This is a genomic window from Elizabethkingia sp. YR214, assembly GCF_003058195.1.
GTDB lineage: Bacteria > Bacteroidota > Bacteroidia > Flavobacteriales > Weeksellaceae > Elizabethkingia.
On the sequence record NZ_QBUH01000003.1, the window covers coordinates 115,343 to 173,013 of the forward strand.

57 protein-coding genes and 6 tRNA genes are annotated in these 57,671 nt (G+C 36.2%); 44 read left to right on the forward strand and 19 right to left on the reverse strand.

Going from position 1 to position 57,671, the window contains the following annotated elements; all coding sequences use genetic code 11:
* Positions 1-91 precede the first annotated feature (91 nt).
* From cysS to hutH, 7 genes are all read left to right on the forward strand, one after another.
* Positions 92-1,555, forward strand: coding sequence for a cysteine--tRNA ligase (cysS, locus tag C8J95_RS06595; protein WP_107807678.1), 1,464 nt, complete (start codon positions 92-94; stop codon positions 1,553-1,555).
* Between the two features lie 10 nt (positions 1,556-1,565).
* A complete protein-coding gene (locus tag C8J95_RS06600) occupies positions 1,566-4,220 on the forward strand; it encodes a 4-alpha-glucanotransferase (protein ID WP_107807679.1) in 2,655 nt (884 codons plus the stop codon).
* A gap of 123 nt (positions 4,221-4,343) precedes the next feature.
* Entirely contained in the window at positions 4,344-4,805 is a 462-nt protein-coding gene (locus tag C8J95_RS06605; protein ID WP_107807680.1) for a hypothetical protein, read from the forward strand.
* Positions 4,806-4,932: 127 nt separating this feature from the next.
* Complete coding sequence (locus C8J95_RS06610) at positions 4,933-5,916, forward strand: glycosyltransferase family protein (protein ID WP_107807681.1); 984 nt, start codon at positions 4,933-4,935, stop codon at positions 5,914-5,916.
* 101 nt (positions 5,917-6,017) lie between these two features.
* Complete coding sequence (locus C8J95_RS06615; RefSeq protein ID WP_107807682.1) at positions 6,018-6,437, forward strand: hypothetical protein; 420 nt, start codon at positions 6,018-6,020, stop codon at positions 6,435-6,437.
* Between the two features lie 78 nt (positions 6,438-6,515).
* Positions 6,516-7,025: a ferritin gene (locus C8J95_RS06620; protein WP_024564743.1), complete on the forward strand. Its 510-nt coding sequence runs from the start codon at positions 6,516-6,518 to the stop codon at positions 7,023-7,025.
* Between the two features lie 72 nt (positions 7,026-7,097).
* The gene (gene hutH / locus C8J95_RS06625; protein WP_107807683.1) at positions 7,098-8,591 is read left to right on the forward strand and encodes a histidine ammonia-lyase; all 1,494 of its coding nucleotides are present in this window, start codon (positions 7,098-7,100) and stop codon (positions 8,589-8,591) included.
* Positions 8,592-8,661: 70 nt separating this feature from the next.
* On the opposite strand, the gene C8J95_RS06630 is transcribed toward hutH, so the two are convergent.
* Positions 8,662-10,290: an acyl-CoA carboxylase subunit beta gene (locus C8J95_RS06630; RefSeq protein WP_034867850.1), complete on the reverse strand. Its 1,629-nt coding sequence runs from the start codon at positions 10,288-10,290 to the stop codon at positions 8,662-8,664.
* Between the two features lie 323 nt (positions 10,291-10,613).
* Positions 10,614-11,441 carry a TerC family protein gene (locus C8J95_RS06635; protein WP_107807684.1) on the reverse strand — a complete coding sequence of 276 codons (828 nt, stop codon included), beginning with the start codon at positions 11,439-11,441 and terminating at the stop codon, positions 10,614-10,616.
* 58 nt (positions 11,442-11,499) lie between these two features.
* On the opposite strand from C8J95_RS06635, the gene C8J95_RS06640 reads away from it, so the two are divergent.
* Complete coding sequence (locus C8J95_RS06640; protein ID WP_107807685.1) at positions 11,500-12,390, forward strand: DMT family transporter; 891 nt, start codon at positions 11,500-11,502, stop codon at positions 12,388-12,390.
* Here the strand turns inward: C8J95_RS06640 and C8J95_RS06645 are convergent.
* The gene (locus C8J95_RS06645; RefSeq protein WP_107807686.1) at positions 12,380-13,129 is read right to left on the reverse strand and encodes a 4-hydroxy-tetrahydrodipicolinate reductase; all 750 of its coding nucleotides are present in this window, start codon (positions 13,127-13,129) and stop codon (positions 12,380-12,382) included. The two genes, C8J95_RS06640 and C8J95_RS06645, sit on opposite strands and share 11 nt — an antisense overlap.
* Before the next feature lie 192 nt (positions 13,130-13,321).
* Between C8J95_RS06645 and C8J95_RS06650 the strand changes: the two genes are divergently transcribed.
* The gene (locus tag C8J95_RS06650; RefSeq protein WP_107807687.1) at positions 13,322-14,128 is read left to right on the forward strand and encodes a hypothetical protein; all 807 of its coding nucleotides are present in this window, start codon (positions 13,322-13,324) and stop codon (positions 14,126-14,128) included.
* Between the two features lie 37 nt (positions 14,129-14,165).
* Here the strand turns inward: C8J95_RS06650 and uvrC are convergent, their stop codons facing one another.
* Positions 14,166-15,968: an excinuclease ABC subunit UvrC gene (gene uvrC, locus C8J95_RS06655; protein ID WP_107807688.1), complete on the reverse strand. Its 1,803-nt coding sequence runs from the start codon at positions 15,966-15,968 to the stop codon at positions 14,166-14,168.
* A 200-nt stretch (positions 15,969-16,168) separates the two neighbouring features.
* On the opposite strand from uvrC, the gene C8J95_RS06660 reads away from it, so the two are divergent.
* Entirely contained in the window at positions 16,169-16,990 is an 822-nt protein-coding gene (locus C8J95_RS06660) for a GLPGLI family protein (RefSeq protein WP_107807689.1), read from the forward strand.
* Positions 16,991-17,133: 143 nt separating this feature from the next.
* On the opposite strand, the gene C8J95_RS06665 is transcribed toward C8J95_RS06660, so the two are convergent.
* Positions 17,134-20,265, reverse strand: a complete 3,132-nt coding sequence (locus tag C8J95_RS06665; protein ID WP_107807690.1) for an exodeoxyribonuclease V subunit beta — start codon at positions 20,263-20,265, stop codon at positions 17,134-17,136.
* Positions 20,266-20,357: 92 nt separating this feature from the next.
* Here C8J95_RS06665 and rpsU point away from each other — a divergent pair, with 92 nt between their 5' ends.
* From rpsU to nusG, 11 genes are all read left to right on the forward strand, one after another.
* The gene (rpsU, locus tag C8J95_RS06670; protein ID WP_034869620.1) at positions 20,358-20,555 is read left to right on the forward strand and encodes a 30S ribosomal protein S21; all 198 of its coding nucleotides are present in this window, start codon (positions 20,358-20,360) and stop codon (positions 20,553-20,555) included.
* A 79-nt stretch (positions 20,556-20,634) separates the two neighbouring features.
* Complete coding sequence (locus C8J95_RS06675) at positions 20,635-21,525, forward strand: tyrosine-type recombinase/integrase (RefSeq protein ID WP_107807691.1); 891 nt, start codon at positions 20,635-20,637, stop codon at positions 21,523-21,525.
* Positions 21,522-21,812: an HPF/RaiA family ribosome-associated protein gene (locus C8J95_RS06680; RefSeq protein WP_107807692.1), complete on the forward strand. Its 291-nt coding sequence runs from the start codon at positions 21,522-21,524 to the stop codon at positions 21,810-21,812. The genes C8J95_RS06675 and C8J95_RS06680 overlap by 4 nt, the downstream gene beginning before the upstream one ends.
* A gap of 113 nt (positions 21,813-21,925) precedes the next feature.
* Positions 21,926-21,999: transfer RNA gene (locus C8J95_RS06685), tRNA-Thr, on the forward strand.
* A gap of 20 nt (positions 22,000-22,019) precedes the next feature.
* Positions 22,020-22,102: transfer RNA gene (locus C8J95_RS06690), tRNA-Tyr, on the forward strand.
* A gap of 88 nt (positions 22,103-22,190) precedes the next feature.
* Positions 22,191-22,263: transfer RNA gene (locus tag C8J95_RS06695), tRNA-Gly, on the forward strand.
* 47 nt (positions 22,264-22,310) lie between these two features.
* Positions 22,311-22,382 (forward strand) — tRNA-Thr (locus tag C8J95_RS06700).
* Positions 22,383-22,610: 228 nt separating this feature from the next.
* Positions 22,611-23,798 (forward strand): elongation factor Tu, encoded by a 1,188-nt coding sequence (gene tuf, locus C8J95_RS06705; protein ID WP_034869614.1) that lies wholly within the window; start codon positions 22,611-22,613, stop codon positions 23,796-23,798.
* A gap of 52 nt (positions 23,799-23,850) precedes the next feature.
* A tRNA-Trp gene (locus tag C8J95_RS06710) sits at positions 23,851-23,921 on the forward strand.
* A 13-nt stretch (positions 23,922-23,934) separates the two neighbouring features.
* The gene (gene secE / locus C8J95_RS06715) at positions 23,935-24,138 is read left to right on the forward strand and encodes a preprotein translocase subunit SecE (RefSeq protein ID WP_059326042.1); all 204 of its coding nucleotides are present in this window, start codon (positions 23,935-23,937) and stop codon (positions 24,136-24,138) included.
* Between the two features lie 12 nt (positions 24,139-24,150).
* On the forward strand, positions 24,151-24,693 hold the full coding sequence (gene nusG, locus C8J95_RS06720; RefSeq protein ID WP_009085655.1) for a transcription termination/antitermination protein NusG: 543 nt from the start codon (positions 24,151-24,153) through the stop codon (positions 24,691-24,693).
* Between the two features lie 305 nt (positions 24,694-24,998).
* On the opposite strand, the gene C8J95_RS06725 is transcribed toward nusG, so the two are convergent.
* Positions 24,999-25,604 (reverse strand): OmpW family protein, encoded by a 606-nt coding sequence (locus C8J95_RS06725; protein WP_107807693.1) that lies wholly within the window; start codon positions 25,602-25,604, stop codon positions 24,999-25,001.
* A gap of 267 nt (positions 25,605-25,871) precedes the next feature.
* Positions 25,872-26,243: a helix-turn-helix domain-containing protein gene (locus C8J95_RS06730; protein ID WP_024564732.1), complete on the reverse strand. Its 372-nt coding sequence runs from the start codon at positions 26,241-26,243 to the stop codon at positions 25,872-25,874.
* A gap of 78 nt (positions 26,244-26,321) precedes the next feature.
* On the opposite strand from C8J95_RS06730, the gene C8J95_RS06735 reads away from it, so the two are divergent.
* The 5 genes from C8J95_RS06735 to rplL all read left to right on the forward strand — a co-directional run bounded on the left by C8J95_RS06735 (position 26,322) and on the right by rplL (position 30,061).
* Entirely contained in the window at positions 26,322-27,731 is a 1,410-nt protein-coding gene (locus C8J95_RS06735; RefSeq protein ID WP_107807694.1) for an MFS transporter, read from the forward strand.
* A 162-nt stretch (positions 27,732-27,893) separates the two neighbouring features.
* Positions 27,894-28,337: a 50S ribosomal protein L11 gene (gene rplK, locus C8J95_RS06740; protein WP_009085663.1), complete on the forward strand. Its 444-nt coding sequence runs from the start codon at positions 27,894-27,896 to the stop codon at positions 28,335-28,337.
* An 11-nt stretch (positions 28,338-28,348) separates the two neighbouring features.
* Positions 28,349-29,041, forward strand: coding sequence for a 50S ribosomal protein L1 (gene rplA / locus C8J95_RS06745; RefSeq protein ID WP_059156759.1), 693 nt, complete (start codon positions 28,349-28,351; stop codon positions 29,039-29,041).
* 13 nt (positions 29,042-29,054) lie between these two features.
* On the forward strand, positions 29,055-29,642 hold the full coding sequence (rplJ, locus tag C8J95_RS06750; protein WP_045182229.1) for a 50S ribosomal protein L10: 588 nt from the start codon (positions 29,055-29,057) through the stop codon (positions 29,640-29,642).
* Positions 29,643-29,692: 50 nt separating this feature from the next.
* Positions 29,693-30,061, forward strand: a complete 369-nt coding sequence (gene rplL, locus C8J95_RS06755; RefSeq protein WP_034869608.1) for a 50S ribosomal protein L7/L12 — start codon at positions 29,693-29,695, stop codon at positions 30,059-30,061.
* 165 nt (positions 30,062-30,226) lie between these two features.
* Here the strand turns inward: rplL and lpxK are convergent, their stop codons facing one another.
* On the reverse strand, positions 30,227-31,258 hold the full coding sequence (gene lpxK, locus C8J95_RS06760) for a tetraacyldisaccharide 4'-kinase (protein WP_107807695.1): 1,032 nt from the start codon (positions 31,256-31,258) through the stop codon (positions 30,227-30,229).
* A 246-nt stretch (positions 31,259-31,504) separates the two neighbouring features.
* Here lpxK and C8J95_RS06765 point away from each other — a divergent pair, with 246 nt between their 5' ends.
* From C8J95_RS06765 to miaA, 13 genes are all read left to right on the forward strand, one after another.
* Positions 31,505-32,362 (forward strand): YicC/YloC family endoribonuclease, encoded by an 858-nt coding sequence (locus tag C8J95_RS06765; RefSeq protein WP_065081114.1) that lies wholly within the window; start codon positions 31,505-31,507, stop codon positions 32,360-32,362.
* Positions 32,363-32,443: 81 nt separating this feature from the next.
* Positions 32,444-33,211, forward strand: a complete 768-nt coding sequence (locus C8J95_RS06770; RefSeq protein WP_107807696.1) for a methyltransferase domain-containing protein — start codon at positions 32,444-32,446, stop codon at positions 33,209-33,211.
* 62 nt (positions 33,212-33,273) lie between these two features.
* Complete coding sequence (gmk, locus tag C8J95_RS06775; RefSeq protein WP_107807697.1) at positions 33,274-33,837, forward strand: guanylate kinase; 564 nt, start codon at positions 33,274-33,276, stop codon at positions 33,835-33,837.
* Positions 33,838-33,878: 41 nt separating this feature from the next.
* Complete coding sequence (gene nadA / locus C8J95_RS06780; protein WP_059326050.1) at positions 33,879-34,895, forward strand: quinolinate synthase NadA; 1,017 nt, start codon at positions 33,879-33,881, stop codon at positions 34,893-34,895.
* Positions 34,896-34,973: 78 nt separating this feature from the next.
* Complete coding sequence (gene folB / locus C8J95_RS06785; protein WP_034869645.1) at positions 34,974-35,333, forward strand: dihydroneopterin aldolase; 360 nt, start codon at positions 34,974-34,976, stop codon at positions 35,331-35,333.
* Between the two features lie 78 nt (positions 35,334-35,411).
* Positions 35,412-35,918 carry an RDD family protein gene (locus C8J95_RS06790; RefSeq protein WP_107807698.1) on the forward strand — a complete coding sequence of 169 codons (507 nt, stop codon included), beginning with the start codon at positions 35,412-35,414 and terminating at the stop codon, positions 35,916-35,918.
* Between the two features lie 68 nt (positions 35,919-35,986).
* Positions 35,987-36,057: transfer RNA gene (locus C8J95_RS06795), tRNA-Cys, on the forward strand.
* Between the two features lie 265 nt (positions 36,058-36,322).
* Complete coding sequence (locus C8J95_RS06800) at positions 36,323-36,919, forward strand: glycine zipper domain-containing protein (RefSeq protein ID WP_107807699.1); 597 nt, start codon at positions 36,323-36,325, stop codon at positions 36,917-36,919.
* A gap of 165 nt (positions 36,920-37,084) precedes the next feature.
* On the forward strand, positions 37,085-38,146 hold the full coding sequence (gene aroC / locus C8J95_RS06805; RefSeq protein WP_107807700.1) for a chorismate synthase: 1,062 nt from the start codon (positions 37,085-37,087) through the stop codon (positions 38,144-38,146).
* Positions 38,146-38,724 carry a thioredoxin family protein gene (locus tag C8J95_RS06810; RefSeq protein WP_107807701.1) on the forward strand — a complete coding sequence of 193 codons (579 nt, stop codon included), beginning with the start codon at positions 38,146-38,148 and terminating at the stop codon, positions 38,722-38,724. The genes aroC and C8J95_RS06810 overlap by 1 nt, the downstream gene beginning before the upstream one ends.
* An 11-nt stretch (positions 38,725-38,735) precedes the next feature.
* The gene (locus tag C8J95_RS06815; RefSeq protein ID WP_107807702.1) at positions 38,736-39,287 is read left to right on the forward strand and encodes a TlpA disulfide reductase family protein; all 552 of its coding nucleotides are present in this window, start codon (positions 38,736-38,738) and stop codon (positions 39,285-39,287) included.
* A 57-nt stretch (positions 39,288-39,344) separates the two neighbouring features.
* A complete protein-coding gene (locus C8J95_RS06820; protein WP_107807703.1) occupies positions 39,345-39,683 on the forward strand; it encodes a YkvA family protein in 339 nt (112 codons plus the stop codon).
* 85 nt (positions 39,684-39,768) lie between these two features.
* Positions 39,769-40,704 (forward strand): tRNA (adenosine(37)-N6)-dimethylallyltransferase MiaA, encoded by a 936-nt coding sequence (gene miaA, locus C8J95_RS06825; RefSeq protein WP_107807704.1) that lies wholly within the window; start codon positions 39,769-39,771, stop codon positions 40,702-40,704.
* A 62-nt stretch (positions 40,705-40,766) separates the two neighbouring features.
* Here miaA and C8J95_RS06830 read toward each other — a convergent pair whose 3' ends face one another.
* From C8J95_RS06830 to C8J95_RS06845, 4 genes are all read right to left on the reverse strand, one after another.
* Positions 40,767-42,179, reverse strand: a complete 1,413-nt coding sequence (locus tag C8J95_RS06830) for an efflux transporter outer membrane subunit (protein ID WP_107807705.1) — start codon at positions 42,177-42,179, stop codon at positions 40,767-40,769.
* A gap of 13 nt (positions 42,180-42,192) precedes the next feature.
* A complete protein-coding gene (locus tag C8J95_RS06835) occupies positions 42,193-45,369 on the reverse strand; it encodes an efflux RND transporter permease subunit (RefSeq protein WP_107807706.1) in 3,177 nt (1,058 codons plus the stop codon).
* Between the two features lie 72 nt (positions 45,370-45,441).
* Complete coding sequence (locus C8J95_RS06840; protein WP_107807707.1) at positions 45,442-46,605, reverse strand: efflux RND transporter periplasmic adaptor subunit; 1,164 nt, start codon at positions 46,603-46,605, stop codon at positions 45,442-45,444.
* 249 nt (positions 46,606-46,854) lie between these two features.
* Entirely contained in the window at positions 46,855-47,451 is a 597-nt protein-coding gene (locus C8J95_RS06845) for a TetR/AcrR family transcriptional regulator (protein ID WP_107807708.1), read from the reverse strand.
* 229 nt (positions 47,452-47,680) lie between these two features.
* Between C8J95_RS06845 and C8J95_RS06850 the strand changes: the two genes are divergently transcribed.
* Entirely contained in the window at positions 47,681-48,235 is a 555-nt protein-coding gene (locus tag C8J95_RS06850; RefSeq protein ID WP_107807709.1) for a thioredoxin family protein, read from the forward strand.
* Positions 48,236-48,351: 116 nt separating this feature from the next.
* Here C8J95_RS06850 and C8J95_RS06855 read toward each other — a convergent pair whose 3' ends face one another.
* From C8J95_RS06855 to C8J95_RS06875, 5 genes are all read right to left on the reverse strand, one after another.
* A complete protein-coding gene (locus tag C8J95_RS06855; RefSeq protein WP_107807710.1) occupies positions 48,352-48,774 on the reverse strand; it encodes a DUF1330 domain-containing protein in 423 nt (140 codons plus the stop codon).
* 4 nt (positions 48,775-48,778) lie between these two features.
* Positions 48,779-49,117, reverse strand: coding sequence for a GIY-YIG nuclease family protein (locus tag C8J95_RS06860; protein WP_107807711.1), 339 nt, complete (start codon positions 49,115-49,117; stop codon positions 48,779-48,781).
* Between the two features lie 11 nt (positions 49,118-49,128).
* Positions 49,129-49,554, reverse strand: coding sequence for a MarR family winged helix-turn-helix transcriptional regulator (locus tag C8J95_RS06865; protein WP_107807712.1), 426 nt, complete (start codon positions 49,552-49,554; stop codon positions 49,129-49,131).
* A 207-nt stretch (positions 49,555-49,761) separates the two neighbouring features.
* Positions 49,762-50,253, reverse strand: a complete 492-nt coding sequence (locus C8J95_RS06870) for a DinB family protein (protein WP_107807713.1) — start codon at positions 50,251-50,253, stop codon at positions 49,762-49,764.
* Between the two features lie 5 nt (positions 50,254-50,258).
* Positions 50,259-50,897: an MBL fold metallo-hydrolase gene (locus C8J95_RS06875; protein ID WP_107807714.1), complete on the reverse strand. Its 639-nt coding sequence runs from the start codon at positions 50,895-50,897 to the stop codon at positions 50,259-50,261.
* Between the two features lie 214 nt (positions 50,898-51,111).
* On the opposite strand from C8J95_RS06875, the gene C8J95_RS06880 reads away from it, so the two are divergent.
* Positions 51,112-51,921: a GLPGLI family protein gene (locus tag C8J95_RS06880; protein WP_146165446.1), complete on the forward strand. Its 810-nt coding sequence runs from the start codon at positions 51,112-51,114 to the stop codon at positions 51,919-51,921.
* A gap of 190 nt (positions 51,922-52,111) precedes the next feature.
* Here C8J95_RS06880 and hemH read toward each other — a convergent pair whose 3' ends face one another.
* Together hemH and C8J95_RS06890 are read right to left on the reverse strand one after the other, a co-directional pair.
* Complete coding sequence (hemH, locus tag C8J95_RS06885) at positions 52,112-53,143, reverse strand: ferrochelatase (protein WP_107807716.1); 1,032 nt, start codon at positions 53,141-53,143, stop codon at positions 52,112-52,114.
* A 33-nt stretch (positions 53,144-53,176) separates the two neighbouring features.
* On the reverse strand, positions 53,177-54,055 hold the full coding sequence (locus C8J95_RS06890; RefSeq protein WP_059326069.1) for a NifU family protein: 879 nt from the start codon (positions 54,053-54,055) through the stop codon (positions 53,177-53,179).
* A gap of 157 nt (positions 54,056-54,212) precedes the next feature.
* Here C8J95_RS06890 and C8J95_RS06895 point away from each other — a divergent pair, with 157 nt between their 5' ends.
* Genes C8J95_RS06895 through C8J95_RS06905 form a run of 3 tightly spaced genes read left to right on the forward strand, consistent with a single transcriptional unit; the run spans position 54,213 to position 57,662 of the window.
* The gene (locus C8J95_RS06895; RefSeq protein WP_107807717.1) at positions 54,213-54,737 is read left to right on the forward strand and encodes a gamma carbonic anhydrase family protein; all 525 of its coding nucleotides are present in this window, start codon (positions 54,213-54,215) and stop codon (positions 54,735-54,737) included.
* Positions 54,738-54,748: 11 nt separating this feature from the next.
* Positions 54,749-55,459 (forward strand): class I SAM-dependent methyltransferase, encoded by a 711-nt coding sequence (locus C8J95_RS06900; RefSeq protein WP_107807718.1) that lies wholly within the window; start codon positions 54,749-54,751, stop codon positions 55,457-55,459.
* A gap of 55 nt (positions 55,460-55,514) precedes the next feature.
* A complete protein-coding gene (locus C8J95_RS06905) occupies positions 55,515-57,662 on the forward strand; it encodes a helix-turn-helix domain-containing protein (RefSeq protein ID WP_107807719.1) in 2,148 nt (715 codons plus the stop codon).
* Positions 57,663-57,671: the final 9 nt, after the last annotated feature.

Consider the following 57,671-nt stretch of genomic DNA (forward strand, 5'->3'; position numbering starts at 1 on the left):
ACAATTATTTGTTGTGGCAAATTGTAATTATATTGGCAGAAAACTACAACAAGATCATTTTAATCTTTCACTTTAAACAACATTATAAATAATGCAACTTAAAATATATAACTCGCTTACAGGAGAAAAAGAAGACTTCAAACCTATATTGGACGGAAATGTTGGAATGTATGTCTGCGGACCTACAGTATATAGTAATGTCCATTTAGGAAATGTAAGAACTTTTCTTTCTTTTGACTTTATATATAGATCCCTGCAATTTCTGGGATATAAAGTAAGGTATGTAAGAAATATTACAGATGCGGGTCATTTAACTGATGACGGGAATATAGATAATGACCGTTTTATTAAACAATCCCGATTGGAAAAATTAGAACCAATGGAAATTGTACAGAAGTATACAGTCGATTTTCATGAAGTACTAAAGAAATTTAATCTGCTTCCGCCTACAATAGAGCCAACGGCAACAGGTCATATTATCGAGCAAATTGAACTGACAAAAAAGTTAATTGAAAAGGAATTTGCTTACGAAAGCAATGGATCCGTTTACTTCGATGTTCTGGAATATAATGCAAGAGGACTTAATTATGGGGAACTAAGTCGTAGAAATATAGAAGAACTTTTTGCCAATACCCGTGATCTGGATGGACAGGGTGAGAAAAAAAATCCACAGGATTTTGCACTTTGGAAAAAGGCATCTCCACAACATATTATGCGTTGGATTTCTCCTTGGGGAGAAGGTTTTCCGGGATGGCACCTGGAATGTACTGCAATGAGTACTAAATATCTTGGAGATAAGTTCGATATTCACGGTGGAGGAATGGATCTTAAATTCCCACATCACGAATGTGAGATCGCTCAAGGTAAGGCTTGCAATGGTACAGAGCCGGTAAACTACTGGATGCACGCCAATATGCTAACAATGAATGGACAACGAATGAGTAAATCTACAGGTAATTATATTCTGCCAATGGAGTTAATTACCGGGAATAATAATTTCTTCGAAAAACCATTCCATCCAAGTGTATTGCGTTTCTGCTTCCTGCAGGCACACTACAGAAGTGTACTGGATATTTCCAATGAGGCAATGCTGGCGAGTGAAAAAGGCTTTAGCCGTTTGATGGACGCTGTAAAAATATTAGATGAAATTCAACCATCTGATGCGTCTACGGTTAATATTCCGGAGTGGTTGGATAAAGCATATTCTGCACTTGTTGACGATTTTAATAGTCCAATACTTATATCGCATCTTTTCGAGGCTGTAAAATGGATTTTCCTTCTTAAAGATGGGAAAGAAACAATCACAGCAGATGACCTTGCATTATTAAAAGAAAAACTGAATGCTTTTGTATTTGATGTGCTGGGATTACAAACGATAACAGAAGAAACAGGAAGTGATAAACTGGATGAAACATTGCAGTTATTGATTGAACTGAGAAATCAGGCAAGAAAGACTAAAAACTGGGAGTTGTCAGATCAGATAAGAGACCGTCTTCTGGAGAAAGGTATTGAACTAAAAGACGGAAGAGAGGGGACATCTTATACGATCAACTAGATCATCCGGAATGAAGAAAGTACAATTCAATATTCACTACAGAACAGCTATAGGGGAGAGCCTTTTCATTAAAATAAAGGAACAGGGGACAGGAAAGGTATCAGAAGAAGAACTGAACTATATCTATGACAGTATCTGGCGTTTTGATAAGGAAATAAAAGAAGGTGATGCCGAATACCATTTTTTGGTAAAAAATGTAGCCGGAAGAATATTGAATGAAGAAATGAGCGGACATGTGCTTAGCACATATTCCTCATTTAGTAACTATTGTATTTTCGATTCATGGAACAATAAAAATTTTCCTGAGAATTATCTTAATAATAAGATTCTTCATAATGCTTTAAAAGGCAGGGGATCTCAAAAAATACAGCCTGAACAGAAAGAGAGTCATCTTTTTACTGTTCAGGCTCCTTTATATAATAAGGATGAAAAAATTATACTTCTGGGAAGCGCATCAGAACTTGGTAACTGGGATCTGAATCATTATATAGAGATGCATCAGACAGATACTGTCACATGGGAAGTGTTTGTTGATCTGTCTGATAATATATATGTTGAGTATAAATATGCAATTCTCGATATAAAAACAGGAGAAATTGTCTACGAAAATGGACCAAACCGCAAAGTCCGGACAGCTCCGAATCCGGATACCCTTAATGTTCTGCATGACCATTATTTCAAATTTCCTGTAGAAAAATTATGGCGAGCGGCAGGAGTCGCAGTGCCAGTATTTTCATTACGTTCAGAAAATAGTTTTGGAGTAGGAGAATTTGCAGATCTTAGACTGCTTGCAGACTGGGCCGCACAGACAAAACTATCTATGTTGCAGATTCTGCCAATTAATGATACAACAGCCACTCACCAATGGATAGATAGTTATCCTTATGCTGCAATTTCGGTATATGCACTCCATCCACAATATTTGTCGTTAGAAAATTTAACTTACCCGCTTTCAGAGACTTTAAACGAAGAATATGGAAGCGAAAAGAAACGGCTGAATTTGTTGTCTCAGGTAGATTATGAGGCCGTAATGAGTGGAAAATTGAAATATCTGAAAACTATATTCAACGAGAACCAAAGCAATATCATTATTGATAAAGACTTTCAGAATTACCATATACAAAACTCGAATTGGTTAAATCCTTACGCTGTATTTTGTACATTAAGAGATGTATACAAAACACCAGATTTTAATAAATGGAAAATACTTTCAGTTTATAATGCTGAAGAAGCAAACAGGTTTTTAGACCCAGATCACCCAGATTATACAACCGCCATATTCCACATTTGGGTACAATATCAACTGCATTTGCAGTTAACAGAAGCTATAGATTATATACATAGTAAAGGACTGGTAATAAAGGGAGATCTTCCTATTGGAATTTACCGTCATAGTGTAGAAGCTTGGACAGAACCCGAATTATTTGGTATGGATTTTCAGGCAGGAGCTCCGCCGGATGAGTTTACGGATCTGGGACAAAATTGGGAATTCCCAACTTATAACTGGGGAGTCATGAAAGAAAAAGACTATCAGTGGTGGAAAAACAGATTTACTGCTTTGTCCCAATATTTCGATGCCATGCGTATAGATCATATACTAGGTTTCTTCAGGATATGGAGAATGCCGGCATCTGCAGTACAAGGAATATTGGGTAGTTTTTATCCGGCAATTCCAGTGACTACGGAAGAATTGGAAGATGAAAAAATCTGGTTCGATCGTGACAGGTACTGCAAACCTTTTATCAATGCTGAAATTCTTCAGCATGTATTGGGGGATCTAAAAGATGATGTGATTGATGCCTTTTTTATAAAGAATAAAGAACTCTATCACTTCAGATCTGAATTTGATACACAGAAAAAAATAGAGACTTATTTTAAAGAGCACGATGATTCACTGAAGATTAAAGATAAATTGTATTATCTGCTAGCAAATGTGCTTTTTCTGGAAGAAAAAATAGAAGAAGGAATCGTGTATCATCCAAGATTTAATCTTTCAAAAACCTTATCATACCAATATCTTGAAGAAGAAATAAAAGGTAAACTATTTGGCCTGTATATCAATTATTTTTTCCATCGTCAGGATCAGATGTGGAAAGAGAATGCGATGGATAAACTGCCTATGCTATTACAGACAACAAATATGCTTATTTGTGGAGAAGATTTAGGACTTGTGCCGGAAGTAGTACCGGAGGTTATGGATCATCTTGCTATTTTAGCTCTGAAAGTACAGCGTTCTCCTAAGGAAAATGTTGCCTTTTATAATCCCCAAAATGCAACTTATCTTAATGTAGTTACAACATCATCACATGATACCAGCACACTAAGGCAATGGTGGAAAGAAGACCGCGTGCTTACTCAGAAATATTATAATGAGCAGCTGAACCAAAATGGTAAAGCTCCGGAAGAATTGTCGCCTTATCTGACAGAAATTATTATAAAACAACATTTGCATACAGAGGCAATGTTGGCCATATTCCCGATTCAGGAATTTTTTGCAACAGATAAAGAACTTCAGAATCCGGATGAAAATGCAGAAAGAATTAATGTTCCTGCAATCTTTCCTCATTATTGGAGGTACAGAATGCATATCGGATTAGAAGATTTATTAAAAAATAAAAGTTTTAATCAAAAGATAGCTAATTGGGTTACCACTTCCGGAAGATAACCTTTTTACATCCCGATTTTTCTTAATTTGAATATCGTATACTGAAAATAACAAATTGTAATCAAAACCGTTATATAAAAAATGGTACACTTTTGGGTATGCATCTTTAAAGTAAAATTGATTATGAAAAAGTTATTAACAGTATTAGCCTTAGGAGTATTTGCACTAGGCTTTTCACAAAATTATTATGACGACTACAGGGGAAGTGTTTCTTCTATCAACTGGAGGGATGTTGCTTCTTATTTAGGTCTTAACGGAAGACAAATCGCAGCCATTGATGTACTAAATAACCGTTATCCAACTTACGATTCCTGGGATCGTGTTTACAGAGGTACACCAGACAGATGGTACAGAGACCGTTATAATGAAATGGAACGTATCATGACGCCTGCGCAATATAAACGTTTCTACGATCATTATTACAGAGGTCAAAATCCAGTATGGATCTATGGTAAAAACTATGATAAAAAATACTACAAAGAAAGAGATAAGTATTATAAAAAACAGTGGAAACAACATCGTAAACATCGTGATAACGACAATGGCCAAGGAAGAGGATGGGGCCGAAGAGATCATGATGATTAATTAAAAGGCGGAAAGAGATTATCAATCAAAAGAACCGGAAGATTGCTCTTCCGGTTTTTTATTTGTTTCTGTGTTAAATTTTGTTAGCAAAAAACAACACATTAAGAAATGTATTTATCTTCGTAAGATGAAGATTTTGTATGCGATACAAGGTACAGGGAACGGGCATGTAAGCCGTGCAAGAGAAGTGATACCAATTTTACAGCAATATGGAGATGTGGACCTTCTTATTAGTGGTACTCAGGCGGATGTAGGTTTGCCCTATTCCATAAAATACCAGCTAAACGGCTTTGGATTTGTCTTTGGAAAGAAGGGAGGAGTCGATTTTCGGGAAACATGGAATAGGTTCAATACAAAAGCTTTTATATCGGATATTAAAAACTTACCGTTGCATGAATATGATGCAATTATCAACGATTTCGAGCCTGTCACTGCATGGGCGTGCAAAAGAAAGCGTATAAAGAGTGTTGCCCTGAGCCACCAGTCTTCTTTCTTGTCAGATAAAACACCGATGACGGAAGGCTTTCATTGGGGAAAACTGATCCTGAAAAATTATGCACCAACCACTTATCAGATAGGCTTTCATTTTGAAAAATATGATGACTTTATCCATACGCCAGTTATAAGAAATGAGATCAGAAATCTGAATCCGCAAGACAAAGGGCATTATACAATTTATCTTCCTGCCTATAACGACGATTTTATTATTAACAAGCTTCAGAAATATAAGGATAAGGAATGGCATATTTTCTCTAAACATTCATCCCAGGCATATGAAAAAGAGAATATAAAAGTGACTCCTGTAAATAATGAGTTATTTAATAAATCCTTGGAAACCTGTAAAGGACTTTTAACCGGAGGGGGATTTGAAGGCCCTGCTGAAGCTTTGTATCTGGGAAAGAAACTACTTTCTGTTCCCATGAAAAATCAGTTTGAGCAACAATGTAATGCTTTGGCAATGGAAAGGATGGGAGTACCTGTTATTTGGAAAACTGCGGATTGGGAAAAAAAATTGGATGAATGGATTTTTGATTCGGATGTAATTAAAGTTTCCTATCCGGACGAAACAAAAAACATTGTCAGGAATATGTTTGAACACTATTTTAACTAAAATTCAGTTTTTTTAACGATAAATAACATGAGAGCTCTTTAACGGGGCTCTATTTTTTTTATCAAATACATACAATTTTAATAATATAAAAACAGAACAAAATGAAAAAAATAGTTTTCAGCCTATTGCTAATGGGCGCTACAGGATTCGCATTTGCACAACAGACTACAGAGCCTATGAAGGCTGATCGCCAGGCTAAAAAACAGGAAATGATGCAAAAGCGCCAACAAAAATGGGATCAGATGAAGAAAGATCTTAATCTGACTGCTGATCAGGAAAATAAAATTAAAGCATTGCATGAGAGAAATGCTACTGACATGAAGCAAAAAATGGCTGAACGTAAAACGGACAGGGAAAATATGAAGAAGGAAATGAAAGCCAAAAAGGAGCAGAATGATGCTGAAATGAAAAAAATCCTTTCTCCGGAACAGTATGCTAAATGGAATGATATAAAGGCTCAGAAAAAAGCCGAACGTCAGAATAGGATGAAAGCTTACAAAGAGAAATCAAAAAACATGTAAGAATATCATTTAAAATAAGAGAGCGAGAATTTTTCGCTCTTTTTTATTTTCCTTATTTTTGATACAAATATCTAAACTATGATCAGTACAAAAGTTGAATCTTTAATTAACGAGCAGATTGCTAAAGAACAGTATGCCGCACAATATTACCTTGCAATGTCTGCATGGTTTGAAACTCAGGATCTTGAAGGACTGGCTAATTATTTCAGAGTTCAGTCTAAAGAGGAGTTAATGCATGCTGATAAAATGTTTGACTACCTTAATGATGTAGGTGGCAAAGTAATTTTACAGACTATTCCGGCTCCTCCAAGTGAGTTTGCAGATGCACTGAATATTTTTGAGAAAGCATTAGCACACGAAAAGGAAGTAACCAAAAGTATTTTTAATATTGTAAAGGTTGCAACTGAAGAAAATGATTTTGCAACAACATCTTTCTTACAGTGGTTCATCAACGAGCAGGTAGAAGAAGAAGCAACAGCTTCACAATATGTTTCAAAAATTAAAATGGTAAAGGATAATCCATCAGCTCTGTATCTTTTTGATCAGGAATTGGGACAAAGAGTCTTTAACGCTGATGCAGAAGCATAAAATAAACCGCCGAAAGGCGGTTTATTTTTTTTAGTATGCCTGATTTTCTTAAATTTAAACAAAATAAAATTTATGAAGACTTACGGTGTAGATTACCTTCAGTATGAGGACATTATTAAGATTATAGATGCTCCTGAAAAAGCAGAGATGTCTGCAAAAGCAATGTTGCAGGTTAAAAAATCGCAGGATAATGTAAAGAAAATCATTGCAGACGGGAAAACTGTTTACGGAATTAATACCGGCTTTGGTCCTTTATGCGATACTAAAATTTCTGATGACGAGATTTCTCAGTTACAACATAACCTTATTATCAGTCATAGTGTAGGTGTAGGAAAACCTATCGACAAGAAATTGTCTAAGATAATGATAGTGGCAAAGATTCATGCTTTGTCCAAAGGTTTTTCCGGAATTTCTCCACAAGTTGTAGAAAGACTTCAGATTATGGTAGAGAAAGATATCATTCCGGTTATTCCGGAGCAAGGATCTGTAGGCGCTTCCGGAGACTTGGCACCTTTGTCACATATGGTATTACCCCTTTTAGGTTTAGGAAAGGTATGGAACGGTGACCAAATCGAAGAAACTAAAACAGTTCTTGATCAGCACAACCTTGAGCCATTAAAACTAGGGCCAAAAGAAGGATTGGCTTTAATTAACGGAACTCAGTTTATGGTGGCACATGGTGTTGCAGGTCTAGATAAAATGAAATATCTGTTGGACCTTGCAGATCTTGCAGCAGCGATGAGCCTGGAAGCTTATCAGGGATCAGCTAGTCCTTTCAAAAAAGAATTGCATGAAATAAGACCATTTGAAGGAAGTCAGAAAGTTGCAGAAAGAATGACGAAGCTTTTAAAAGGTTCTAAAAATCTTAAAAATCACGAAAATTGTGATCGTGTTCAGGATCCTTATTCTTTCCGTTGTGTACCACAAGTGCACGGAGCAAGTCGCAATGCATGGCTTCATTTGAAAAGTGCTATAGAAACCGAATTGAACTCTGTTACCGATAATCCAATTGTAGTTAGTGATGAGGAAGCTATTTCCGGAGGAAATTTCCACGGACAGTTGATCGCTTTGCCATTGGATTATGCAACATTGGCAGCTGCTGAATTGGGGAATATTTCAGACAGAAGAAGCTATTTATTGCTGGAAGGTAAATATGGACTTCCAAAATTATTGGTTGAAAGTTCAGGTCTTAATTCCGGATTTATGATTCCACAATATACCTCTGCAGCATTGGTGACGGAAAATAAAACATTATGTTTCCCTGCATCTGCGGACAGCGTACCAACTTCTTTAGGTCAGGAAGACCATGTATCTATGGGAAGTATCAGTGGAAGAAAATTCAATCAGGTATTAGGTAACCTCGAAAATATTCTGGCAATTGAATTAATGTTTGCTGCCCAGGGCTTAGAATTCAGAAGACCATTGAAATCTTCATCGGTTATTGAAGAAGCTTATGATCTGATTCGTACCAAAGTTGCAAAACTGGAAAATGACCGTGAAATCGGTAAAGATATTCTGGCAATTGCAGACCTTATAAGACAAAGAAAATTCAATGTGAATATTTAAGAATATCTAACAAGAAATAAAAAAGACATCCAAAGCGGATGTCTTTTTTATTTAATCACAAATTATCTGATCAAACCTGGATAACCCCCAGGTTAAATTTCTCTGTAATAGGGGAGTGATTTGCTGCCTCAATCCCCATGCTAATCCACTTTCTGGTATCAAGCGGATTGATAATAGCATCTGTCCATAATCTTGCAGCTGAGTAAGTGGCCTGAGTCTGTTTATTATAATTCTGGGTAATTTTATCCAGAAGTGCCTGATGTTCTTCAGCGGAAAGTTCTTTTCCTTGTTTTTTTAATGTAGCTTCCTGGATCTGTAATAAAACTTTTGCAGCTTGTGCGCCTCCCATTACTGCTAATTCAGCCCAAGGCCATGCTGCTATAAGACGAGGATCATAAGCTTTTCCACACATCGCATAATTACCTGCTCCAAAAGAATTACCTGTAATGATAGTAAATTTAGGAACAACAGAATTAGAAACGGCATTCACCATTTTGGCTCCATCCTTTATGATGCCACCATGTTCAGACTTAGATCCTACCATAAATCCTGTAACATCCTGTAAAAATACCAATGGAATTTTTCTTTGGTTACAGTTTGCAATAAATCGGGTAGCTTTATCTGCACTATCGGAATAGATTACGCCGCCAAACTGCATTTCGCCTTTTCCACTTTTTACAAGCTTTCTCTGATTAGCAACAATACCTACAGACCAGCCATCGATTCTTGCTGTAGCACAAACAATGGTTTTGCCATAGTCTGGTTTGTATTCTTCATACTCACTATTATCAACAAGTCTTTTAATAATATCATATGTATCGTATTGCTCTGCTCTGGATGCTGGCATAATTCCGAAAATATCATCGGGATTCTCTTTTGGCTGTGCCGGTTCAATTCTGTCGAATCCTGCTTTATCATAATCACCAAGAGATTTCATAATATTTTTAATTCGATTTAAAGCATCTTTATCATCCTTAGCCTTATAATCAGTTACACCAGATACTTCACAATGTGTTGTTGCACCACCTAGTGTTTCATTATCTATATTTTCACCAATAGCGGCTTTTACAAGATAGCTTCCTGCTAAAAATATACTTCCGGTTTTATCCACAATCATTGCTTCGTCACTCATAATAGGAAGATAGGCACCTCCAGCTACACAACTTCCCATTACTGCAGCAATCTGCACAATTCCCATGGAGCTCATCTTGGCATTGTTGCGGAAAATTCGTCCGAAATGTTCTTTATCCGGAAATATTTCATCCTGCATAGGAAGATATACACCCGCAGAATCTACTAGATAGATAATAGGTAAACGGTTTTCCATTGCTATTTCCTGAGCCCGCAGATTCTTTTTCCCGGTAATCGGAAACCAAGCTCCGGCTTTTACAGAAGCATCGTTGGCAACAACGATACATTGGCGTCCTGAAACATGCCCCATCATTACCACGACACCACCACTAGGGCATCCGCCATGTTCGGCATACATTTCATAACCGGCAAGAGCACCAATTTCAATAGCATTTTCAATATTATCCAGAAGATATTCAACTCTTTCACGGGCAGTCATCTTGCCTTCATCACGAAGTTTTTGCAGACGTTTTTCACCACCACCTTTTTTTACCTGGTTCAGTACCTGATTAATTTCTGAAAGTTTTAATTTATTCTGATCTTCTCTTTTATTGAATTCTATGTCCATTGGGTTTATTTTATCCTCTAAATATAAGCTTTTTCAGAGGATTTAGAAATGATAGATTTTAGTGTTTTAAATTATTGATAAACAATATGTTATTTTAATATATTTTAACTTTTATTCTGTTGCATATGGATCGTGTTTTGAATAACTTTGCACATAGGAAATGAGTTACGGTAATAAGAGGTAATTCATGAGTTGTGTCTTAATAAAGATCAATTCCTAAGTTTATTTTTTTAATAGTTTATTATTTGAAGATCCCGAGTACTGATAAGGTACCCGGGGTTTTTTTTAATAAAAAAGCTTCAGAATTTCTGAAGCTTTTAGTTTTATAATTTATCTATAGTCTCTGAATTTTTCAAGGCTACAGGAGTTGTACTTTTCCGTAGTTTCATATTGATAAATTCTACAGCGAGTGAGAAGAATATGGCAAAATAAAGATAGCCTTTAGGAATCACACCAACTTCCTGTTCGAATATTACAACATGGGCAAGGTGAGAAGATTCTGCAAGTAGCATTACCCCGATAAGAATAAGGAAAGATAGTCCCAAAATCTGTATAGTAGGGTGTCTGTTTACAAAATGACTTACAGGTCCTGCAAATGCCATCATAATTATAATTGAAATAATAACGGATAGAATCATAATAGACAATGCTCCGCTTTCACCAAATTCTTTAAAACTTACAAGGCCGACAGCAGTAAGGATACTATCAAAAGAGAAGACAAGATTAAGAAGAGCAATTTGTACAATTGCACCATTGAGCCCTACTTTTTTAGTGTTTCCTGTTTTTAATGCTTCCTCTCCTTCTAGTTTATGGTGAATTTCTGTTACACTCTTATAAAGTAAGAAGAGTCCGCCAAGGAAAATAATAATACTTTGTCCGGTTATCTTACCATGGAACCAACTGAGGTTAACTTCCAGTAAAACTGAATTCAGACTAAGTACCCATTTGATTCCAAATAAAAGGGCTATTCTGAAAATCATTGCTAATCCCAAACCTATATTTCTGGCTTTTGGTTGGTCCTTAGGACTTAGTTTGGAAGATACAATAGAGATAAATACAATATTGTCAATACCTAAAACAATCTCTAAAAATGTTAGTGTTAGTAATGCAACCCATGCATCTGTAGAAGCAAAAACGCTCAGAAAATCCATATCAATTTTTTGGGTAAAAATATGAATAATTCGCTAATTTTGTATTTTAATAATTATGATGTTCAGTTCTTCGCAGTTTCGGTTGCATTTAATCGTTTTTTTATGGGGATTTACAGCAATTTTGGGAAAGCTTATTACAGTTGATGCCCTGGAGCTGGTATTTTTCCGGATGTTATTTGCAGCTTTATTTCTTTATCTTTTCATTAGGGTTGTGAAAAAACAATCTATGAAAGTTTCCCGTAAACTATTCTGGCAGTTGATTGGTGTTGGTGGACTAATGGGTGGGCACTGGTTGTGCTTCTTTTATTCTATTAAGATATCCAATGTATCTATAGCATTGTCTTGTCTGGCTACAGTTACATTATTTGTATCTATACTGGAACCTATTGTCTACCGCAGGAAGCTGGATTGGGTAGAGTTACTGCTCGGACTTATTATAGTATCCTGTATGCTGCTTATATTCAATGTTGAATTTGAACACAAAATAGGGATTATTTTTGGGGTGATATGTGCTTTCTTAGGTGCTTCTTTTACGGTACTGAACGGGAAGCTATTTGGAAAAACATCCTCGGAAAACATCATTTTTTATGAAATCTTCGGAGGATGGATATTGGTTAGTTTATTCTTACTTGGATCTGGTGAAATAGGATCTGTAGTGAATATTGACTGGAAGAATATTTTATTGCTTTTGCTTCTGGCCAGTTTTTTTACAGCATATCCAATGTTGGAATCAGTAAAGCTTATGAAATATATTTCCCCCTTTACACTGGCACTTACAGTAAACCTGGAGCCTGTTTACGGAATTATTTTAGCCTACTTTATCTTTGGCAAATCTGAAGAAATGAGTCCTGTATTTTACGGAGCTTCAGCAGTTATGATTTTGGCTATTATTGTAAATGCCGTTATCAAAGCCAGAAGAAGAAAGGGGACCGAAGCTATTATACATTAAAGTAGGGATGCAATAAATCCTCGAATTTGTAAAAGCCCGATTTTTTATCTGCAAGGTGTTCGGCAGCAAATAAAGCCCCATTACCAAAAGCATCTCTGGAAATAGACTCATGAATTAATCTGACAGTCTGAAAAGGAAAACCGAATATAACTTCATGTTTTCCTACAATGCCTCCTGCTCTTATAGTGTTTATGTTTTCGTCTTTTATATCTAAAGCATCTGCAATTCGTATAGCAGTGCCTGAAATTCCTTTTTTGTCTTTGAAGTGTTCTTCAATAATCTCTATATCAACAGAAGGTACTATTTTTTTGAGGAACGTAGAAGCATAAAGTAAATAGTTAATTCCGAGTGTAATATTGGGTGACCAAAATACTGTTGCCTTTTTTGCCAACTTTTTCAGAAAATTAATTTCTTTAGTTGTATAATGAGAAATTGCAGAGATTATTTTTACATTCTTCTTGGCAGCAGCTTCTCCGTAAGTATATATTCCGTCCGAAGAAGAAAAATCGATGATCGCATCAACAGGGTGTTCATCTAATAATTTTTCTATACTAAGATTGTTTTCAGAATAAATATTACCAACGTCTGTACTTTCTATTCCGAAAAATTCAGAAGCACTTCTGTTATTTAGTCTGTTGGTTTTCCGGTAAATCCATTGCAGGGAATGTTCTTTATTCTGAAGAATAACAGATGCAACTGCTTTCCCCGTTTTTCCGAATCCAAAAAGTCCTATTTTCATAATAAAAGATTTTAGTTAATACTCAGTGATTTTGCACATCCCAAAAATGGAATGTGTTTATATAGTGTAAGTTACTAAAATATAAATAAAGCCTTTTATGGTTATTTTTATAATAAATTGAAAGATTCAGTGGTTAGAGTTTGTTTTTTGATTAATTTAGTTCAAAATTTTATTAGGTAAAATACCCATGTTATGAAGAAGTTATTATCAATATTCCTTATCAGTAGTGTAGTTACAGCTTATGGTCAAAAAATAAGTGACTTTCAGTATATCTATGTTCCGAAGACGTTTGAAAAAGAAATGAACAAGTATGATCTGAATAAGCAACTGGTAAAAGGGCTGGAGAGTAAAAACTATAAAGTTATTCAGGAGGAGAAGGAAGATTGGCCTGTAGAATTGTCACAAAACAGATGTAGTGTAGCACGTGCGAACCTTCTGGACAATAGTAGTATGTTCCGAAACAGAGTTATTGTAAAATTTATCGATTGTAATGATAAGGTCTTATTAGAGTCTAAAGGAATGTCTATGCAGAAAGAGTTTGAAACAGGTTTTCCGGATGCCTTAGAAATTTCTCTAAGAACGGTACCTGTATCTAATCCGTCTCAGACAATTAGTATTGTTGAAAATACGAAGAAGCCTAAAGAAGAGGTAGTGGCTAAAGTTGAAAAAGTTAAAACAACAGAAGCTGTGTCTGCCCCGGTAGTAACAAAGTCTGAAGTTTCTTCTTCACCTATTGCAACAACAAATAAAGCAGAAGTATTCAGCAACGGAAAAATTAGTGTACAGAAGATCAATATGGGATCAGGTCAGTTTATCTTGGCAAGCGGAAGCAGTTCTTCTCCATATGCAGTATTTACTGAAACCAGCAAACAAGGTGTTTACCGTGTGAAAATGGAAAACGGAGCTACAGCATTAGGCTATGCAGAAAACGGAAGCTTAATTATTGAAATTCCTCAGGCTAACGATACTTATCAGAAAGAAATTTTTCAGAAGAAATAATAAAAGTAAAAAAGCAGTGAATTAATCACTGCTTTTTTTATGCATTTTCGTTTCCGTTAAAGTATTCGAATACCATTTTAGCCTTACTTTTTCCCAGAATTTCTTCCAGTGTTTCCATATTTGCTTCACGGATCCGTTTTACTGATTTCATTTTAGAAAGAAGCAATTCTATACTTTTGGGTCCCACACCCGGTATTTCTTCCAGTTCCGATTTTATAGTCGAATTTTTTCTGCGGGTACGATGGTGCTTCACTCCGAAACGGTGAGCTTCATCCCTTACCCGCTGCAATATTTTAAGAGTTTCCGATTTTTTATCCAGATATAAAGGAATAGGATCTTCCGGGAAGAAAATTTCTTCCAGCCTTTTCGCAATACCAACGATTGTTATCTTACCATATAACCCAAGAATTTTCAAACTTTTTATGGCAGAGCTTAGCTGCCCTTTACCTCCGTCTATCAGAATTAACTGAGGTAAATCTTCTCCTTCATCTAAAAGCCGGCTATATCTGCGGAGAATAACTTCTTCCATCGTAGCAAAGTCATTGGGTCCTTCCACTGTTTTTACATGGAATATGCGGTAATCCTGTTTACTGGGCTTACCATCCTTAAATACAACACAAGCAGATACTGGATTTGTACCCTGAATATTCGAGTTATCGAAACCTTCAATATGTCGAGGCTCAACAGGCATGCGCAGATTTTTCTGCATTTCTGCCATAATACGATTGGTGTGTCTTTCCGGATCGACAATTTGCACCTGCTTTAGCTTCTCCAGACGGTATTCGCGTGCATTCTTTTCGGAAAGCTCTACAATTCGCTTTTTATCTCCAACCTTCGGTACAATAATTTTTGCTCCCGGAATCTCTACTGAAAGATGGAATGGAAGATAGATTTCTTTGGATTTTGAGCTAAACTTCTGGCGAATTTCTACCAAGGCTTCTTCCATAATTTCTTCGTCACTTTCCTCCAGAACTTTTTTAATTTCTGTTGTAAAGGATTGTACGATGGAGCCATTGTTAATTTTAAAGTAATTGACATAAGCTGCAGATTCGTCTGAGAAAATACCGAAAACGTCTACATCATCTATATAGGCATTTACAACCATACTATGCGTTTGGTAGTCTTCCAGGATTTCCAGTCGCTCTTTTACCATGTGAGCATTTTCGAATTCCATTTTTTCTGCAAAGTGCATCATTTGCTCTGTCAGATACTGCCGGGCAATCTTGTAATCACCTTTTATAATCCCACGGATGGCTTTAATTTTATCATTGTATTCCTCTTCAGATTCCAACCCTTCACATGGACCAAGACAGTTCTTAATATGGTACTCCAAACATACTTTGTATTTTCCGTCGTCAATTTTGTCCGGACTAAGATTGAGGTTACAGGTTCGGAGTTTGTAAATCTTCTTAATAGTATCGATTAGAATCTTTGCCTGGCGAGGCTTGGCATAGGGGCCATAATATTCGGATCCGTCTTTTATAACATTTCGGGTAAGAAAGACTCTGGGAAAAGGTTCATTTTTAATGCAAATCCAAGGATAGGTTTTATCATCCTTCAGCATTACATTATAATATGGATTAAGCTCCTTAATAAGATTGTTTTCCAGTAAAAGAGCATCGTATTCACTATTTACAATAGTCGTTTCAAGGCGTATTATTTTGGATACCATAATACGAGTACGGTAGCCACCATGATTTTTATTGAAATAAGAAAGGACTCTTTTTTTTAGATTTTTGGCCTTACCTACATATAATAAGTTGTTGTCTTTATCATAATAACGATAAACACCAGGATCTTGTGGTAAGGTTTTTAGCTGAAGTTCTAAGTTGGGATTCACAGAGTAAAATTAATAAAAGTCTTTGATATTAGTGTTTTTAAAAAGTGCAGATAATTCGAAAATATTTTGTTTTACTTTTTAAAGTATGTTTAATGCTTAGCTATTATTTGTATTGTTCAAGAAAAAAGTAAAAAACATTTCCGTAACACTAAAAAATTAGTTAAATTTAATTTTCACAAAATCAGATTTAATAATATTATATGAATAGAAAAATTACATTTTTTATTTTCCTTTTAATCATCAATCAATACTTTACTCAAGGTATTAAAGAGGAAAGCGTAAACAGATTCGCGTACGAACTTACCTATAAAATAGATTCAACAGATTTAGGAGATGTAAGAAAAGAACTTTTTTTTCTGGATGTCTTAGGGAAAGAGTCGCGCTTTGCCAGTCAGAACAAGCTGATGAAAGATTCTGTTATTTATTCTGTTGGTATTACCAATGATGCCGCAGCAGCGCTTTCGATGATGGGGCGAATGAAAACAAAGTTTAACTATAATATTTATACTAATCCGGAGAAACAAGAACAGATGATTATAGAAACAATTGGTATGAAGAATTATAAATATCAGCTCCCACTTTCAAAGATGAACTGGAAGATAGAAGATGAGGTTAAAAAAATAGGTGTGTACAATTGTCAGAAAGCAACGTTGAAAATAGGTGGTCGGAAATGGACAGCATGGTTCACACCAGATATTCCATTAAATTTTGGTCCATATAAGTTTCAGGGATTACCGGGACTGATTGTTACAGTTTCGGATGAAAGATCTCATTATTCCTTTATGTTGCAGGGAAACAAAAAAGAAAAAGTACTCTTTTCCCCACTAACAATACAGCGAGTAACTGAAATAAAACCTAAAGATTTAGCAAAGCTGCGAGAAAATGCTAATGGAGTAGGAGTCTTTAATATGAGTGGATTTCAGCTAAGCCTTGAAATGCAACGCGAAGCAGAGAAAAGGTTGAAGGAAAGAAAAAAGAAAGAAAATAATCCTCTGGAGTTAAGGCCATTTGAAGTATTCTAAGAGGCCATGTTGAGCTTGTCGAAATATTTTCAATTACAAAGCACTGATCGTAAAAAGTTCTTCGATAGTGCGTCAGGCTCACTACAGGCTTGGCTCAGGACGGTAAAGTACAATACTTATGACCTTTTTGATATAATCTCTTCTTATATATATAATACCTCTATTTTCCAGACTTTCTCTCCGGATTTTTCTAATGCCTTTTTATAGATATCGATTTGGGCTTCATATTTTTCCCGTTCAGCCCCCGTTTTAAAGTCTATAATAATCCAGCCTTCAGGAGCTTTTAGTAAACGGTCGGTACGCAGCAATCGAAATTCTCCCTTATCAGAAAACAGAATATCCCGTTCATTAATAACTTCATAATGACCATCGAAATACTGTGGATATGCTTCAAATAATTTATTCAGCCTAATCTGTACAGCTTCGAATTCCGCCTGAGTAATAGTTCCGTCCAATAAATATTGTTTCAGAACATATGGCGCGTCATCTTTTGTAACAACTTTTTCCAAAATATGGTGAGTGAATATACCCGTTTTTACACTTTCATTTCGTTCCTGATAGCTTTTGGAAGGTGTAGCAATTTTTATTTCAGTACTAAAGGTTTCATCAGAAGCTCTTAAAGAACCAATGTGAAGATCTTGTCCTGTATGTTGTTTTGTTTTTTTATGCTGTTTTAGCAGATGTTTCTCATCTGTTTCAAAAAAATCGAAACTATCCTCATCAGTATTCTTTTGTCCCGCAATAAAGTCATATATTTCCAGATATCCTGAAGTTTTTCCAGGTTTCTGAATATAGAAAAACATTTGCTCTACCGCTCTTGTAGTTGCTACATACTGAATGCAAAATCTGTCGATTTTATTTTTATAAGTGTTTTCTTCATTAAAAGATGTCATACCCTGATCGTATTGTGCAAGATCTTTATTAAAAGAAGTAAGGTTTACTGTTTGTAAAGGTTGCTCTCTGGAATCCGAAATATCATACCAGTCATTAAACTGCGTATCCTTGTGGCTGTTTCTCATAGGAAGGAAAACGACAGGGAATTCAAGTCCTTTAGATTTATGAATTGTCATCAGGTTAATGGCGTCTGTATTTTCTGAAGCCTGGATACTTATAGAATGACCTTCTTCCTGCCAGTATTGAAGGAAATCTTTCAATGTGGCCGCCATATTTTGGAAGAAGCCATATAAAAGTTCCAGAAAATTGATGAGGTAATCAGTTTCCTTTTCTTTTACCGAAAATTCCTGTAAAATACTTTCTATAAAGCTATAGGTATTTAGATTTGGAATATCGGAAGCAAGCTTCAGTTTGTATTTTTCTTCTACTTTCTCTTGCAGAGATGAGGTGTTTTCAGCCAATAGAATATCAGAAAGCTCAGCACTGAAGTCTTCAATGCTTATGCGACCAGATTTATTCAGATAATAAAGACAAAGAACAAGGTATCTTCTGTTTTTTGGAAATGAATACCATAGCAGATACTGAATAACAGCATTGATGGTTGAAGAAAGATCCAGTGTTAATCCTTTTTCTGAAATAGTCCGGATAAATTGTTTTTCATTTTTATAATCCACTTCCAGAGCCGAAAGCGACTGGGAGAATTTCAGAATATCATTATTACCTCGACATAAAATAGCAATATCCGAAAAGCTAAAGCCGTTGTCCAGGCATTCCTGGATATCATTTTTCATTTTTTCGGCTACATCGTCAAAGAAGACATCTGCACTATTATTTTCTACAAGGTTTATTTTTACGCGACCCGCTTTCTCCGAGTGTGGTCTCTGTTGCGCCAGAGTACCAAATATGTCCCGGTAATCTTCCTCTACAAAATCAGAAAGATACTGGTATAGTTTATTGTTAAATTCTACAATGTTATAACTACTCCGGTAATTATGCTCCAGATTATGAATATCTGCATATCTGGGAGTCTCTTCCTTTTTATTAATAATATCCAGCATCAGTTGTGCATCTCCACCCCGGAATCTGTATATACTCTGCTTTGGATCGCCTACAAGAGTAAAACTGGTACTTTCTTCAGAAAGAATATGATCCCGAAGAGGAAGGAAATTCTGCCATTGCAGAAATGAAGTATCCTGAAATTCATCGAAAAAATAATGTTGATATTGCTCACCAACTTTTTCATAGATAAATGCAGAAGGCTCATCTCGAAGCTGTTCGTTGATTAATACATTGAAGCGCGAGAGCATTAACAAGTCATTCTCATCTTCAATAAATTTTAACTGATCCTGTATCTCTTTATTTACTTTCAGTGGAAGGAGAGCTGTATGGATCTTCTTCTTCTTCTCTATTTCCAGATGATTAAGAATAATGTTTTTTCTATTATCCAGCAGGATAGGGAGAATAGCTGCGATTTCATCTGCACGGTTTTTAGATTTGGCACCGGACAGCTTATTGTAGTTTTCTAAAGCCTTTTCTTCCGAGTTGGTAGGAAGGGCAGGGGATTCTGTATTCAGATATTTCTCAAAAAAGACAGCAATACTATTTACTTTACCACCAGCAAAGTCTTCTGTTAACAAATCGCGGGACTTTATTAACTCAACAGACGAAAGAGCTCTTTCTTTAGCATCTTTCATCAGCTGTTTTATTTCTTTTCTCAACTTTTCTTTTTCATCAGAATAAGCGTCCCAGTCAAAATTCTTATTCTTTCCTAAGGTAAAATAATGAATGTCACTATTAAAGTTCTTTGCACTATCAAATAAGGTCTTCTGTAGGTTTTCCCGCTTCTGATTATCCAGATTGTAGTTGACATAATCCATAAATGCTACAGAAAGCTGTTCGTTATCACCAATCTTATCCAGTGTCTGGTCTACTGCTTCCAGAAGAAAGGGTGCCGCATTAATTTCCAGATTGAAATTCTGAGGTAATCCCAGTTCGTAGGCAAAAGAACGAATTAATCTGGTATTGAACTTGTCAATAGTACTAATATTAAGTGCTGAATAATGATGTAGGATATAATCCAGTAAATTTTTAGATCTGCAATGAAGGTCTTCCAGAGTCAGGTGAATGCCTTCTGCTTTCAATTCTTTCTGAATATCGGACAATGCCTGAATATCCATGTAACGATCCGATGTAAAATCCCCAAGCCACGACAGAATCCTTTCCTTCATTTCATTGGCTGCCTTATTGGTAAAAGTAAGCGCCAGAATATTTCGGATAATTTCAGGTCTGTTATTGCGTAGGCAGATCTTCAGGAGATTTTTGATAAGACTATAGGTCTTCCCAGAGCCTGCAGAGGCATTTATAACGGTATAAGTGTTCATTAAAGAATTGAGAATTAAGGTTTAAATTTAAAAATAAATTTGCGCTTTCAGAAATTTTATTTACTTTTGCATTCGAAAATGAGATGTAAAATATGTTAATAATTCCAGTAAAAGACGGAGAATCTATCGATAGAGCTCTAAAGAAGTACAAAAGAAAATTTGATAAAACAGGTGTTGTAAGAAAGCTAAGAGCTAGACAACAGTTTGTTAAACCTTCTGTGACTCATAGACAAAAGATTCAAAAAGCAGCTCACAAGCAAAGAGGCGTTAGCCAGGAAGAACAAGCATAAGCCAATTTTTCCAGGTTTATTAGATACAATCACTTTCCGAATGTTTATATTTGGAAAGTGATTTTATTTTATAGCTATTATGACACTCATAGATAAGTTTCTCGAATATATAAGAGTTGAGAAGCGCTACTCGGAAAACACAGTTACGAGTTACAAAAAAGATCTCCATGATTTTATAGCTTTTCTCATGGATACGGAAGGGATAGAAGACACGTTACGGGTTGATAAAAAGATTGTACGGAACTTTATTATATCTCTGAACGAAAAAAAGCTTACCAATAGAAGTATAAATCGCAAACTGTCCAGTCTGCGGAGCTACTATTTGTTCCTGATGAAGGTAGGAGATATTAAAGTATCACCACTGGAAGCAATAGATTCTTTAAAGTTCTATGCCGAAAAGCAGATTCCGATGTCTCAGGAAGAGATGGAGGAGCTACAGCAGGTTTTTACAGAAAAGCCGGATATCCTTACAAAAGCAATTATCGAAACCCTTTATCAGACCGGAATGAGAAAGTCTGAATTGTGTACACTTCAGTTTCATGATGTGGATTTTAGCAGCCGGATCCTGAAAGTACATGGCAAAGGAAATAAACAAAGACAGATTCCGATGTCTCCGGATCTGGAAAATATCCTTCAGGAATACCTTACGGAAAGGAATTCTCTACCTGATTATAATCATCTCTTTTTTGTCAATCACAGAGGGAAGAAACTGACTGAAAAGTTTGTTTATTCCAAAGTAAACTTCTATCTTAGTTATGTTAGTTCTAAGAAGAAGAAAAGCCCGCATATGCTTCGGCATAGTTTCGCAACACATGTGCTGGATAACGGTGCGGAGATATTCGCGGTAAAAGAAATCTTAGGTCATGCTAGCCTTGCAAGTACGCAAGTGTACACTAATGCAAGTATTGAACAGTTGAAAAAAGTGATTAACCAGGCTCATCCAAGAGCCACAAAAAAAGATGAATTATGAAAATTACTGTACAATCCTTTGGATTAACCCCTCATGCTCCGTTAGAAGAACATATTGAGAAAAAAGTAAACAAGCTGGAAACATTCTATGACAGAATTCAGGCATGTAAAGTTCTTTTGAAAGTTGAAAATACAGCGGATAAAGAAAATAAAACTGCCGAGGTTATTTTGGATATTCCGGGGGAAGATATCGTTGTTAAGAAAACATCGGCAAGTTTTGAGGAAAGTATTGACAGTTGCGTGGATGCGGCTAAAAAGCTGTTAATCAAGAAAAAAGAAACTGCGTAGAAAAAAAAATGAAAAAAAGTTTAAAATAATTTTGAAGATTTCAAAAAAACGTTCTATATTTGCACTCGCAAAACGGATACAAATATAGATTAGTTGTTCTTTTGAAATCTTTTGCCTCCATAGCTCAGTTGGCCAGAGCACGTGATTTGTAATCTCGGGGTCGTGGGTTCGAATCCCTCTGGAGGCTCAATATATTTAAAAAAAACTGGGGAGATACCAGAGCGGCCAAATGGGACGGACTGTAACTCCGTTGTCGTGAGACTTCGCAGGTTCGAATCCTGCTCTCCCCACAATTTTTAAATAAAATTTGCAGTTTTGAATTTTTGTTGTATATTTGCAAACGCTTACCAACAGGCGTAAATATTCAAAACTTAATAAGCGGAAGTAGCTCAGTTGGTAGAGCGTCAGCCTTCCAAGCTGAATGTCGCGGGTTCGACCCCCGTCTTCCGCTCAAGAAAAAAATCACAAACCCTTGCGGAATGTGATTTTTTTTTACCTGCCGATATAGCTCAGGGGTAGAGCGCTTCCTTGGTAAGGAAGAGGCCTCGGGTTCAAATCCCGATATTGGCTCAGTGCAAAGATTGGAAGTCTTCTCTTAATGAATGGGAGGGTTTTTTGTTAAAGCTCATTTAGTCTTTTTGTTTTTAAGAAGATTTTTGAAAGTATTTAGAAAACCTTTTGTGTTTTTTAAGGAATAAAATAGATATAAAATTTTTCAAAAAAAATTTTGTTATCTAAAAAATGACTATATTTGCACACTGAAAAAAATCAATTAGTTAATAATTAAACATTAAGATCATGGCAAAGGAAACGTTTAATCGTAACAAACCACACCTTAACATTGGTACTATTGGTCACGTTGACCATGGTAAAACTACTTTGACTGCTGCTATCAGTAAAGTATTATCAGATAAAGGTCTTGCTGAGAAAAAAGACTTCTCTGCAATTGACTCTGCACCTGAAGAAAAAGAAAGAGGTATTACTATCAATACTGCACACATCGAGTATGAAACTGAAAACAGACACTATGCTCACGTTGACTGTCCAGGTCACGCCGACTATGTAAAAAACATGGTAACTGGTGCTGCTCAAATGGACGGAGCTATCTTAGTATGTGCTGCTACAGATGGTCCTATGCCTCAAACTAGAGAACACATCCTACTTTGCCGTCAGGTAAACGTACCTAGAATTGTTGTGTTCATGAACAAAGTTGACATGGTAGATGATCCAGAATTGTTAGAGCTTGTTGAGCTTGAACTTAGAGATCTATTATCTACTTACGAATATGATGGTGATAACTCTCCAGTAATTCAAGGTTCTGCTCTTGGTGCTCTTAACGGAGATGAGAAATGGGTAGCTACTGTAGATGCTCTAATGGAAGCTGTTGATACTTGGATCGAGCAACCAGTAAGAGATTCTGATAAGCCATTCCTTATGCCAATCGAAGACGTATTCTCTATTACAGGTAGAGGTACTGTTGCAACTGGTAGAATTGAGGCTGGTGTAATTAACACAGGTGATCCTGTTGACATCGTAGGTATGGGTGACGAGAAGTTAACTTCTACTATTACAGGTGTTGAGATGTTTAGAAAAATCCTAGACAGAGGTGAAGCTGGTGATAACGTAGGTCTATTGTTGAGAGGTATTGAAAAAACTGACATCAAGAGAGGTATGGTTATCGCTAAGAAAGATTCAGTTAAGCCACACAAGAAATTCAAAGCTGAGGTTTATATCCTTTCTAAAGAAGAAGGTGGACGTCACACTCCATTCCACAACAAATACCGTCCTCAGTTCTATGTAAGAACTACTGACGTTACAGGTGAAATCTTCTTACCAGAAGGTGTAGAAATGGTAATGCCTGGTGATAACTTAACTATCACTGTAGAATTGTTACAACCAATCGCTCTTAACGACGGACTTAGATTCGCGATCAGAGAAGGTGGTAGAACAGTAGGTGCTGGTCAGGTTACTGAAATCTTAGACTAAGATTTAAAATAATATAAAGCTTCCGCAAGGAAACTTGCGGAGCTTTTAATCTACGGGCATCGTCCAATGGTAGGATACCGGTCTCCAAAACCGTTGATCTGGGTTCGAATCCTAGTGCCCGTGCAAATTAATAATGATGAGTTTAATAAGTTTTCTTAAAGATTCTTTCATAGAATTTAAAGATAAGGTAGAATGGCCAAAGTGGCCTCAGTTGCAGTCTTCTACTACGGTAGTTGCTATAGCTACTATTCTGCTTGCTATTTTTACTTTCGGGATAGATACACTTTTTAGTGAGGCTATCAAGAATATTTATACTCTATTAATTGGTGCTTTTAACTAAAAATTATTTTCTATGAGCGAATTGAAATGGTATGTCATAAAAGCTATCAGTGGTCAGGAAAATAAAGTTAAGAACTATATTGAAACTGAAGTTAAAAGACTTAGTCTGGAAAAAGACGTATCGCAGGTAGTAATACCAATGGAGAAGGTTATCCAGATGAGAAATGGTAAGAAAGTTCCAAAAGAGAGACCTTACTATCCAGGTTATATTATGATTGAGGCAAACCTTGTTGGAGAGATTCCTCACATCATTAAAAACATTCCGGGAGTGATTTCATTCTTAAGCTTAACAAAAGGAGGAGATCCAGTTCCGATGCGTAAAGCTGAAGTGAACAAAATGCTTGGAAGAATGGATGAGTTGTCCGAGTTTGCACAAGATGCAGGTATCCCTTACACAGTAGGAGAGAATGTAAAAGTAATCGACGGACCTTTCAACGGATTCAACGGAACAATCGAAAAGATCCACGAAGACAAAAAGAAACTAGAAGTTATGGTTCTTATCTTCGGAAGAAAGACTCCACTAGAACTAAACTACATGCAAGTAGAAAAGAACTAAGGTTCTTGAAAATATATAAACCGAAAGTTATGCTTTCGGTTTTTTTATGTCCGTTTGTTATCTTGTTTTGTATTCTATGGCACGAGCTGTTTCAAGATCTAACGTAGATTATATCTATGTTCGGAATTAATATAGTATGGTAGAAATAAAAAGACTGTCATCAGTATCCTGAGACAGCCTTTCTATCAATTAGCCAGTTTTAACTCTTAAAAATGTCCTTGAATTTTTGCTATTACTTATCTTAAAGTCGTTGGTAACTGAATAGCATTGGCTATTGATATTTATAAATAGCGAGTTTAGTTCATCTAAAATTTCATTCCCACACCAAATCCCCATAAGAATGGGTCCAATGTTACTTTTGCAGGAATATTAGTTCCGGAAGCATCTACTGTTACATCAGTTTTCAGGAATATCTTTTTCATATCGAAGTTGACAAAAAACTTATCATTGATCATATAATCTATACCTCCCTGTAATGCAAAACCTGCATTGTTTTTGTAATCCACATGGGTAACATCACCAGGCTTGGAACTGTAGAAGAAAGTATAGTTAATACCAGCACCTACATATGGCTTTATTGTTTTTGTCGGATAGAAGTGGTATTGAAGTGTAAGAGTTGGTGGCAACAACCATACGCTACCCAGATTTACATTTCCCAAAGAAGTGTTCTCAGCATTTACATTATGCTTTGTAGTTCCCAGAATTAATTCTGCTGCGATATTCTTATTGAAAAAATAGGTGAAATCCACTTCAGGAATATAAGAGTTGGAAACATTTGCATTTCCCCCGATTACATCAATAGTAGATTTCTCATTAGGCTGAACGCTAATTCCTCTTAATCTTACCTGCCAGCTCTGAGCGCTCGCTCCCACTGATAAAAATAATCCTGCTAAAATAAAATACTTGTTCATCTTTTAAATAATTCATTGTTTACAGTGCTAAATTATATATTAATTATAGTGGTTGTTTAATGATATTTTTCATAGGGAATAATCATGTGCTGAAAATCATGCAATAGAAGTTTTTCTACTAAAGAAAATTTGAATCAGTAGTTATAGGTCAGATATAAGTTTTAACTTTTACATTTTTTGGTTTTCAACTAGTGAGATAATTCTTAATAAATGACTAAAAAAAGACCTTCTCTACAGAAGGTCTTATATAAATTAATGTTGTGTTTTCTATTTGTTTTTTATACAAAGTGAATAATCCTGCCACCAGTTTTCCAGTTCAGAGATAATAGGGAGCAGAGTTATTCCCAGGTTACTGAGTTTATACTCTACTTTGGGTGGTACTTCTGCATATATTTTACGGCATATAAGTCCGTTCTCTTCCAATTCGCGTAATTGGGTGGTAAGTGTTCCCTGAGACATCGAATCCATATCTTTCCGAAGTTCCCCAAATCTTTTAGGACAGCTTTCGGCAATAGATTTCATTATTAATATCTTCCACTTACCACTAATCAGCTGAAGAGTATTGAGGGCATCATAATTTTTTTCTGATTTTTCTGAATATGTAATACACTCATTCTCTGGATTAGTACTGTTTTCCATACTATGTATTGTTTTTTTACCTACTTGACTTTGGCACCTTTTCAATGCTATAATTGCAGCAAATTTATATATAAAATTATGAAAAGTTTTAGAAATATTGGTGTTTTGCTGTTGCTGTCCATGAGTATATTTTTAGCTGTAATAGACCTGTTTGTAGTGAATGTTGCTGTACCAAGTATAAAGGAAAGTCTGAACGGAACTAATTCCGGTGCTATGTTTATTATTGTTGCTTATGTTCTGGGGTACGCCGCATTTCTTATAACAGGTAGTATTGCCGGCAATACATGGGGTAAGAAAAAAGTATATGCATGGGGAATGTTGCTGTTTACAATATTTTCTCTTTTTTGCAGCATTGCACAAACTACATTTCAGCTCAATATATTTAGATTTTTTCAGGGAGTAAGCGCTGCTTTTATGGTGCCACAAGGTGTTGGAATGATTCCTTATGTTTTTCCAGACTTTAAGGACCGCACAAAGGCTTTTGGAATTTATGGAAGTATTGCGGGAGCGGCTTCGGTTATTGGACAATTTCTAGGAGGTTTTTTACCGGAATTGAATATTTGGGGAATTGAAGGCTGGCGGCTTATTTTTATGATCAATATCCCTTTAGGTGGAATTGCTTTTGTTCTGAGTATTTTAAAATTAAAAAAAGTACCGGTTATCAAACAAAAATCTTTTGATGGTTTTGGATTACTTTTATTAACTGTCTTTTTGATAACCTTAATTTACCCACTCATTGTCGGTGGAGAGTTGCATTGGCCAGTATGGAGTATTGTAATGCTAATGTTTTCCTTTGTTATTCTGCTTCTATTCTATTTATATGAAAAGTACAGACTTACAAAACAAAATCCGGTTCTGATTGATGTTAGTCTTTTCTCGCTTAAAGAATTCAATATTGGTATACTGGCAGCAGTGTTCTATTATATTGCTCAGGATTCTTATTTTTTTCTAAATGCTATTTATCTGCAAAGTCATCTGAACCTTTCCTCTGTACGTGTAGGTAATATGTTTGTGCTGCAGGGAGTCGGTTATTTTATTGCTTCACTATTCTCAGTAAGGATGGTTATGAAATACGATTATAAAGTGATGCTTGGCGGAAGCTGTATTATGATCGTGGCTTTGGTGCTTCATATCTGCTACTTTACAAGTGAGCATATCAGCAGTTTTTTAATTTACTTCATACTATTCTTATATGGGATAGGATGCGGAACTATGCTGCCATCTATGATGACTATGGCACTTCGCAAGATTTCTTCGGACCTTACTGCTTCTGCCTCCGGAGTGTATTTAACCGTACAGCAAGTTTCAATAGCCTTGGGTGTAAGTATTATTGGCGGAATTTTCTTTCGTTTACTAGGGCAGGAGGGTGATATTTTGAAAGCAACAGTTGCCTATCATTACAGTACTTATGCCAATATAGCATCATTAATTATCGTTGGCGGAATATTTTTATTCCTGAGTAGCAGGAGAAATCGAGTTAATGAATAAAAAAAATAAAATCTTTTTGATTTTTAGGTTATTACGTATTGCTAATTCAAAAATAATTTATAATTTTGCAGTCCAAATAGTAGGATTAACCATGTGAGAATGTTAATCCTCTGATTTATAAATGCTTCCACATTATAAATTTAAAATTTTAAAAAAGCTAAAATGGCAAAGAAAGTCTTTAAAATGGTAAAGCTTCAGGTGAAAGGAGGTGCAGCAAACCCTTCTCCACCAGTAGGACCTGCTTTAGGTTCTGCAGGTGTTAACATCATGGAGTTTTGTAAGCAATTTAACGGAAGAACTCAAGATAAGCCAGGGCAAGTTTTACCTGTAGTAATTACAGTTTACGAGGACAAGTCTTTTGAATTCGTAATCAAAACTCCACCTGCAGCAATCCAATTAATGGATGCGGCTAAAATCAAGGGAGGTTCCGGAGAACCAAACAGAAATAAAGTAGGAAGTGTTTCTTGGGATCAAGTTAAGAAAATAGCAGAGGACAAAATGTCGGATCTTAATTGCTTCACAATGGAGTCTGCTGTAAGTATGGTTGCAGGTACTGCAAGATCTATGGGTCTTAAAGTAACAGGTACAAATCCGTTTAACGCTTAAAAATTGATTTCATGGCAACATTGACAAAAAAACAAAAAGAAGCTGCAAGCAAAATCGAAAAAAACAAAGTATACTCTTTAGAAGAAGCTTCTGCTTTAGTAAAAGAAGTAAACACTGCTAAGTTCGACGCTTCAGTAGATATCGCCGTAAGATTAGGCGTAGACCCAAGAAAAGCTAACCAAATGGTAAGAGGTGTTGTATCTCTTCCTCACGGTACTGGTAAAGATGTAAGAGTTCTTGCTCTTGTAACTCCAGATAAAGAAGCAGAAGCTAAAGCTGCTGGTGCTGACTATGTAGGTCTTGACGAATATTTAGATAAAATCAAAGGAGGTTGGACAGATGTTGACGTTATCGTTACTATGCCAGCTGTAATGGGTAAATTAGGTCCATTAGGACGTGTATTAGGTCCAAGAGGTTTAATGCCAAACCCTAAATCAGGAACTGTAACTTTAGAAGTTGGTAAGGCTGTATCTGAAGTGAAGTCTGGTAAAATTGATTTTAAAGTAGATAAATATGGTATTATCCATGCTGCAATTGGTAAAGTATCTTTCGATGCTGAAAAAATCAGAGAAAACGCTCAGGAATTAATCCAGACGTTACTTAAATTGAAGCCAACTGCTGCTAAAGGAACTTATGTAAAGAGTATCTATATCTCTTCTACAATGAGTCCAGGTATTGCGATTGATTCTAAATCTGTAAACTAAAATCTGAAGAACAATGACTAAAGAAGAAAAAGTACTAGTAATACAAGAGATCAAAGAATTGCTACAAGACGCAAAAGCTGTTTATGTAGCTGATCTTGAAGGATTGAATGCTTCTCAGACTTCAGATTTCAGAAGACAAGCTTTCAAAAACAACGTTCAATTAAGAGTAGTAAAAAATACATTGCTTCAAAAAGCAATGGAGCAAATCGAAGGGATAGATTATTCTGAGATGTTTGAAACATTCAAAGGTAACTCTACTTTAATGATTGCTGATACTGCAAACGCTCCTGCAAAACTTATCCAAGGTTTCAGAAAGAATGCTGAGAAACCAGCTTTGAAATCTGCTTATTTGCAAGAAACTTTCTATATCGGAGATAACCAATTATCTGCTCTAGCTAACATCAAGTCTAGAGAGGAAATGATCGGAGAAATCATCGGATTACTTCAGTCTCCAATCCAGAGAGTTGTTTCTGCTCTACAGAACAAACCAGAAACTGTTGAAGCTAAAGCTGAAGAAGCAGCAGCTCCTGCAGTTGAAGAAACAGTTGCTCCTGAGGCAGCAGCTGAAAGCACTGACGCTCCTGAAGCAAGTGCTGAATAATAGACACTCAAGAAAAAATATAATCGTTCAACAATTTAAAACATTTAAAAATGTCAGATTTAAAAAATTTAGCGGAAACGCTTGTTAACCTTACTGTAAAAGACGTAAACGAATTAGCTGCTATCCTTAAGGATGAGTACGGAATTGAGCCTGCTGCTGCTGCTGTAGTTGTAGCTGCTGGTGGAGCTGGTGAAGCTGCTGAAGAAAAGACTGAATTCGACGTAATTCTTAAGTCTGCAGGTGCTTCTAAATTAGCTATCGTTAAATTAGTTAAAGATTTAACTGGTGCTGGTCTTAAAGAAGCTAAAGATATCGTTGATGGAGCTCCGGCTGCAATCAAAGAAGGTGTATCTAAAGACGAAGCAGAAGCTCTTAAGAAGCAACTTGAAGAAGCTGGTGCTGAAGTTGAATTGAAATAATTCATTTTACATACAAAAAAAAGACTGCTGCAAAGCGGTCTTTTTTTGTTTATGAACATAACATTATAAAGTTTACTTATTAGTGTCTTATATGATGAAAGAACAAAAAATAAATCCTTACTTCATTGGAGTAAGGATTTTATTATAGCTTTATATAAGGTGTTATTACTGCTTCTTTTCAGAATATGCCAGTATCATCTCATTAAATTCATTTTTCTTGTCTATAACCACATTTATGGGCCAATAATAGAGTTTGTCCCGAAGGTAATCGAAAGTCTTCAGACGAACATAATCTTTTTCAGTGGTTAAGATCAGTTTATATTCGCCCAGCTTTTTATACTCACTGGCAATTTTCTTAATATCTTCTTCAGTAAATGAATGATGATCCTTGAATTTAAGATGCTTTACGCGCTGTGAATATTTGCTTAGTTCTTTTAGCAAGTGTTTAGGATTTGCAATTCCTGTAATTAGTAGAATATCGTAATAGTCTAAGTTGTTTGTTGGTAAATATTTGTCTTTAGAGTATACTTCATCTGCATAATCAATGGAGGTGAAAAACACTTTCTGACCGTACTGTGGTTTTATTCTGGAAATATAATATTGCTTCTTTTCCTCTGTCAAATCTTCAGGACATTTTGTTACCAGAATCATATTTGCCCTTTTATAGCCACTTCTGGACTCGCGCAGATCTCCTGCAGGGAGTACAAAGTCTTTAAAGAAAGGGTCCGAATAATCTGTCAATAAAATATTGAAGCCCGGCTTTATATAACGATGCTGATAGCTGTCATCCAATACAAGAACATTAAGATCCATATCTTCTATTAGTTTTCTTGCGCCAAAAACACGGTCTTCACAAACAGCGATAACAATGCGGTTTTTAAAACGTTCGAACAACTGCATTGCTTCATCTCCAACCAGTTTATAGGTAGATTCGTAGTTCACGACTTCATAGCCTTTGGTATGTCGTCCGTAGCCACGTGATAAAACTCCGGTGCGCTTCTGATGTTTGGAGAGAATATCTGCCAGATACATAACGATTGGAGACTTACCGGTTCCACCCACAGAAAGATTACCCACGCCTATAATTGGAGTACGGAATTTTTTGCTGGAAAGTATGCCTATATTAAAAAATAAATTCCGGACAGAGGTTACAAAACCATAGCCCAGAGAAAAAGGGTAGAGGTACCATCTCTTCATAACTGCAAAAATAGAACTTTATTATCAATATTTAGGACTCTGAAAGATGAATTTAAATAGTTTGTATATCATTACGTTAAATATCTCCGAACGTCTGATATTGCCTGCTGTAAGAGCTTTTCATATTTAATTGAAGTGTGAATTGAGATGGGCTTGTAGTTTGAATTTAATCTTCTGTATTATATTGTACAGAACGAAAGCGATACATTGCTATATTCATTCGTATATTTGCAAAAATCTAAGAATATGATTTTATCTATGACAGGCTTCGGCAGAGCAGAAGGTATATGCGGAGGCAAGAAGATAAGTATTGACGTAAAGTCGCTAAACAGTAAAGGTTTCGACTTAAATCTTAAAATTCCTTTTCGCTATAAAGAAAAAGAATTTGATATCCGTAAAATATTAAGCGAAAGAATAGTTCGTGGTAAAGTGGATTTCTATTTAAACGTAGAAATTATCGATGGTAAGACCGATACAACTCTTAATAAAGATGTTATCAGAGCCTACATGGACGAACTTTCAGATATCGTTACAGCTGCTGACAGAGTAGAACTTCTTAAAATTGCAACAAAGCTTCCTGATGCTGTTTCTACATCCAATTCAGAACTTACCGAAGAAGAATGGAGCGAATTGTTGTTGATTATAGAAAAAGCCATCGATAACTTTATAGACTTCAGAATTACAGAAGGTAAATCTCTGGAAACTGAACTTAGGTCTTATGTTAAAAATATTGAAAACAACCTTACCCTTGTCGCTCCCTTTGAAGAGGCAAGAATAGAGGTGACCAAAGAAAGAATGCTAAACAATCTTAAGGATTTCAGAGATGTGGATGAAAGTCGTTTCTATCAGGAACTGACTTACTATGTAGAAAAGCTTGATATTTCCGAAGAAAAAGTGAGATTGGCTCAACACTGCAAATATTTTACTGAGGTACTGAATGAAGAGGATAATAATGGTAAGAAACTAGGATTTATCTCTCAGGAAATAGGCCGTGAAATTAATACTTTGGGTTCTAAAGCAAATCATCAGGAAATCCAGAAGCTGGTAGTACAGATGAAGGATGATTTAGAAAAAATTAAAGAACAAAGTCTTAACGTACTTTAGAATACTGATATAATCAGCTCTTCTATAATGGAAGAGCTTTTTACCGGGCTAACAGAATATAAAACATAAAAGAATAGTGTTATGGCATGGAATCCGGATATTTACGAGAAATTTAAAAATGAACGTTATCTACCTTTCTACGATCTGCTAAGTTTGGTTCAGGTGAAAGAAAACCTGAAAGTTATAGATCTTGGATGTGGAACGGGAGAGCTGACAGCCAAACTGGCAAAAGAATTACCCGGAAGCAAAGTCCTGGGTATTGATTCTTCTGCCGAGATGTTGCAAAAAGCGAGAGCTTATGCAGAAGATGATCTTCACTTTCAGCAAAGAGATATAGAACAAGCTCTTTCTGATGGAGAGAAGTATGATCTGGTTTTTTCCAATGCAGCATTGCAATGGCTGAACGAGCATGAAATAGTTTTTCCTAAGGTGATTGGCTTGCTTGAAAAAGGCGGGCAGGTAGCAATACAAATCCCTTCCAATCATGATCATTTTACACACAGACTGATAAGAGATCTTGCATCCGAATCTCCATACAAAGAAGCATTGAACTCATGGGTTAGACCATTGACTGTGCTAAAGATAGAAGATTATGGTAAAATCTTTTTCGAAAATGGTCTTAGTGATATCTGTGTCTTCGAAAAAATATATCCACACATCCTTCCAAATGCAGATGCTCTATATGAGTGGACATCAGGTACGGCATTGATTCCCTATATGGAAAAACTTCCGGAGCACTTACAGGAACAGTTCAAAGACGAGTATATTAACCGGTTACGTATAGAATTCCCGGAATCGCCTGTATTTTATCCCTTCAAAAGAATACTGATGTCCGGTATCTTAAGCTAAAAAAATAAAAGAAAAGTAATAACGATTATTGACCGTTTCATACGATCAATCAATACAATATAATGAATAAAGTAATCATATTTTCAGCGCCATCAGGAAGTGGCAAAACTACATTGGTAAAGCATTGTTTAGGACAATTTCCTAAACTCCAATTTTCAATTTCTGCAACAACCCGTGCTCCTCGTGGAGAAGAAAAACACGGAATAGATTATTTCTTCCATACACCAGAGGATTTCAGACAGAAAATAGCTGAAAATGCATTTGTAGAATTTGAAGAAGTATATACTGATAAGTATTATGGTACGCTGAAAACAGAAGTAGAAAGAATATGGAACTACGGAAACGTAGTTATATTTGATGTAGATGTAAAGGGAGGTGTTAATCTGAAAAAGATATTTGGAGAACAAGCTCTATCTATATTCATTGCACCGCCTTCCATTGAGGAGCTGGAGCAAAGACTAATTAAAAGAAACACGGAAGATGCAGAAACTATTAAAATCCGTGTTGCTAAAGCTGAAGAAGAGATGGCCTATGCAAAGGACTTTGATAAAGTAGTGGTAAATGATGATCTCGAAAAAGCAAAAGAAGAAATTGAAGAGCTGATTCAGGCATTCATTAAAGCATAAAAATTAGTACCTTTAACTATACAATAAAGAACACGTTACTTATGAACGAAACGCTGGAACAAGCAAAATCCAATCTTCCTGTACAGGGATTTTTAAAATATAAGGATCTGATTATTCCTCAGGGAGAAGAGCTGAAACAAGCTATTCTGGATTTGAAGAAAGAAAAGAATGCAGTTATTCTGGCTCATTACTACCAGCCGGGAGAGATTCAGGATATAGCTGATTTCTTAGGAGATTCTTTGCAATTAGCACGTCAGGCAAAAGAAACGAATGCCGACATGATTGCTTTTTGTGGAGTACATTTTATGGCAGAGGCTGCAAAAATCCTTAACCCTACTAAAAAAGTTGTTTTACCAGATACATTAGCAGGCTGCTCATTAGCCGATGGTTGTAGTGGAGAAGGACTTCGTAAAATGCGTGAAAAGCATCCGAATGCTTTAATTGCTACTTATATCAATTGTAATGCTGAGACTAAAGCAGAGAGTGATATTATTGTAACAAGCTCCAATGCTGAAACAATTATCAACGCTCTGCCAACAGATCGCCCGATTATCTTTGCTCCGGACAAAAATCTGGGAAGATATCTGTCTAAAAAGACAGGACGAGATATGATCTTGTGGGATGGGAGCTGTATAGTACACGAAGCATTTTCAATGGAACGTATTGCAAAACAATTGGCAGATCATCCTAATGCAAAGCTTATAGCCCATCCGGAAAGTGAAACACCGGTACTGGATTTAGCTCACTTTATCGGATCTACTTCTGCGTTGTTAGATTATGTACAAAAAGACGATTGTCAAGAATTTATTATTGCTACGGAAGAAGGAATTCTGCATGAAATGAAAAAACGTGCACCGCATAAAACCTTAATTCCGGCATTGGTATTCGATGAAAGTTGTAATTGCTCCGAATGTTTCTATATGAAAAGAAATACAATGGAAAAATTATACCTGTGTATGAAGTATGAATTACCAGAGATTTTAATTGACGAAGAATTGCGTTTAAAGGCATTAAAGCCAATTGAAGCGATGCTGGATCTGTCGAAGAGCATAAAATAAGATTCAAACAAACTATTAAAAAATATTAAAAAAGTTTTGTTCAGTAATTGGCAAAACTTTTTTAGTTTTATAAGTATTATGATCTCAAAAATTATTTTAGAAAATATCAAGATTTACGCTTATCATGGCGTATTGCCGGAAGAGACAATTCTGGGGACTTATTACCTGATTAATGCAGAAATTCATGCCGATTTGTGGAAAGCAACTGAGAGTGATGATCTGAAGGATACCATTAATTATGCATTGGTAAACGAGATTATTCATCAGGAAATGAAAATACCGTCTCAGCTGTTAGAACACGTTATTGGCAGAATCATGAAGCGTATTGCTGCAGAATTTAAACAGGTAAACTTTATTAAGATTAAGCTGACTAAAGTGCAGCCTCCAATGCCTGGCGAAATGACAGGAGTAAGCCTGGAGATGGAAAAAGCTTTCTAAAAATATATCTTCTTCCTTTTAAAATACTATTACCTTATAAAAATAAAAACTTCAAATACCAACTCAAATAAATATTCTATGACAAACAATTACACCCTTGTGGAAAGATCCCAGGCAACTAAATGGACACGATTTTTTAATTATATTATAGATGCTACTATTTTTTATATTTTAATTTTTCTGTTTGGGGGCTTATTGGGAGTATGGTATTCCTTAACACAATCCGAATTGGCTTATTCTATTATACAGGCTATGACTAATGCCAGCAGGTTGGTTGATCAATTTGTTACAATGGTTCTGTATGCTATATTCATGTTTGTGCAGGAATGGATTTTTAAAGGCAGATCGATTGGGAAGTTTATTACGGGTACAAGAGCTGTTAATGAAACGAATCTTCCCCTAAATGTTATCGACTTGCTAAAGAGAAATTTTACAAGGGCTGTTCCTTTTGAAGCATTCTCTTTTTTCGGGCAAAATGGTCTACATGATAAATGGTCCAATACACGAGTGGTCAATGTCAAGCAATTTGAAGAAAGTCTTAGACTTAGAGATGAAATGGAGGAAATAGGGCAGATTGTGGCCTGAAATTTTGAAAGATTTTGCCGAAACATTTTATCTTTAAAGAAATATTGCTATATTTGCAAACCTAAAACGGTGCTTTGGCCGAGCGGCTAGGCAGTGGTCTGCAACACCATCTACAGCGGTTCGAATCCGCTAGGCACCTCTTAAAAACCTCTGATTATTCAGAGGTTTTATTTTTTCTAAAAACTTTGTATCTGTAATACAGTGATATACATTTCTTATTTTTTTACTATAAAAATAAATTTTCTTTCCGATACTAAAACCCAATATTTATCGTTGTTTCATTAGATTAATGACTTTTTGTCCATAATAATTAACATTCGTTAACGTCCGAATGGAATCAATATTGGAGAGCATAAGAAATAAATGCTTTGAAAGTCTTTTTTTTCAGAGGTAAAACGAGAGATATGAAAAATATAGTATTAACCGGATTGGTAACAACATTGCTATTGGCTTCGTGTAATAAAGGAGATCAGAAAGTAGAAGGACCTACTGTAGCAGAACAGAAATTAGATTATCAGGCGAAGCAACTTGAAATTGAAAAACAGAAGCTGGCCATAGAGAAAGAAAAATTTGCTTTTGAACAGGAAAAGAAAGCAGACAGCTTGGATAAAGCTAAGAAAACAGCGGTAGCTGCAACTTCTGTAGCTGCGGGAAAAGCTAACTATGCAGGAAATACGAATTATACACCAAGAAAAAAACGTACAAAGAGAAGCTCATATAGTGGCAACTCCGGGTACAATGGTGGATATGCGAATAACGGAAGTTCAGGAAATAGTGGCTACAGCAATGCAGGAGTACAGCAACCACAAAAGAGAGGTATGTCTTCGGCAGCTAAAGGTACCATTATCGGTACTGTAGGTGGTGCAGCAGCAGGTGCATTGATTAGCAAAGGAAACAGAGGAGCCGGAGCTGTAATTGGTGGTGTTCTTGGAGCTGGTGCAGGATATGCAATCGGTAGAGCAAATGACAGAAAGACTGGTAGAGTACAACCAAGATATTAATTTACTTTTACTTAAATTAAGTATAGTTTCAGAGGGATGCAGAGATTGCATCCCTTTTTTATATGCTTTCCGGGCAAAACTATATTTTCTGAATAATTGAAATAGATAAATGAGACCTCTTTTAGAGTAGTTTTTTATCCCAAAATAACCTAATTTTGTATTACTATGTCGAATCAACTAGGTAATTTACTTACACTTAATACTTTTGGAGAAAGCCACGGATTGGCTTATGGTGGAATTATAACAAATTTTCCGGCAGGACTGGAGGTAGATCTTGAAGCAGTACAGCATGAGCTGGACAGAAGAAAACCAGGACAGTCTGCAATCGTTACTCAGCGTAAAGAAAGCGATACAGTTAAATTCCTTTCAGGAATTTTTGACGGAAAAACAACTGGTACACCAATAGGCTTTATTATAGAAAATGAAAATCAGAAGTCTAAAGACTACGACCATTTGGCTCAGGCTTACAGACCTTCGCATGCAGATTTTACCTACGATCAGAAGTTTGGTTTTCGCGACCATCGTGGTGGCGGGAAGTCATCTGCAAGGGAAACTATTAACTGGGTTGCAGCTGGAGCTTTGGCAAAACAATTATTAGCAGATGTACAGATCAATGCTTACGTATCTTCAGTAGGTGATATTTTCTGTGAAAAGCCATATCAGGATTTAGATTTTAGTAAAATCGACGATAATATTGTTCGTTGTCCGGATGAAGAAACTGCTGAAAAAATGATTACCAGAATCAAAGAAATTAAAAAGCAGGGAAATACAATTGGAGGAACGATTACCTGTGTAATCAAAAATGTACCAACAGGCTGGGGAGAACCTATCTTTGGTAAACTTCAGGCTGAATTGGGAAAAGCAATGCTGAATATTAATGCCTGCAAAGGGTTCGAGTATGGTTCTGGTTTTTGTGGTGCTAAGATGCTGGGAAGCGAACATAACGATTTGTTTAATGAAGATGGAACTACAAAGACAAACCTTTCCGGAGGAATTCAGGGTGGAATTTCCAATGGTATGGATATCTACTTCAGAGCTGCATTTAAGCCTATTGCGACTATTTTGCGTCCGCAGGAAAGTATTGATAAAGATGGCAATTCGGTAACTGTGGAAGGAAAAGGGCGCCACGATCCTTGTGTATTGCCACGTGCTGTACCGGTAGTAGAGGCTTTAGCTGCATTTGTACTGGCAGATATGATGTTAATAAATAAAACGAGAAAACTATAATGGATATTAAAAAATTCTGGGACGAGGCCGTTACTTATAACGAATACTTAAGACATGCCGGAGAAATTTTGGGAAATCCGAGAAATCAGCAGGATGTTGATTATCTGGAATACTACAAGCTAGGAATTCAGAGAATGAATAGAATGTCTGAAAAATATCTTCCTAATGAAAAGCAGGTGGAAATCCTTGCACAAAAAAACTTCAGAGGAAGAATACTAATTATTTCTGAAGCATGGTGTGGTGATGCAAGTCAGGCAATACCAGTTGTTGTAAAATTCTTCGAACAATATGAAGTAAGAGTTACGTACCGCGATCAGGAACCATCATTAATAGATGATTTTTTGACTAATGGCGGAAAGTCTATTCCTATTATTCTGTTTTTGAATGAAGATTTCAACGTAATAGGGCAGTGGGGACCACGCCCGGCACATGGAAAAGAACTTCTGAATAAGCATAAAAATGATCCTGAAAATTATACAAAAGACGATTTCTACCACGAATTGCAAGTGTATTATGCTAAAAACAGAGGTTATGATACAATTGAAGAGCTTCTGGAATTAATCCCCTCAGGTAACTAAAAAAAATACAGATGAAAGGTTCAAAAATATGGATATTGGTACTGGTTGCTATTGTTGCAGTGATCTTTCTGGTGCCGGGTCTTAGAAACTTTTTTAAAGATCAGGTAATGATGAAACCAACAGTTGAAAAACTGAATAATGAAGTTACCGTAACAGATGCTGAATACAATATTGAGCTAAAGGGAATGAATGTGCCAGATGCTAATCTTAAAGATTTCAAAGGCAAAGTAGTATTCCTGAATTTCTGGGGAACATGGTGTCCGCCATGCCGTCAGGAATGGCCAACTATTCAGAAATTATATGACGGCAAAAAAGGCAAAATGGAATTTGTACTTATTGCGATGCAGGATAAAGAAGAAAGTGTAGCCAAGTTTCTAAAAGAAGGTAACTATACTGTTCCTGTATATATTGCAACAAGTCCGCTTCCAGATAAATTTCTGGTAAAGACTTTCCCCTCTACATTTATTCTTGACAAAACAGGAAGGATACTGAAGAAAGAGGAAGGTGCAGATGACTGGAACTCAGAATCTAATCAGAAATTTGTAGATACTGTCACAAAATAGACATTGGTACAGATTTTGAGATTTTAATGCTATCAAACCAAAATATAATTTACAGAAATGGCATTAAAAGCATCAAAAATCAGGCTGATACAAGAAGCATTCAGACATAAAGGTTTTATCCGAAAGCTTCCGGATTTATTCAGAATGATAAAATTCATTTCAAAAGGAGATTACAAACCCGATCTTAAAGGCTTTCTCCTTCCCGGTCTGGCACTTGTATATGCTATATCACCAATAGATGTGCTCCCGGACTGGATTCCGGTAATCGGACAAATGGATGATCTGGCAGTATTAGCACTGGCTATGCCGGTACTAATGAAAGAAGTTGAAAAATTTCTAATCTGGGAAGACGACAAGAAAAACGGAATTAAAACCATTGAAGTCGAGGCTCAGTAAAAACAATACACAGAATAAGCCACCCATTTCGGGTGGTTTTTTTATTTTTGACCTTTGAAACGAAGCCTGATAAAAATATCAGCTGATGAATATATTACGGATGAAACAAAAAAACAAACTTCTGATCTCTGTTGTTGGACCTACAGGTATAGGTAAAACTAAACTTGCTATTGAAATAGCACAACGCTTCGGAACAGAAATCGTTTCATGCGATGCCCGTCAGTTTTTTAAAGAAATGCCCATAGGTACTGCAATGCCTGATGAAGAGGAATTGGCCGCGGCTCTACATCATTTTATTGCTAACCTGAGTATTCAGGATGATTATTCTATTGGTAAATATGAAAAAGATGCTCTGAACAAATTAGATGAGTTATTTCAAAAATATGAGGTTGTAATAATGGTTGGGGGCTCCGGAATGTATGAAAGAGCGGTTATTGACGGATTAGATAAATTGCCGGAAGCCAACGCCGATAATATCAAAAAACTGGAAGCTATTTTGGAATCTGAAGGTATTGCAAAACTTCAGGAGCTTTTAAAAGAAGCCGATCCGTTATATTATGATAAAGCAGATACTGAAAATCCAAGAAGACTTCTGAGAGCACTTGATATATTCTGGCAAACAGGAAAGCCGTATTCTGACCTTTTAAATAAGAGCAGGATCGAAAGGGATTTTGATGTTATCAGAATAGGAATAGAAGCGCCAAGAGAGGTTTTATATGAACGGATTAATAAGCGTGTAGACATCATGATGGAGAAAGGTTTACTGGAAGAAGCAACGCTACTTTATCCTTTCCGCGAGAAAACAGCATTACAAACAGTGGGCTATACTGAACTGTTTAAGTATATGGATGGAGAATGGACATTGGATTTTGCGGTAGAAGAAATAAAGAAAAACAGCAGGCGTTATTCAAAACGTCAGCTCACCTGGTATCGTAAAGCAGATGATATCCATTATTTGCAGCTGGGTTATACAGAGGAAGATCTTGAAAAGCTATTGAAGCAATTATCCCTTCTAAAATAAAGAATCACGGCCCGAAAGCCGCGATTCACATTAAAATAGATTATATAAAAATGGATTGACATTTATTTCCATCCGCCACCAAGGGCTCTGTAAAGATCTACCATGCTGCTCAAACGCTGGCGTTTGATAGAAGCAAGATTTAATTCTGCCTGAAGCGAATTTGCCTGTGCAGTAATTACCTCCAGATAATTAGCCATTCCGCTTTTGTAAAGCATCTGTGCATTTTTTATCCCGTCTTTCAGGGTAGATACCTGATCAACAGCTGTCACTTCCTGTGTTTTTAGCTGTTCATTAGAAGCCATCGCATCAGATACTTCACCCATCGCATTCAGAACTGACTGACGAAATGCCAGTACATTTTTCTCACGTTGAATTTTTGCAACTTCCAAATCCGTTTTTAATTGTCTCTTTTGGAAGATAGGTTGGGTAATTCCTCCTAAAGCAGAACCGAAAAGAGACGCCGGAATCTGAAACCAATTATCAAATTTGAAAGAATTGATTCCTCCGCCAGCTGTAATCTTTAGAGAAGGGTACATATTGGCTTGTGCAATACCAACCATAGCATTAGATTCTAATAATGCTAATTCTTGTTGTCTTACATCCGGACGGCGGCTTACCAATGCTGCCGGCAGACCAGCAGAAACAGTTACCGGCATAGAAGCATCTGCAATATCCAGAGATCTGTTTACGGTATTAGGCGCTTCTCCTATAAGAATACTTAAAGCATTTTCCTGGATAGCAATATTCTGTTTCAGCTGTGAGGTAAGAAGCTCAGTTGATTGTTTCTGTGCTTTTGCCTGCTGGATTCCCAGAGCAGTAGCATCACCACTGTCCCACATTTTCTGTGTAATGGTTAACGTGTTTTCGCTTAACTCCAGATTAGACTCCGCTATTTTCAGTTGTTTGTCTAACATAAGCAGGTTGTAATAACCCTGAGCAATGGCAGCGATAACCTGGGTCTGTATTGCTTTTGAGGCTTCATACGACTGTAAATACTGCATTCTGCTTACTTCCTTCTGGTTTTTTATTTTTCCCCAGATATCTGCTTCCCAGGAAAGGTTGAAGGCTGCATTATAATCTTCGACATGATTCTTTCCGATAAAGAGATTCAGACTCTGACCGTTCATACTGTTTTTAGAGGGCCTTGATATCTGCGCCGATGTCGTAAAATTAATATCAGGGAATTGTAAATATTTAGCTTGCAATAATCTTTCCTGTGATGCTGCTACCTGCTTTAGTGCAATCTGTAAATCAAGATTATGATTAATTCCTTTTTCTATTAACTGCTGAAGTGTCTGATCACTGAAAAACTGTTTCCAGCTCATATTGGCAATACTTGCTGTGTCAGCAGTAGCTGTAAAACGAAACTCCGAAGGCAACTGAAGATCCGGTTTTGTATAAGCTACTCTGGTTTTGCAGGAAACCACAATTGCAGCTGCCATTATTACCAGAAATATTTGATGTATTTTTTGCATGTTTTTATAATTTTTAGTGTGAAGCAGAATGTTGGTGAGCAAATTCCTTTTGAAGAGCTCTTCTTTTTTTCTTGCTTGGCATTTTCTCATGCAGGTACTGGAAGATTACATATAGTACAGGAATAATGAATATTCCAAGTACAACTCCGGTAAGCATCCCGCCGACAGTACTAATTCCGATTGAATGATTTCCTTTTGCAGATGCACCCTGAGTCCATACCAATGGAAGCATCCCGATAATGAACGCAAAAGATGTCATCAGAATAGGACGAAGTCTTAATTTTGATGCCTGAAGCGCTGATTCTATCAGTGATTTACCTGCTTTTCTTCGCTGAACTGCAAATTCTACAATCAGGATTGCATTTTTCGCTAGTAAGCCTATAAGCATAATCAGTCCCACCTGAACATAAATATTGTTGTCGATCCCTGCCAATCCGGTGAAAGCATATACTCCGAATATCCCCGTTGGAATAGTCAGAATAATAGCGAAGGGAAGAATATAACTTTCATATTGTGCAGAAAGCAGGAAGTAAACAAATAGTATACTCAACATGAATATAAATACAGTCTGTCCACCAGCTTTAATCTCTTCACGGGTAATACCTGTCCATTCGTAGCCATAGCCACGGGGAAGTGATTGTTTAGCTACTTCTTCTACTGCTTTAATTGCATCTCCGGTACTATATCCTGGTTTTGGTGTTCCGTTGATGGTTACAGAATTGAACAAGTTATTCCTTGTAACTGTTTCGGGGCCATAAGTTCTTTTTAATTTAACTAGTGTTTTAGTTGGAACCATTTCGCCGAGATTATTTTTCACATAGATGCCTTCCAGCGAGTTGATATCTGTACGATAAGGAACATCAGCCTGCGCCATTACCCGGTAATATTTACCAAATCTGTTGAAATCGGATACGAAGCTACTACCGAAATAGATCTGCATAGTCTGCATAAGCTCCGTAATAGATACACCTAGTTGTTTTGCTTTTTCAGAATCAACTTCTATGGTATATTGTGGGTTTCCGGCAGCAAATGTAGTAAAGGCAAATGCAATCTCCTTTCTCTTCATCAGTTCACCAATAAATGCCTGAGCTGTTGTTCCTAACTGCTCGAAAGAACCATTGGTTTTGTCCTGTAGCATAAATTCAAAACCACTGACATTACCAAATCCTTGTACAGTAGGGAAGTTAAAGAAGAATGCATTCGCATCTTTTACAGCACTTACTTTTCCGGTTAAGGTGGCAGCAATCTGATCGGGATCTTTTAGATCTCCTCTTTTATCAATGTCTTTCAGTCTGATGAAACCTGCAGAATATGGGGATGCATTAGCATTACTGATAAAGTTCAGTCCGTCTGCTACCCAAAGGTGATTCGTTGCATTTTCCTTTTTTACAATTTTATCTATTTCCTCTGTAGCACGGTGAGTCCTTTCTAATGAACTTCCCGGAGGAGTATTTACAGCATATAATACAAAGCCCTGATCTTCTGTCGGGATAAATCCGGATGGTGCTTTGTTGATAAGGAAAACACTGATTCCGGTAATTAATACAAGACCAGTTACAGCAATCCATTTATTCTTAATCAAAAACTTAAGACTATAAATGTATTTACGTGTCATCGTATTGAATGCAGCATTGAAAGCTCTAAAGAATTTAGCTCCAAATCCTTTTTTCTCCTGATGGCCATGATCACCCTGAGGATCGTCCAAAAATAAAGCACATAATGCCGGACTTAGTGTAAGAGCATTAATCGCTGATATAATAATTGCGATAGCCAGAGTAAAGGCAAACTGTCTGTAAAAGACTCCGGCAGGACCCTGCATAAATCCTACAGGAACAAATACTGCAGACATGACCAAGGTAATGGAAATAATAGCCCCAGAGATTTCACTCATAGAGCTCATTGTAGCTTGCTCTACGGGCATGCCGGTCTGCTCCATTTTGGAGTGGACTGCTTCCACAACAACAATAGCATCATCCACTACAATACCAATTGCCAGTACCAATGCAAATAAGGTAAGCATGTTGATACTGAAGCCAAACAGCTGAAGGAAGAAGAATGTACCGATAATAGCCACCGGAACAGCAATTGCCGGAATTAATGTAGATCTGAAATCCTGAAGGAAAATGAAAACAACGATGAATACCAGAACAAATGCAATAACCAATGTCTCCACAACCTGATGGATAGAAGCATCCAGAAAGTCCTTGGAGTTATACATGATAATTGGTTTCACACCTTTTGGAAGGGTAGTAGAGAACTCATCAACCTGTTTCTCAATTTGTGTAAGAATTTCATTAGCGTTGGATCCTGCTGTTTGCAGAATTGCAAACCCGGCAACAGGCTTACCATCTACGCGGTTCGCTGCTGTATAAGTATATGAACCTAATTCTACTCTGGCAAGGTCTTTTAATCTTAGGAATGAACCATCTGAATTAGCTTTGATTACGATGTTTTCATAGTCATCATTCTTGTTCAGTTTACCTTTATATTTAAGGATGTATTCATAAGTTTCTTTACTCCCTTGACCTAAACGGCCAGGCGCTGCTTCCAGGTTGTGATCTTTAATTGCTGCCATTACTTCCTGAGGGGAAAGATTATTTGCAGCTAAACGATCTGGCTTTAGCCAAATTCTCATAGAGTAATCTCTTGTACCAAATACCTGTGCTTGTGCAACTCCCGGAATACGCTGTATCTGAGGAATAACATTAATCTTCAGGTAATTTTGCAAGAAGAGTTCGTCATATTGTTTAGGATCTTCACTGTATAATCCCATAAACATGATAAAGCTGTTCTGTACTTTCTGTGTTGAGATCCCGGATTGGGTTACTTCCTGAGGAAGCTGACTCATTGCCTTGGAAACTCTGTTCTGAACATTTACAGAAGCATTATCCGGATCTGTTCCCTGTTTGAAAAATACATTAAGGGTCATTGTTCCGTCGTTACTGGAGTTGGACGTCATATAGGTCATGTTTTCCACCCCGTTCACTGCCTCTTCAATAGGGTTCGCTACCGATCGGGCAACGACTTCCGCATTGGCTCCCGGGTAAAAAGCCGTAACCTGTACACTTGGAGGTGCAATATCCGGAAATAGTGTAATAGGAAGGTTAAACAATGAAAGAGTTCCCAGTAATAGTAGTATTATAGAGATAACGGTAGAGAGTACCGGTCTTTCGATAAATTTTTTTAACATAAGAATTAAATTTTCGGAGCATTATTTTGGGAATACCCCGTATTGTTATGATGTTAATAATTTCTTTGTCGGCTATAGAGGCTTGGCCTGAAGCAGACTGTCAGAGGAAAGTGCTTTTGGATTTACTACAGCACCATCTTTCAGCATTCCTAAACCAGTATAGACAATTTTATCACCAGCCTTAAGGCCGTCGGAAACAAAATAGTAGCTGTCCGTTTTTCCGGAAATGCTGATAGGTTTGCTGGTTACTTTTCTATCTTTCCCCAGAATGTACACATAGGTTTTATCCTGAATCTCGAATATAGATTCCTGAGGAACAACCAATGCATTGCTCAATAATTGAGGCATACGTACCTTACCAGTATTTCCATTTCTTAGTGTTCCGTTGGTATTAGGGAATACAGCTCTTATGCTTATAGCCCCTGTGCTTTTGTCGAACTGACCGTCGATAATACTCATTCTTCCTTTTTCAGGATAAAGACTGTTATCGGCAATAACAAGATCTACCATTGGCATATTTTTGATTTTTTCTTCCAGAGTGGCACCTGTATATTTATTCTTAAAGGCAATAAAGTCCAGTTCACTTAGTGAAAAATAAGCATAAATCTGGCTAACGTCCGAAAGTGTAGTCAGCGGATTAGCATCTGCTCTGGAAATAAGACTTCCTTTCTTATTCGGAATTCTTCCAATATATCCACTTACAGGTGCTGTAATAGTTGTAAACCCGGCATTAATTCTTGCATTTCCCAATGATGCTTTTGCCTGTTCTGCAGCAGCTACTGCTACGGCGTAATTGGCTTTTGCTGTTTTCAGTTGTACATCCGAAACAACTTTAGAACTTACAAGGGGAATTAAGCGGTCTACTTCAACTTTAGCCTTCTGTATATTAGCATTGGCAGCTTGTAAATTGGCTTGTGCCATATTTACCTGCTCTCCGTATGTACGGGAATCAATTTTGAACAAAGGTTGTCCGGCTCTTACAAAAGCCCCTTCTTCTACATAGATTTTATCCAGATAACCGTCTACCTGTGATCTGATTTCTACATTATTTTTTCCTTCCAAAGCAGCAGGAAATTCCTGAAAGGTAGTTGCCGGGGAGGAAACTACGGTGTATACAGGTACCTGAGGTGGAGGTGGTGCCTGGCCTGCTGTTTCCGAGGCCTTGCTACAACTGTTTAGTAGTAATATGATACCAGAAAGCAGTATAATAACTCCTGATTTTTCAAGCATTTTCATTATAATTTCAGATTTTTTTTGTTTATAAGCTTAGTTTCTGTTTTTACAGATTAAAATATGTTTAATAGGTGTAATATTTTCTAACAGTGTTAATATTTAGATAAAATATAACTGTCTGAAAAATAGAGCGTGTCAAATATCCGGACGCATTAGTTTTATAAGTTTTTAATTAAAAAGTGTGATGAACAGTATGTTTATTATTTGTATGTTAGTTTTCCTAACGGTGTTAATATTTGGTTCAAAAAAAATTTACAAAGATTTAATAAAGGAAACAACTGCTTCATCAAATGTAGCTTTGTTCATTGTTTCCGGCATATCCGCATTGCGCATCATCATAATAGAAATCATTCCGTGTACCGCAGAAAATAAAGCATGAGATTTGTGACAAGCTTCATCCGTATTAGATCCATTTTTTTCAATGATCTTGAGGGTACATTCGTAAATCATCTGCTGGAAAAGAGAAAATTCGTCTTTCATCTGGCCTTTGCCACAACATTGCATTCCCAGTCCAAACATCAGCTGGTAGTATTCTTTGTTTTTAAAAGCAAAATCCCAGTATGCATTTACCAGTGCTGTAAGCTTATCTTCAGGTGACTCATATTTCTTTTGGGCTTTTATTAAGTCTTTTTGTAAAAGCTTAAATCCCTGAAGAGAAATTTCGAAAAGGATAGCATCCTTATTTTCAAAATGGTCATATACTACCGGAGCACTATATTCTATAGCATCTGCTATTTTTCTCATAGAAAGTGATCCCCATCCTTCCGTTTTAGCCAGATTGAATGCTGCCTGCAAAATGTTTGCACGCACCGATTCTTTTTCCCGCTGTCTACGTTCATGTACTCCCATGATAATTTTTCCTAACAGTGTTAGCAAATTTACAGACCTTCTGGTTCATTTTCCAAATAAATTTTAAATTTTAACATTTTCAGCATTTATAAAAATGTGATAGGCAATAATTTTAAAAGAAATTTTATCTTTGTTGTCAAGTTAGTAGAAGCACTTTTTATTTAAAAGTGAACGATCTGTTTACAGGAATAGATTTTTTAAACGCTTAGAACTTTAAACAATTAAAAAAATGGCAACAACACCTTCTAATATGCTGGCTTTAGGAACTAAAGCTCCTTATTTTGAACTTGAAAACCCTTTAACGGAAGTATCAGAGAACCTTGAAGATTTAAAAGGTAAGAAAGGAACTTTAGTAGTATTTATGAGCAATCATTGCCCGTTTGTACAACATGTAATTGATAAAGTAGTAGAATTACATGAAGATTATCAGGAGCAGGGAATCCAGATTATTGGAATCAATGCAAATGATATGGAACAATCTCCAGAGGATTCTCCTGAGAAAATGCTAGACTTTATTAAAGAAAGAAATATTACATTCCCATATTTATATGATGAGAGTCAGGCTATAGCTAAGGCTTATCAGGCAGCTTGTACTCCGGATTTTTATTTGTTCGATGACAAACTGGATTTGGTATACAGAGGCCAAATGGACGAGTCTCGCCCGGGAAATCATAAAGAGATTACTGGTGAAGACCTTATTATTGCATTTGAAAATTTACTGGCAGAACAGCCTCAGGAAGAATTGCAGTTACCAAGCATAGGATGCGGAATCAAATGGAAATAATTTTCAGATAGCTAATGATCTTATAATAAATAAAAAGGCCGGAATCTGTTCCGACCTTTTTTATGTTTTAAATAAGTATACGTGAAATTATATCAGCGAATACAGCCAAAGAATAGTTATAACAAAACTTCTTCCAGAGGTAGTAGTCTCGAATCTTCGATAGCAGCAGTTCTGTGTCCTGTTATTTTCATATAATCTTCGTTCTGCTCAAAACTAAAAAAATCACTAACGCTCTTTTGTTTTACCAACATACATAGATCCCAGTATTCATTTTCAGGGCCTATCAGAAAGAGATCCCCTTTTCCAATAAATAAAATTTCTCCACCACTGGCCTTTAGAAAAGGTTCTGCTTCTTTAATGTAAATTAAATAAGCTTCGTGGCCAGTTATACTATGGGCAGGTTTCAGATCAGGATGTGCGGAATAATCTGCCTCTTTCTTTAGTTTTATCAAATTCAGGTTGACAATACTTCCCTGCATATTTTTCTGAAACAGGTGTTTTCCTGCCTCAAAGCTTGGAGATAAATGTTTTTTGGTCATAACATTAGTATGTTTCTGTATCAATACTGTTGATATAAGCTTTTTCAGCTTTCATTATTTCCTGACGATAATTGATATACTTATTGTCCTGAGAATGAATAACAGTTACAAATTCAAAAATAAAATTGTCACCTCCTTGTTCTGTCCAATCACTTTGTAATTGTGGATTAGTAAATAGTCCACTGTTTAGCAAGAATTTGATTTTATTAACCAATGCTTCCATGTTTAGAGAACTCTGGACATATTGTTTTTCGGTTGTATTATTTTTTACGCTAAGGACACCCATTGTTATTTTATGTGCCTTTGCTTTTTCTCTTAATTCTTGTTTTAATGCATTTTTCATCTGATCATAGATTATCTTATATTTCCGCCTAGCTCGTATAGGAAATCACTTACAGTCTTCAGTGACTTAACCTTTCCGGAAGGGAGAATGCCTTTTGTAATATTTTCTGCTGTGACCAAGGCATCTTCCAATACTTTTTTCCCGGTAGAAGTAATCACAACATAGCTTACTCTGGCATCCCGTTCGTTGGCTTCTCTTGTTACAAGCCCTGTTTTTTCCATAGGGTTTAGTAATCTGGTTACACCAGATGCTGTAAGACCAATTTTTTCTGCCAGATCAATTCTGCGCATTTTGCTTTCAGAAGAAGAGTTGAGTATATACAAAATGGCAAAATCATTGAAACCTAGCCCGTGTACACTAAGGGAATCAAATTTCCGGGCAATAACTGATTGTAGTTTATTGATGTTAATTAAAAGTAATAATTCAGTACTTATCATTGATATCTATTTGATTAATCAAGTATTTTAATATTACAAATATATGCATTTTAATTAATTACAAAATTTGTTTTTGAATTAATACTTATTTATTTTATTGAACTTGTAGAAATGTAAGAAATATTGTAAAAACTTTATTTGAGTATATTCAATAAAAAAGCCCATCAATCAATATTGATGAGCCTGTTTACTATTGAGTAATGATTTTTATGCTTCGTCAGCAGACGGTCCATATAGTCCGGGAACAGGAATGTCGAGCATTCTTAGATATAAGCTCAGCTGTCCTCTGTGATGGATTAGGTGATTGTTGATGACAAAGCGTAATGCTCCTATTTTTGGTAATTCTGCGATAACATGATCTCCGGCTTTTAGGGTATAAGTCTGCAGCCAGAAGTTTTCATCAGTACCATTAACAAAATCGATATTGTTTTCCACTCCTTTTGCAAGAATATCCTGTAGCTCTGCAAAAGATGTTGCCTTTAACGGAACATAATCCGTATGGAAATTAAAGCTGTCTCTTTCTAGAGCGGTCTTTAGCCATAAGTGTAATTCAACAACGTGGGAAGCAAGTTCCAGTGCAGACATCGATTTTTGATGAGGTTTCCAGATGGCATTTTCATCTTTAAGTCTCTCAATAATTCTTCGAGTGTTATCTGCCTCTCTTTGATTTTCAATAAGGATTCCGTCTTTAATGCTCATATGTTTTATTTTAAAAATGGATTATGTTCTTTCTCAAATCCTATTTTAGTAGAATTTCCGTGTCCTGAGAAAACTTGGGTGTCTTCCGGAAGAACCAGAAGTTTAGTTTTAATACTATCAATCAGCTGATCAAAGTTGGCTTTGAATAGATCTGTCCGCCCAATACTGCCTTCAAATAAAACGTCTCCGGAAATAATAAACTTGTCGTCCGGATTATGATAGCTGATACTTCCCGGTGAATGTCCCGGAGTAAAATAAATATGAAATACCTCATCACCTAGTTTTAATTCGTCGCCTTCGTTAAGGAATTTTACTTCCCCATTAAAATTATCGAAATCGAATCCAAAACGTTGTGCGGAAAGATTCCCCATTTTCAGAATTTCTTCTTCATCCGGGTGGAGGTATACAGGAACTTTATAAGTGTCGTATGCCCACTGTAACCCCAAGATGTGGTCAATATGGGCGTGAGTTAGCAATATCTTTTCAATTTTTAATCCATTATCGGAAATAAAAGATTGCAGAGCTTCAGTTTCTTTCGGGTGAACATTTCCCGGATCTATAATCCATGCTTGTTTCTGATCATTATATACAACATAGGTATTCTCAGAAAAAGGATTAAAAGGAAAAATTTGTATATGCAGCATTTGCAGAAAAATTATAAATTTACGTAAGACCAAATTTACGAAACCTTTTCATCGGTTCACCGCGAAAAGTACTATTTAGAATATTTAATAATATGAAAAAAAATATCAGGATTTCTTCTTGTTTTGGTGGTGCTATGCATTTTTGTACAGAACAAAACCTTTGTCTATCAACTGGATTACAAATACAGTAATAAAAACGATTACAAATAAAAATATGATGATCATTAAAAAACTATTATTACTTTCTTTTTCTGTATTGTTTCTGAGTATTTCCGCCCAACTCAGAACGTTTGTTTATGAAGTAAAATATAAGAGCAATCCGGATAAAGATAGTATCATAACTCTGAAAATGAATCTGGATGTTATGGATCAGCAATCAGTTTTCAGAACCGATAAGCAAAAAGAAACTGATTCTATTTTTTCAAATACAGGAAGATGGACATGGTTTGATACAGGATTTGGGAATCAGCTATATGTCTCTAAAAATCTGAAAACGAAAGAAACCTTTAAAAATGTACAGAATGCAAGAGAGCTTTATACCATACCAATAAAAGAAAATCTACAGTGGAAGATATTGCCCGATAAGGACAAAGTGGGAGAATTTGCTGTGCAAAAAGCTACTACCAATTATGGAGGCAGGAACTGGACGGCATGGTTTGCAACAGAAATTTCAATTTTAGACGGACCACATGCCTTTAGTGGTCTTCCCGGACTTATTGTAAAAATAGAAGATGAAAAGAAAGATTATCAATTTGCACTTACAGAAATTAAAAAAAGTGGAAAACAACTTTTCCAAAGAGGAAAAGGTCTTGTTTTGACATGGGCGCAGTTTCAGAAACTGGCAAAAGATTATTACAATGATCCTTTCAAAGAATATAAAGCCGGACAATCGAAACTAAGAGTAGTTGATGAACATGGTAACGTACTGCCAATTGATTATAAAGATATGACTTTATCCGAGCAGAAAAAAATAAGAGAAACAAATAATCCTGTAGAGCTCAATTATAAAATTAGTTATCCATAGTTCTGTGGGAAAATAATGCTGTAGTACATCGATTTTGATACTAATATCGGAAGAACTGTGATTGCCGGGAAAAATAAAGGAATAGAGCTTAACTCTAACTCAACATTTTTGATGCGGGCAGATTATTAGTTCTGATAGTTTATAAAAAAAATACCTGAATTATTTTCAGGTATTTTTCCAACAATTTATATTAATATAATTCTTCACAAAGTTCTTTCATTACCTGTATCCATTCATCATTGTCATTTAGACAAGGAATATAGGAGAAGGATTTTCCACCTGCGTGTTCGAAGATTTCTTTCCCTTCTTCGGAAATCTCTTCAAGCGTTTCCAGACAGTCTGAAACAAAAGCCGGACATACTACTGCCAGGTCTTTTACTCCTTGTTTAGGAAGACTTTCCAGGGTTGCATCGGTATAAGGCTGAATCCATGGGTCTTTTCCCAATCGTGACTGGAAAGTAAGGATTACTTTATCCTCTGCTAATGCTAATTTTTCACGAACTAATCGGGTCGTTTCATAGCAATGATTCAGATAACAGTATTCATTGAAGTGATGATGTCCCTCGGTTCTGCAATTCTCAAGATTACAGGTTTGTGTAGGATCTGTTTTATAAATATGCCTTTCTGGTACACCATGATAAGAAAACTGAAGTTTGTCAAATGTCTCAGGCAATTGTTTTCTGATGCTATCAGCCAACACATTTATGTAAATATCGCGGTTGTAAAAAGGCTTTACATACTTAATCTTTACATCAGGAAATTTTTTCTTTCTTACCTCTTCGGCCTTTACAGTAACTGTTTCGGTAGTACTCATAGCATATTGTGGATATAAAGGGAAAAGAATAATTTCATTTACACCTTTATCTACAAGATCTTGAATTCCTTTTTCAATGGAAGGTTGTGCATAACGCATTCCTAATGCTACAGGAACATCTACTACCTGCTGAAGCTTCTTTTGTATCTGTTCCGAGATAACAATTAGTGGTGATCCTTGATCAGTCCACACCGTTTTGTAGGCTTCTGCGGATTTTTTTGGACGGGTTTTCAGAATAATCCCCTGTACCAATATAGACCTGAACAGCCATCTGGTATCAATTACTCTTTCATCCATCAGAAATTCATCAAGATATTCTTTTACATCCTTTACAGATGTGGATCTGGGAGAGCCAAGGTTGACCAGTAATATTCCTTTTTTAATATTCGAAGTCTGAGAGTTACTCACAAGCTTTTTATTATTGGTGTTTGTAATAGAGGATTATCCGTTAACAGCTTCTACGTTGTTTACAAGCTCAGGAACGAATTGCTTCAGTATTCCTTCAATGCCGTTTTTCAATGTCGCTGTAGAAGAAGGACAACCGCTACATGCTCCCTGTAATAACATTCTTGCAGTCTTACTCTCTTTATCGTACTCGATTAAAGAAATTTTTCCACCGTCATTTTCTACTGCAGGAGATACATATTCATTAAGGATATCGCTGATTTTTTGTTCATCATCAGTATAATCACGGTTAATGATTTTTTGTACCGGATTCTCATGCTGATGCGCAGGAACATTGCTGATCGGATTACCGTTCTGGAGATAATCTGCAATAAAGCCACGTGCATCCATCATTACCTCATGCCATTGTACATTGTCGGTTTTGGTAAGTGCTACAAAATTATCACTGATGAAAATTTCTTTTACATAATCCAGTTTTTCAAAGACTGTTTTAGCTAAAGGAATATCTGTAGCTTCTTCCGGATTACGTATTTCCAGAAAACCTTCTAATAAAATTTTGTTAGAAACAAATTTCATTACCGAAGGGTTTGGAGTCATCTCAGCATATAATGTATACTGTTCTTTTTTCTTTGGTAAAAAGATTTTCGGGTAAGCCAGTAACTGATCTTCAATTACATTTTTAAGGCTTTGTGCCACAACATCCCACTCTACAGTATCTTCTTTGGCTACAGCAATAAAGTTGGCTGTAATAAAGATACGAGTGATAAACGGATAGTTGAATAATTCCTGGGCAACAGGAATTTCTGAAATATCAGAATTTCTATCCAGTTCCAAAGAGCCTTCTATTAAAGTATGTCCAGCGACAAACTTTAGGACTTTTGGATTCTCAGTAGGTTCTATTAAGATTTGATACATTGTTATTTTGAATAAAATGAATACAAAAATATCGTAAATTGGTGGGTAATAAAAATCTAAACAGGACATAAAATCGGCGAAAGGCTCAAACTGTTGATGGATAAAGGTTTGCGGGTATTCGATTCTTTCAATTGATTTTATTTATAAAAAATAAATTATGGCTTTAATAAAGGAATTACTGGGGAAAACACCGGAGTTTGGAGAGAATGTTTATCTGGCAGAAACTGCAACGATAATTGGTGATGTTAAAATGGGTAAAGACTGTAGTGTATGGTTTAATGCAGTTATCCGCGGAGATGTAAACAGTATAAGGATAGGTAATCAGGTAAATATTCAGGACAATGCAATGATCCACTGTACTTTCGAAAAAACCGAAACCATTATTGGTGACAATGTTTCTATTGGTCATAATGCAATTGTTCACGGATGCCAGGTACATGACAATGTCTTGATTGGTATGGGAGCTATTGTAATGGACGATTGTATCGTGGAGAATAATTCGATTGTTGCAGCCGGAGCTGTTGTTACCCAAGGGACACATATAAAAGCCGGAGAAATCTGGGCAGGAGTGCCGGCAAAAAGAATAAAATCTGTTTCTGTAGACTTGCTGGAAGGAGAAATTCACAGAATATCGAATAACTATATCAAATACTCTTCGTGGTATAAAGAAGGCGGAGAATAAGCTATTGTTAATTGGAAGAAATTTATAAACCTGAGCGGGTTAAACAACTTTTTAATCAAATGTCGGATACGTACGAGAGGATGAATTTTATTACATCCTTTGGGTTTTCTATTCGATGGAGAAGGCAGTTTTTAGAGAAGTTAAAATCATCTAAAGATTCGCTGCAGGTATTAGATTTACTATCAGGGCTTGGTGAGAACTGGAATTATCTTAAAAACAAATTTCCTAATGCTACGTTTTCTGCATTAGATTTTTCAGAGCAAATGGTTCTGAAGTCAGAACAGAAATCTCGCAAGGTGTTTAACCAGAACTTTAAACAATATTGCGAAGATGTATTGGAAAATACACTTCCTTCAGAGACCTATGATGTTGTTTCGTGTGCATACGGAATGAAGACATTTAACCAACAACAACTTGAAATTCTTTCTAAAGAATTATATAGAATAATGAGATCCGGAGGTGTATTTAGCTTTGTAGAGGTATCAAAACCAAATAATAAAATTCTTTATAGTTTTTATAAACTTTATTTGAAGAGAATAATCCCAATACTAGGAAAACTTTTTCTGGGAAATCCTAATGATTATAAAATGCTTTGGGTTTATACTGAGAGATTTGAAAATAGCAAAAAAGTTAAAGAAATATTCGAGAAACAAGGATTTGAAATTCATTATGAAAATTATTTCTTTGGTTGTGCCTCTGGAATTAGCGGAATAAAACAATAGCTTGTTTTCTTGTTAAATATCAGATTGCTTTTCGCTTTTTTATGCCTTAACTTTGATGAAACTTTTTCATTCATTGGAGGCACTCGTTGAATTACTTGAACATACAAACAGAAGCGTATTTTTAACAGGTAAAGCAGGAACAGGTAAGACTACCTTTCTTAATAATTTTGTAAAAAACACACGCAAAAAACATATCGTTGTCGCACCTACAGGTATTGCGGCTATTAATGCAGGAGGAGTAACTATACATTCGTTGTTCACAATTCCACCACGAACTTTTGTACCTACTACAGAGCATATAGATCGTAATTTGGCCATGAATATCAACGATCTTTTTCCACATTTTAAATACAGAAAAGACAAACTAAAACTGTTCCGTGAGATTGAACTGATTATTATAGATGAGGTATCAATGCTGCGTGCTGATGTTTTGGATATGATGGATCATTCGTTGAGACATGTCCGCAGAAATCAATTGCCTTTTGGAGGTGCACAGTTATTGTTGATAGGAGATTTGTATCAGCTGCCACCAGTTGTAAGAGATGACTCGGAAAGGATATTGTCCAGATTTTATAGCTCACCATTTTTCTTCTCGGCTAAGGCTTTGCAGGAAGTTCCTTTGGTTACAGTAGAACTAATGAAAGTCTACCGTCAGCAGGATGAAGGATTTCTTGAAATTCTGAATGCAGTCCGGGATGCTGATATTCGGGGTCTTGATTTTGAAAAATTAAATTCCCGATATGAACCGGACTTTGAACCAAAAGATGAGGCATATATCTACCTGTGTTCGCATAACCGGATAGCTGATAATATCAATCAGAAAAGACTGGCCGAACTAGGCGGTAAAACCAAATTCTATAAAGCAGCTGTTGTAGGAAGTTTTAGTGAAAGCCAGTTTCCCAACGAGGAAGTTTTGGAGCTGAAAGTAGGGGCTCAGATTATGTTTATCAGAAATGATACTTCACCGGAAAAGAAATTTTATAACGGTAAACTTGCTGAGATTTCTTATATCGATGAAGATGTTATAAAAGCTGTGCTGGATGGTACGGAAGAGGAAATAACGCTGACCAAAGAAACCTGGGAACAGAAAAAATATTCTCTGGATGAAGAAAAGAATATTAAGGAAGAAGTGCTGGGGAGTTTTGAACAATATCCGATACGCTTAGCATGGGCTGTTACAATACACAAGAGTCAGGGGCTTACTTTCGATCGTGTGATTATAGATGCTGGTAAATCTTTTGCCAGTGGGCAGGTGTATGTGGCGCTCAGCCGTTGTCGCACATTGGAGGGAATTGTACTGAAATCGAAAATAACTCCGGAAGTTATATTTAGTGATCACAGGATTGAAAATTTCCAAAAATCGACCAACGCCAATGATATTCTGGAGCAGATTCTGGAGCGGGAAAAGTATGATTATACGCTGCACAAGGTACAAATGACAATAGATGCCGCATGGTTAAAAGATTCTTCTATTACCTGGATGGCATCTGCACTTTCGGCTAAAGGATTGGATCAGGAGAAAGTAAAAAATCTCTCACAGATTTTTAAAATAGAAAGTGAAAAGCTCTTTGGTATCTCTGAAAAATTTAAAAAGTTTGTTCAGCAAAAATCCAGAAGCTTTATAGCCGGAAATATTAAGTGGACAGAAATAGAAGAGAAGTGTAAAGGAGCTGTAAACTTCTTTTACACGAATATTGCAGAGCAGTTTTTATTACCACTAAAAGATTATTATTCCGAGACAAAAGGTGTTAAAGGATTAAAGGCCTATAATGAAGAAGTAAAATCCTTTATAGATGATCTTGAAGAATATATCGACAGATTAAAAGAATCTTATTTGCTGGACGTTCCTTTGTTCGATAAAGAAAAGGAACTGGATACTTCGGCTAAAATGATGAAGAAGCCTACGCATATTATCACCTTTCAGCTATTTGAAGAAGGAAAAACACCAGGCGAGATTGCTAAAGAAAGAGGATTGGTAACATCTACAGTATATGGACATCTTGCAAAGATGGCTGAATTAGGACTTGTTGAGATGGAGCGGATCTTTGACAGGAAAAGAATAAAAATATTTGAAGATCAATATCTTCAGGAAGCTTTTGACAATCTGTCGGACTGGAAAAAAGCATTACCAGACGAATTTGAATTTCATGAAATCAGGATTCTATGGAATCATTTCAATCATAAATACGAGAATAAAAGTTAGATAACAGAA

Coding starts and splice junctions, on each gene's coding strand:
- cysS (WP_107807678.1), top strand. CDS start 92: ATGCAACTTAAAATATATAACTCGCTTACAGGAGAAAAAGAAGACTTC.
- C8J95_RS06600 (WP_107807679.1), top strand. CDS start 1,566: ATGAAGAAAGTACAATTCAATATTCACTACAGAACAGCTATAGGGGAG.
- C8J95_RS06605 (WP_107807680.1), top strand. CDS start 4,344: ATGAAAAAGTTATTAACAGTATTAGCCTTAGGAGTATTTGCACTAGGC.
- C8J95_RS06610 (WP_107807681.1), top strand. CDS start 4,933: ATGAAGATTTTGTATGCGATACAAGGTACAGGGAACGGGCATGTAAGC.
- C8J95_RS06615 (WP_107807682.1), top strand. CDS start 6,018: ATGAAAAAAATAGTTTTCAGCCTATTGCTAATGGGCGCTACAGGATTC.
- C8J95_RS06620 (WP_024564743.1), top strand. CDS start 6,516: ATGATCAGTACAAAAGTTGAATCTTTAATTAACGAGCAGATTGCTAAA.
- hutH (WP_107807683.1), top strand. CDS start 7,098: ATGAAGACTTACGGTGTAGATTACCTTCAGTATGAGGACATTATTAAG.
- C8J95_RS06630 (WP_034867850.1), bottom strand. CDS start 10,290: ATGGACATAGAATTCAATAAAAGAGAAGATCAGAATAAATTAAAACTT.
- C8J95_RS06635 (WP_107807684.1), bottom strand. CDS start 11,441: ATGGATTTTCTGAGCGTTTTTGCTTCTACAGATGCATGGGTTGCATTA.
- C8J95_RS06640 (WP_107807685.1), top strand. CDS start 11,500: ATGTTCAGTTCTTCGCAGTTTCGGTTGCATTTAATCGTTTTTTTATGG.
- C8J95_RS06645 (WP_107807686.1), bottom strand. CDS start 13,129: ATGAAAATAGGACTTTTTGGATTCGGAAAAACGGGGAAAGCAGTTGCA.
- C8J95_RS06650 (WP_107807687.1), top strand. CDS start 13,322: ATGAAGAAGTTATTATCAATATTCCTTATCAGTAGTGTAGTTACAGCT.
- C8J95_RS06660 (WP_107807689.1), top strand. CDS start 16,169: ATGAATAGAAAAATTACATTTTTTATTTTCCTTTTAATCATCAATCAA.
- C8J95_RS06665 (WP_107807690.1), bottom strand. CDS start 20,265: ATGAACACTTATACCGTTATAAATGCCTCTGCAGGCTCTGGGAAGACC.
- rpsU (WP_034869620.1), top strand. CDS start 20,358: ATGTTAATAATTCCAGTAAAAGACGGAGAATCTATCGATAGAGCTCTA.
- C8J95_RS06675 (WP_107807691.1), top strand. CDS start 20,635: ATGACACTCATAGATAAGTTTCTCGAATATATAAGAGTTGAGAAGCGC.
- C8J95_RS06680 (WP_107807692.1), top strand. CDS start 21,522: ATGAAAATTACTGTACAATCCTTTGGATTAACCCCTCATGCTCCGTTA.
- tuf (WP_034869614.1), top strand. CDS start 22,611: ATGGCAAAGGAAACGTTTAATCGTAACAAACCACACCTTAACATTGGT.
- secE (WP_059326042.1), top strand. CDS start 23,935: ATGAGTTTAATAAGTTTTCTTAAAGATTCTTTCATAGAATTTAAAGAT.
- nusG (WP_009085655.1), top strand. CDS start 24,151: ATGAGCGAATTGAAATGGTATGTCATAAAAGCTATCAGTGGTCAGGAA.
- C8J95_RS06725 (WP_107807693.1), bottom strand. CDS start 25,604: ATGAACAAGTATTTTATTTTAGCAGGATTATTTTTATCAGTGGGAGCG.
- C8J95_RS06730 (WP_024564732.1), bottom strand. CDS start 26,243: ATGGAAAACAGTACTAATCCAGAGAATGAGTGTATTACATATTCAGAA.
- C8J95_RS06735 (WP_107807694.1), top strand. CDS start 26,322: ATGAAAAGTTTTAGAAATATTGGTGTTTTGCTGTTGCTGTCCATGAGT.
- rplK (WP_009085663.1), top strand. CDS start 27,894: ATGGCAAAGAAAGTCTTTAAAATGGTAAAGCTTCAGGTGAAAGGAGGT.
- rplA (WP_059156759.1), top strand. CDS start 28,349: ATGGCAACATTGACAAAAAAACAAAAAGAAGCTGCAAGCAAAATCGAA.
- rplJ (WP_045182229.1), top strand. CDS start 29,055: ATGACTAAAGAAGAAAAAGTACTAGTAATACAAGAGATCAAAGAATTG.
- rplL (WP_034869608.1), top strand. CDS start 29,693: ATGTCAGATTTAAAAAATTTAGCGGAAACGCTTGTTAACCTTACTGTA.
- lpxK (WP_107807695.1), bottom strand. CDS start 31,258: ATGAAGAGATGGTACCTCTACCCTTTTTCTCTGGGCTATGGTTTTGTA.
- C8J95_RS06765 (WP_065081114.1), top strand. CDS start 31,505: ATGATTTTATCTATGACAGGCTTCGGCAGAGCAGAAGGTATATGCGGA.
- C8J95_RS06770 (WP_107807696.1), top strand. CDS start 32,444: ATGGCATGGAATCCGGATATTTACGAGAAATTTAAAAATGAACGTTAT.
- gmk (WP_107807697.1), top strand. CDS start 33,274: ATGAATAAAGTAATCATATTTTCAGCGCCATCAGGAAGTGGCAAAACT.
- nadA (WP_059326050.1), top strand. CDS start 33,879: ATGAACGAAACGCTGGAACAAGCAAAATCCAATCTTCCTGTACAGGGA.
- folB (WP_034869645.1), top strand. CDS start 34,974: ATGATCTCAAAAATTATTTTAGAAAATATCAAGATTTACGCTTATCAT.
- C8J95_RS06790 (WP_107807698.1), top strand. CDS start 35,412: ATGACAAACAATTACACCCTTGTGGAAAGATCCCAGGCAACTAAATGG.
- C8J95_RS06800 (WP_107807699.1), top strand. CDS start 36,323: ATGAAAAATATAGTATTAACCGGATTGGTAACAACATTGCTATTGGCT.
- aroC (WP_107807700.1), top strand. CDS start 37,085: ATGTCGAATCAACTAGGTAATTTACTTACACTTAATACTTTTGGAGAA.
- C8J95_RS06810 (WP_107807701.1), top strand. CDS start 38,146: ATGGATATTAAAAAATTCTGGGACGAGGCCGTTACTTATAACGAATAC.
- C8J95_RS06815 (WP_107807702.1), top strand. CDS start 38,736: ATGAAAGGTTCAAAAATATGGATATTGGTACTGGTTGCTATTGTTGCA.
- C8J95_RS06820 (WP_107807703.1), top strand. CDS start 39,345: ATGGCATTAAAAGCATCAAAAATCAGGCTGATACAAGAAGCATTCAGA.
- miaA (WP_107807704.1), top strand. CDS start 39,769: ATGAATATATTACGGATGAAACAAAAAAACAAACTTCTGATCTCTGTT.
- C8J95_RS06830 (WP_107807705.1), bottom strand. CDS start 42,179: ATGCAAAAAATACATCAAATATTTCTGGTAATAATGGCAGCTGCAATT.
- C8J95_RS06835 (WP_107807706.1), bottom strand. CDS start 45,369: ATGTTAAAAAAATTTATCGAAAGACCGGTACTCTCTACCGTTATCTCT.
- C8J95_RS06840 (WP_107807707.1), bottom strand. CDS start 46,605: ATGAAAATGCTTGAAAAATCAGGAGTTATTATACTGCTTTCTGGTATC.
- C8J95_RS06845 (WP_107807708.1), bottom strand. CDS start 47,451: ATGGGAGTACATGAACGTAGACAGCGGGAAAAAGAATCGGTGCGTGCA.
- C8J95_RS06850 (WP_107807709.1), top strand. CDS start 47,681: ATGGCAACAACACCTTCTAATATGCTGGCTTTAGGAACTAAAGCTCCT.
- C8J95_RS06855 (WP_107807710.1), bottom strand. CDS start 48,774: ATGACCAAAAAACATTTATCTCCAAGCTTTGAGGCAGGAAAACACCTG.
- C8J95_RS06860 (WP_107807711.1), bottom strand. CDS start 49,117: ATGAAAAATGCATTAAAACAAGAATTAAGAGAAAAAGCAAAGGCACAT.
- C8J95_RS06865 (WP_107807712.1), bottom strand. CDS start 49,554: ATGATAAGTACTGAATTATTACTTTTAATTAACATCAATAAACTACAA.
- C8J95_RS06870 (WP_107807713.1), bottom strand. CDS start 50,253: ATGAGCATTAAAGACGGAATCCTTATTGAAAATCAAAGAGAGGCAGAT.
- C8J95_RS06875 (WP_107807714.1), bottom strand. CDS start 50,897: ATGCTGCATATACAAATTTTTCCTTTTAATCCTTTTTCTGAGAATACC.
- C8J95_RS06880 (WP_146165446.1), top strand. CDS start 51,112: ATGATGATCATTAAAAAACTATTATTACTTTCTTTTTCTGTATTGTTT.
- C8J95_RS06890 (WP_059326069.1), bottom strand. CDS start 54,055: ATGTATCAAATCTTAATAGAACCTACTGAGAATCCAAAAGTCCTAAAG.
- C8J95_RS06895 (WP_107807717.1), top strand. CDS start 54,213: ATGGCTTTAATAAAGGAATTACTGGGGAAAACACCGGAGTTTGGAGAG.
- C8J95_RS06905 (WP_107807719.1), top strand. CDS start 55,515: ATGAAACTTTTTCATTCATTGGAGGCACTCGTTGAATTACTTGAACAT.